General features: G+C 58.2%; 51 protein-coding genes, 1 pseudogene and 1 riboswitch (1 of these 53 running past the window's edge). Of the genes and pseudogenes, 22 read left to right on the top strand and 30 right to left on the bottom strand.

Features of this window, described 5'->3' with window-relative positions; all coding sequences use genetic code 11:
• From KKO72_RS13980 to KKO72_RS13955, 6 genes are all read right to left on the bottom strand, one after another.
• Window positions 1-126 carry the beginning of a mobilization protein gene (locus KKO72_RS13980; RefSeq protein ID WP_214939494.1) on the bottom strand. Its footprint begins 579 nt before the window's first position, so 126 of the gene's 705 nt are visible here — the first part of the coding sequence; its start codon is at window positions 124-126; its stop codon lies beyond the left edge, outside the window.
• 89 nt (window positions 127-215) lie between these two features.
• Window positions 216-1,565: an amino-acid N-acetyltransferase gene (argA, locus tag KKO72_RS13975; protein WP_214939491.1), complete on the bottom strand. Its 1,350-nt coding sequence runs from the start codon at window positions 1,563-1,565 to the stop codon at window positions 216-218.
• Between the two features lie 151 nt (window positions 1,566-1,716).
• A complete protein-coding gene (locus KKO72_RS13970) occupies window positions 1,717-2,076 on the bottom strand; it encodes a pseudoazurin (protein ID WP_256445096.1) in 360 nt (119 codons plus the stop codon).
• A 127-nt stretch (window positions 2,077-2,203) separates the two neighbouring features.
• On the bottom strand, window positions 2,204-3,001 hold the full coding sequence (locus tag KKO72_RS13965) for an ABC transporter ATP-binding protein (protein WP_214939485.1): 798 nt from the start codon (window positions 2,999-3,001) through the stop codon (window positions 2,204-2,206).
• The gene (locus KKO72_RS13960) at window positions 2,998-4,056 is read right to left on the bottom strand and encodes an iron ABC transporter permease (RefSeq protein WP_214939482.1); all 1,059 of its coding nucleotides are present in this window, start codon (window positions 4,054-4,056) and stop codon (window positions 2,998-3,000) included. Before KKO72_RS13960 ends, KKO72_RS13965 begins: the two co-directional genes overlap by 4 nt.
• Before the next feature lie 54 nt (window positions 4,057-4,110).
• Window positions 4,111-5,136: an ABC transporter substrate-binding protein gene (locus tag KKO72_RS13955; RefSeq protein ID WP_251140654.1), complete on the bottom strand. Its 1,026-nt coding sequence runs from the start codon at window positions 5,134-5,136 to the stop codon at window positions 4,111-4,113.
• Between the two features lie 139 nt (window positions 5,137-5,275).
• A riboswitch (cobalamin riboswitch) is annotated at window positions 5,276-5,494 on the bottom strand.
• Between the two features lie 352 nt (window positions 5,495-5,846).
• Between KKO72_RS13955 and hrpA the strand changes: the two genes are divergently transcribed.
• Window positions 5,847-9,899 (top strand): ATP-dependent RNA helicase HrpA, encoded by a 4,053-nt coding sequence (hrpA, locus tag KKO72_RS13950; RefSeq protein WP_214939475.1) that lies wholly within the window; start codon window positions 5,847-5,849, stop codon window positions 9,897-9,899.
• A gap of 185 nt (window positions 9,900-10,084) precedes the next feature.
• The gene (locus KKO72_RS13945) at window positions 10,085-12,118 is read left to right on the top strand and encodes a fused MFS/spermidine synthase (protein WP_214939472.1); all 2,034 of its coding nucleotides are present in this window, start codon (window positions 10,085-10,087) and stop codon (window positions 12,116-12,118) included.
• Window positions 12,119-12,160: 42 nt separating this feature from the next.
• Here KKO72_RS13945 and KKO72_RS13940 read toward each other — a convergent pair whose 3' ends face one another.
• The gene (locus KKO72_RS13940) at window positions 12,161-12,607 is read right to left on the bottom strand and encodes a BLUF domain-containing protein (RefSeq protein WP_214939469.1); all 447 of its coding nucleotides are present in this window, start codon (window positions 12,605-12,607) and stop codon (window positions 12,161-12,163) included.
• 113 nt (window positions 12,608-12,720) lie between these two features.
• On the opposite strand from KKO72_RS13940, the gene KKO72_RS13935 reads away from it, so the two are divergent.
• From KKO72_RS13935 to KKO72_RS13920, 4 genes are all read left to right on the top strand, one after another.
• Entirely contained in the window at window positions 12,721-13,935 is a 1,215-nt protein-coding gene (locus tag KKO72_RS13935; protein WP_214939466.1) for an FAD-dependent monooxygenase, read from the top strand.
• 81 nt (window positions 13,936-14,016) lie between these two features.
• Window positions 14,017-14,301 (top strand): FeoA family protein, encoded by a 285-nt coding sequence (locus KKO72_RS13930; RefSeq protein ID WP_214939451.1) that lies wholly within the window; start codon window positions 14,017-14,019, stop codon window positions 14,299-14,301.
• Window positions 14,302-14,316: 15 nt separating this feature from the next.
• Window positions 14,317-16,206 carry a ferrous iron transporter B gene (locus tag KKO72_RS13925; protein WP_214939448.1) on the top strand — a complete coding sequence of 630 codons (1,890 nt, stop codon included), beginning with the start codon at window positions 14,317-14,319 and terminating at the stop codon, window positions 16,204-16,206.
• 1 nt (window position 16,207) lies between these two features.
• Window positions 16,208-16,435: a hypothetical protein gene (locus tag KKO72_RS13920; protein WP_214939445.1), complete on the top strand. Its 228-nt coding sequence runs from the start codon at window positions 16,208-16,210 to the stop codon at window positions 16,433-16,435.
• Between the two features lie 39 nt (window positions 16,436-16,474).
• On the opposite strand, the gene KKO72_RS13915 is transcribed toward KKO72_RS13920, so the two are convergent.
• Genes KKO72_RS13915 through KKO72_RS13895 form a run of 5 tightly spaced genes read right to left on the bottom strand, consistent with a single transcriptional unit; the run spans window position 16,475 to window position 20,132 of the window.
• Window positions 16,475-16,663, bottom strand: a complete 189-nt coding sequence (locus KKO72_RS13915) for a hypothetical protein (protein WP_214939442.1) — start codon at window positions 16,661-16,663, stop codon at window positions 16,475-16,477.
• Window positions 16,664-16,707: 44 nt separating this feature from the next.
• A complete protein-coding gene (locus tag KKO72_RS13910; RefSeq protein WP_214939439.1) occupies window positions 16,708-17,577 on the bottom strand; it encodes an HDOD domain-containing protein in 870 nt (289 codons plus the stop codon).
• A complete protein-coding gene (locus tag KKO72_RS13905; protein ID WP_214939436.1) occupies window positions 17,574-17,900 on the bottom strand; it encodes a hypothetical protein in 327 nt (108 codons plus the stop codon). The genes KKO72_RS13910 and KKO72_RS13905 overlap by 4 nt, the downstream gene beginning before the upstream one ends.
• 40 nt (window positions 17,901-17,940) lie before the next feature.
• Window positions 17,941-18,915, bottom strand: coding sequence for an ornithine carbamoyltransferase (gene argF, locus KKO72_RS13900; RefSeq protein WP_214939433.1), 975 nt, complete (start codon window positions 18,913-18,915; stop codon window positions 17,941-17,943).
• The gene (locus KKO72_RS13895; RefSeq protein ID WP_214939430.1) at window positions 18,912-20,132 is read right to left on the bottom strand and encodes an aspartate aminotransferase family protein; all 1,221 of its coding nucleotides are present in this window, start codon (window positions 20,130-20,132) and stop codon (window positions 18,912-18,914) included. The genes argF and KKO72_RS13895 overlap by 4 nt, the downstream gene beginning before the upstream one ends.
• 226 nt (window positions 20,133-20,358) lie before the next feature.
• On the opposite strand from KKO72_RS13895, the gene KKO72_RS13890 reads away from it, so the two are divergent.
• Window positions 20,359-20,694 (top strand): DUF3579 domain-containing protein, encoded by a 336-nt coding sequence (locus tag KKO72_RS13890; RefSeq protein WP_214939564.1) that lies wholly within the window; start codon window positions 20,359-20,361, stop codon window positions 20,692-20,694.
• 14 nt (window positions 20,695-20,708) lie between these two features.
• Here KKO72_RS13890 and KKO72_RS13885 read toward each other — a convergent pair whose 3' ends face one another.
• The 3 genes from KKO72_RS13885 to rpsT all read right to left on the bottom strand — a co-directional run bounded on the left by KKO72_RS13885 (window position 20,709) and on the right by rpsT (window position 22,346).
• Entirely contained in the window at window positions 20,709-21,260 is a 552-nt protein-coding gene (locus KKO72_RS13885; RefSeq protein WP_214939428.1) for a YgjV family protein, read from the bottom strand.
• 12 nt (window positions 21,261-21,272) lie between these two features.
• Window positions 21,273-21,788, bottom strand: coding sequence for a YgjV family protein (locus KKO72_RS13880; RefSeq protein ID WP_214939425.1), 516 nt, complete (start codon window positions 21,786-21,788; stop codon window positions 21,273-21,275).
• A 258-nt stretch (window positions 21,789-22,046) separates the two neighbouring features.
• A complete protein-coding gene (rpsT, locus tag KKO72_RS13875; protein ID WP_214939422.1) occupies window positions 22,047-22,346 on the bottom strand; it encodes a 30S ribosomal protein S20 in 300 nt (99 codons plus the stop codon).
• Window positions 22,347-22,451: 105 nt separating this feature from the next.
• Between rpsT and murJ the strand changes: the two genes are divergently transcribed.
• On the top strand, window positions 22,452-24,017 hold the full coding sequence (gene murJ, locus KKO72_RS13870; RefSeq protein WP_214939419.1) for a murein biosynthesis integral membrane protein MurJ: 1,566 nt from the start codon (window positions 22,452-22,454) through the stop codon (window positions 24,015-24,017).
• Between the two features lie 12 nt (window positions 24,018-24,029).
• Window positions 24,030-24,881 (top strand): SirB1 family protein, encoded by an 852-nt coding sequence (locus KKO72_RS13865; RefSeq protein WP_214939416.1) that lies wholly within the window; start codon window positions 24,030-24,032, stop codon window positions 24,879-24,881.
• Between the two features lie 9 nt (window positions 24,882-24,890).
• Here the strand turns inward: KKO72_RS13865 and KKO72_RS13860 are convergent, their stop codons facing one another.
• From KKO72_RS13860 to KKO72_RS13840, 5 genes are all read right to left on the bottom strand, one after another.
• Window positions 24,891-25,484, bottom strand: coding sequence for an MliC family protein (locus KKO72_RS13860; RefSeq protein ID WP_214939414.1), 594 nt, complete (start codon window positions 25,482-25,484; stop codon window positions 24,891-24,893).
• A 55-nt stretch (window positions 25,485-25,539) separates the two neighbouring features.
• The gene (locus KKO72_RS13855) at window positions 25,540-26,553 is read right to left on the bottom strand and encodes a GlxA family transcriptional regulator (RefSeq protein ID WP_214939410.1); all 1,014 of its coding nucleotides are present in this window, start codon (window positions 26,551-26,553) and stop codon (window positions 25,540-25,542) included.
• The gene (locus KKO72_RS13850) at window positions 26,540-27,163 is read right to left on the bottom strand and encodes a DJ-1/PfpI family protein (protein WP_214939407.1); all 624 of its coding nucleotides are present in this window, start codon (window positions 27,161-27,163) and stop codon (window positions 26,540-26,542) included. Before KKO72_RS13850 ends, KKO72_RS13855 begins: the two co-directional genes overlap by 14 nt.
• On the bottom strand, window positions 27,160-27,729 hold the full coding sequence (locus KKO72_RS13845) for an isochorismatase family protein (RefSeq protein ID WP_214939404.1): 570 nt from the start codon (window positions 27,727-27,729) through the stop codon (window positions 27,160-27,162). Before KKO72_RS13845 ends, KKO72_RS13850 begins: the two co-directional genes overlap by 4 nt.
• Window positions 27,730-27,872: 143 nt before the next feature.
• Entirely contained in the window at window positions 27,873-29,009 is a 1,137-nt protein-coding gene (locus tag KKO72_RS13840; protein ID WP_251140653.1) for an alpha/beta fold hydrolase, read from the bottom strand.
• A gap of 189 nt (window positions 29,010-29,198) precedes the next feature.
• On the opposite strand from KKO72_RS13840, the gene KKO72_RS13835 reads away from it, so the two are divergent.
• Window positions 29,199-29,723: an Rrf2 family transcriptional regulator gene (locus KKO72_RS13835; RefSeq protein ID WP_214939401.1), complete on the top strand. Its 525-nt coding sequence runs from the start codon at window positions 29,199-29,201 to the stop codon at window positions 29,721-29,723.
• Window positions 29,724-29,841: 118 nt separating this feature from the next.
• Window positions 29,842-30,027 (top strand): hypothetical protein, encoded by a 186-nt coding sequence (locus KKO72_RS13830; RefSeq protein WP_214939398.1) that lies wholly within the window; start codon window positions 29,842-29,844, stop codon window positions 30,025-30,027.
• Window positions 30,028-30,220: 193 nt separating this feature from the next.
• Here KKO72_RS13830 and KKO72_RS13825 read toward each other — a convergent pair whose 3' ends face one another.
• From KKO72_RS13825 to KKO72_RS13815, 3 genes are all read right to left on the bottom strand, one after another.
• Window positions 30,221-31,105, bottom strand: coding sequence for a universal stress protein (locus KKO72_RS13825; protein WP_214939395.1), 885 nt, complete (start codon window positions 31,103-31,105; stop codon window positions 30,221-30,223).
• A 104-nt stretch (window positions 31,106-31,209) separates the two neighbouring features.
• On the bottom strand, window positions 31,210-31,518 hold the full coding sequence (locus KKO72_RS13820) for a hypothetical protein (protein ID WP_180129663.1): 309 nt from the start codon (window positions 31,516-31,518) through the stop codon (window positions 31,210-31,212).
• Between the two features lie 145 nt (window positions 31,519-31,663).
• A complete protein-coding gene (locus KKO72_RS13815) occupies window positions 31,664-32,065 on the bottom strand; it encodes a GreA/GreB family elongation factor (protein ID WP_214939392.1) in 402 nt (133 codons plus the stop codon).
• A 495-nt stretch (window positions 32,066-32,560) separates the two neighbouring features.
• Here KKO72_RS13815 and KKO72_RS13810 point away from each other — a divergent pair, with 495 nt between their 5' ends.
• On the top strand, window positions 32,561-34,312 hold the full coding sequence (locus KKO72_RS13810; RefSeq protein ID WP_214939389.1) for an ABC transporter ATP-binding protein: 1,752 nt from the start codon (window positions 32,561-32,563) through the stop codon (window positions 34,310-34,312).
• Window positions 34,302-36,059 carry an ABC transporter ATP-binding protein gene (locus tag KKO72_RS13805; RefSeq protein WP_214939385.1) on the top strand — a complete coding sequence of 586 codons (1,758 nt, stop codon included), beginning with the start codon at window positions 34,302-34,304 and terminating at the stop codon, window positions 36,057-36,059. The genes KKO72_RS13810 and KKO72_RS13805 overlap by 11 nt, the downstream gene beginning before the upstream one ends.
• A gap of 42 nt (window positions 36,060-36,101) precedes the next feature.
• Here the strand turns inward: KKO72_RS13805 and yghU are convergent, their stop codons facing one another.
• On the bottom strand, window positions 36,102-36,977 hold the full coding sequence (gene yghU, locus KKO72_RS13800) for a glutathione-dependent disulfide-bond oxidoreductase (protein WP_214939382.1): 876 nt from the start codon (window positions 36,975-36,977) through the stop codon (window positions 36,102-36,104).
• 559 nt (window positions 36,978-37,536) lie between these two features.
• Between yghU and KKO72_RS13795 the strand changes: the two genes are divergently transcribed.
• The 3 genes from KKO72_RS13795 (at window position 37,537) to KKO72_RS13785 (ending at window position 41,973) form a co-directional block, all read left to right on the top strand.
• The gene (locus tag KKO72_RS13795) at window positions 37,537-38,052 is read left to right on the top strand and encodes a chemotaxis protein CheW (protein WP_214939379.1); all 516 of its coding nucleotides are present in this window, start codon (window positions 37,537-37,539) and stop codon (window positions 38,050-38,052) included.
• 27 nt (window positions 38,053-38,079) lie between these two features.
• A complete protein-coding gene (locus tag KKO72_RS21280; RefSeq protein ID WP_214939376.1) occupies window positions 38,080-39,636 on the top strand; it encodes a methyl-accepting chemotaxis protein in 1,557 nt (518 codons plus the stop codon).
• A 330-nt stretch (window positions 39,637-39,966) separates the two neighbouring features.
• Window positions 39,967-41,973: a bifunctional diguanylate cyclase/phosphodiesterase gene (locus tag KKO72_RS13785; RefSeq protein ID WP_214939373.1), complete on the top strand. Its 2,007-nt coding sequence runs from the start codon at window positions 39,967-39,969 to the stop codon at window positions 41,971-41,973.
• 309 nt (window positions 41,974-42,282) lie between these two features.
• Here KKO72_RS13785 and KKO72_RS21030 read toward each other — a convergent pair.
• A pseudogene (locus KKO72_RS21030) lies at window positions 42,283-42,459 on the bottom strand (integrase); the annotation flags it as partial.
• 201 nt (window positions 42,460-42,660) lie between these two features.
• Here KKO72_RS21030 and KKO72_RS13780 point away from each other — a divergent pair.
• Window positions 42,661-43,128 carry a cache domain-containing protein gene (locus tag KKO72_RS13780; protein WP_251140652.1) on the top strand — a complete coding sequence of 156 codons (468 nt, stop codon included), beginning with the start codon at window positions 42,661-42,663 and terminating at the stop codon, window positions 43,126-43,128.
• A 63-nt stretch (window positions 43,129-43,191) separates the two neighbouring features.
• Window positions 43,192-44,766, top strand: coding sequence for a methyl-accepting chemotaxis protein (locus KKO72_RS13775; protein ID WP_251140651.1), 1,575 nt, complete (start codon window positions 43,192-43,194; stop codon window positions 44,764-44,766).
• 509 nt (window positions 44,767-45,275) lie between these two features.
• On the opposite strand, the gene KKO72_RS13770 is transcribed toward KKO72_RS13775, so the two are convergent.
• The 3 genes from KKO72_RS13770 to KKO72_RS13760 all read right to left on the bottom strand — a co-directional run bounded on the left by KKO72_RS13770 (window position 45,276) and on the right by KKO72_RS13760 (window position 50,376).
• On the bottom strand, window positions 45,276-46,427 hold the full coding sequence (locus KKO72_RS13770) for an HD-GYP domain-containing protein (protein WP_214939552.1): 1,152 nt from the start codon (window positions 46,425-46,427) through the stop codon (window positions 45,276-45,278).
• A gap of 253 nt (window positions 46,428-46,680) precedes the next feature.
• Window positions 46,681-46,890 carry a hypothetical protein gene (locus tag KKO72_RS13765; protein WP_214939370.1) on the bottom strand — a complete coding sequence of 70 codons (210 nt, stop codon included), beginning with the start codon at window positions 46,888-46,890 and terminating at the stop codon, window positions 46,681-46,683.
• A gap of 60 nt (window positions 46,891-46,950) precedes the next feature.
• Window positions 46,951-50,376, bottom strand: a complete 3,426-nt coding sequence (locus KKO72_RS13760; RefSeq protein WP_251140650.1) for a hybrid sensor histidine kinase/response regulator — start codon at window positions 50,374-50,376, stop codon at window positions 46,951-46,953.
• Between the two features lie 1,199 nt (window positions 50,377-51,575).
• On the opposite strand from KKO72_RS13760, the gene KKO72_RS13755 reads away from it, so the two are divergent.
• The 3 genes from KKO72_RS13755 to KKO72_RS13745 all read left to right on the top strand — a co-directional run bounded on the left by KKO72_RS13755 (window position 51,576) and on the right by KKO72_RS13745 (window position 53,322).
• On the top strand, window positions 51,576-51,977 hold the full coding sequence (locus tag KKO72_RS13755) for a hypothetical protein (protein WP_214939364.1): 402 nt from the start codon (window positions 51,576-51,578) through the stop codon (window positions 51,975-51,977).
• Between the two features lie 107 nt (window positions 51,978-52,084).
• The gene (locus tag KKO72_RS13750; protein ID WP_214939361.1) at window positions 52,085-52,498 is read left to right on the top strand and encodes an ABZJ_00895 family protein; all 414 of its coding nucleotides are present in this window, start codon (window positions 52,085-52,087) and stop codon (window positions 52,496-52,498) included.
• A gap of 230 nt (window positions 52,499-52,728) precedes the next feature.
• Window positions 52,729-53,322: a DUF427 domain-containing protein gene (locus KKO72_RS13745; RefSeq protein WP_214939358.1), complete on the top strand. Its 594-nt coding sequence runs from the start codon at window positions 52,729-52,731 to the stop codon at window positions 53,320-53,322.
• A gap of 104 nt (window positions 53,323-53,426) precedes the next feature.
• Here KKO72_RS13745 and KKO72_RS13740 read toward each other — a convergent pair whose 3' ends face one another.
• Together KKO72_RS13740 and soxR are read right to left on the bottom strand one after the other, a co-directional pair.
• Window positions 53,427-54,203, bottom strand: coding sequence for an alpha/beta hydrolase (locus KKO72_RS13740; RefSeq protein ID WP_214939355.1), 777 nt, complete (start codon window positions 54,201-54,203; stop codon window positions 53,427-53,429).
• Window positions 54,204-54,377: 174 nt separating this feature from the next.
• Window positions 54,378-54,854, bottom strand: a complete 477-nt coding sequence (gene soxR / locus KKO72_RS13735; RefSeq protein WP_214939352.1) for a redox-sensitive transcriptional activator SoxR — start codon at window positions 54,852-54,854, stop codon at window positions 54,378-54,380.
• Window positions 54,855-54,909: 55 nt separating this feature from the next.
• On the opposite strand from soxR, the gene KKO72_RS13730 reads away from it, so the two are divergent.
• Window positions 54,910-55,968: a questin oxidase family protein gene (locus KKO72_RS13730; protein ID WP_214939349.1), complete on the top strand. Its 1,059-nt coding sequence runs from the start codon at window positions 54,910-54,912 to the stop codon at window positions 55,966-55,968.
• Window positions 55,969-56,642: the final 674 nt, after the last annotated feature.

The raw sequence follows: 56,642 nt of genomic DNA, 5'->3' as shown, positions 1-56,642 counted from the left end.
CGAGCGGTCGGTGTCGAAGCCGACAAAAGGCTGCTCTTTGTCGATGAAATACTGCGCCAGCAGACGCGCCAGCACCGATTTTCCGACGCCACCTTTTTCGCCGCCGATGAAGTTGAGAGAACTCATGTTTGCTTTCTGTTGTGTTGGAAACGGGTGCCCGCAGGCAGCTAGGGTGACAGAAGCAAAATCTGTGCTGGGTGGCGGCAGGTCGTGCGTTAAAGGATGTTTTTCACCAGCACCTGGCTTTTGCGGTCCCAGTTGTACTTGCGTTTGCGCGCATCGGGCAGCCAGTCGGGGTCGACCTGGACAAAACCACGTTTGATGAACCAGTGCATGGTGCGGGTGGTGAGCACAAAAATGCTGTCCAGCCCGGCCAGCTTGGCGCGTTGTTCGATGCGTTTGAGCACCCGGTCACCATCCCCCTGGCCTTGTACATCGGGCGACACGGTCAGTGCGGCGAGCTCGGCGGTGCGTTCCTCGGGGTAAGTGTACAGGGCGGCGCAGGCAAAGATCACACCGTCGTGCTCGATCACGGTGTACAGGCCCACATCACGCTCGATCTCGGTGCGGCTGCGTTTGACCAGGGTGCCGTCTTTCTCGAACGGCTCGATCAGCTGCAAGATGCCACCCACGTCGTCCACCGTGGCTTCACGCAGGCTCTCCAGTTTTTCATCCACCACCATGGTGCCGATGCCGTCGTGCACATAGACTTCGAGCAGGATCGAGCCGTCCACCGCATACGGGATGATGTGGCTGCGCTCCACACCACCTTTGCAGGCCTTGACGCAATGCTGCAGGTAAAACGCGGTGTCGGTGGGTTTGTCGGCACTGGGCAGGTCGGCCAGCAGCTTCTCGGCGGTGTCCAGCGGCAATTCGGTGTCAATCGGGTTGTCTTCACTGAGCGGCTGTCGCACGTCGGTGGCAATCCCCGGCACCTCGGTCACAAAAATCAGCTTGTCGGCTTGCAGAGCGGTGGCCACCGAAGTGGCGACTTCTTCCATGGTCAGGTTAAAGGCCTCACCGGTGGGTGAGAAGCCGAACGGCGACATCAGCACCAGCGCACCCATGTCAAGCGAGCGGGTGATGCCCGCCGTGTCGATCTTGCGCACCACGCCCGAGTGCTGGAAGTCCACCCCGTCCACAATGCCGACCGGGCGCGCCGTCAAAAAATTGCCGGAAATCACCCGCACCGTGGCCCCTGCCATCGGTGTGTTGGGCAGACCTTGGCTAAACGCCGCTTCAATCTCGTAACGCAATTGGCCTGCGGCTTCCTGGGCACAGTCCAGCGCCACCTCGTCGGTGATACGGATGCCCTTGAAATACTTGGGTGAGTGGTTCTTGGCCTTGAGCTGCTCGTTTACCTGCGGTCGAAAGCCGTGCACCAGCACGATGCGCACGCCCATGCTCTGGATCAGCGCCAGGTCTTGCGCCAAGTTAGGCAGCTTGCCCGCCGCAATGGCTTCGCCGCAGACACCGACCACAAAGGTCTGGTGGCGGAACTTGTGGATGTAGGGGGCGACGGACCGAAACCAGGGGACAAAGGTGAAGTTGAAGGGCAGGCTCATGGGGTTGGTGGGCAAAGAGGGCGGCAGTCAATAGGGGGCAACACCACCCTATTTTGCAGCACGTGTATGAAGGTTTTGGCTGCCATCGACACATTGCCCGTTTGAATGCCCAAGACACTGTGCGTAGATCAGCATGGCGCCTTGCGTCGCCTCACTTTTTCGCCTTGGCGCGTTCGATGATTTTCTGGAAGCGTTTTTTGGCAGCGTCAGGTACCGCATCGGGGATCACCAGCTCATCCAGGCTGGCGTCACCCACCTGGACCAGCATGACCATACCCATGCCGTAGTGCGGTACACACTGAATCCCGTAAAACCCTTTCTTGGTGAACTCCACGAGAATTTCTTCGTTGACTTTGCCTTTGAACGGGCTGGCGCCCTCTGGCATCATGCCCACAATGCTGGCGGCGTTGTGGCCGATGTTGGACGCCAGGAACTGGACCTTGTCACCTGACTTGAGCTTCAGATAGTCAGCCTCAAAAGGCATGGGTCCGGTATGGTTTCGGTTGAGCATCTTCACCTGATAGGTTTCAGCCCAAGTGCAACTGGGCGACACAAGCCAAACCGATGCGGCAAACACCAAAGAAAACAGTTTTCTCATTTGCATAGCAATGTCCTTATCTTCAAAAATCCGTCATAGGTCAAAGCGGCATAAAACGCAGCACGCGCGCTTGGTCGCTTGGGTCGATCAGTTCACTGACCCCCACTTTGAACACCTCCTCCAGAAGCGATGGCACCAATATCTTTTCCGGTACATCCAGCCTGATCAGCCGACCTTCGTGCAAGACGGCCAACCTGTCGCACAGCAGCGCATGGTTCAGGTCATGGATGGCCACGGCCGTGGTCACCGGCAGACTGCGGATCAGGTGCATCAGAGAGAGCTGCTGGTGGATGTCAAGGTGGTTGGTGGGCTCGTCGAGCAGCAGGATGCCCGGCTGTTGTGCCAAGGAGCGTGCGATGTGGGCGCGCTGACGCTCCCCACCCGAAAGAGTGCTCCACTGGCGATCCCGCTTGTCCTGCATGCTGACCAGCGCCAAGGCTTCATCCACGATGTCGTCATCACGCTGGGACCAGGTCTGCCAGGCACTTAACCACGGTGTGCGCCCAAGCTCCACCGCATCCTGCACGGTGATCGCGTCGCTGGTATCGGCCATCTGCGACACCAAGGCCAGTTTGCGAGCCACCAAGCGGCGAGCCATCTGCCGCATGGGCTGGCCTTCAATCAGAATGCTGCCTTGCGTCGGCTCGGTCACGCCTGCCAACAGGCGCAACAGGCTGGATTTGCCCGAGCCGTTGGGGCCGATCAGCCCCAACATTTCACCGGCATGCAGTGCCAGACTGATCTCGTTGACGAGTCTGGCACCCCGCACCCGCCAACTGACCTCGCGTGCCTCCAGAACCAGCTGTTGCCCCACGTTATGGATTGAGGTGACTGTCATGCGCGTCGCCTCCCATTTTTGAGCAGCATCACCGCGAACACCGGCGCACCGACCAAGGCGGTGATCACCCCGATGGGAAGCACCTGGCCGGGGATCAGAACACGTGCAGCAACGTCCGCAACGATGAGGAACACCGCCCCCAGAAACATGCTGGCTGGAATCAGCACCTGGTGGCGCACACCAACCATCATGCGTGCGGTATGCGGGATCACCAGGCCCACAAAACCAATGGCGCCGACGATCGACACCATCACCGCAGTCATCAAAGCGGCCACCAGCAGCATGGTCAGCTGCACACGCCGTACCGCAATCCCCAGCGATGCCGCCGAATCGGTGCCAAAAATGAAGGCATCCAGCGCCCGAGCCTGAAGCAGGCAGACGCAGCAGCCGAATAACGCAACTGGAAAGGCCAACCCAACATCTCCCCAGCGCACACCACTCAGGCTGCCCAGCAGCCAGAACATGATGCCGCGTGCCTGCTCGGCACTGCCGGACTTGGTGATGATCAGCGAGGTCAAGGCATTAAAAAGCTGAGAACCGGCGATACCCGCCAGCACAATCTGGCTACCGTTGCGCAGGCCATCACCACCTGCTGCGTGCGCTAACAAGGCCACCAGTGCAAAAGCGAGTACCGCACCCAAAAAGGCGCCCACACTCATCGACACCAGACCCCCGCCCACACCCACAATCGCTACCAGCACCGCCCCGGTCGAGGCCCCTGCGGAGATGCCCAGCAAATAAGGTTCAGCCAGTGCATTGCGCAGCAGGGACTGCAGGATCACCCCTGAGATGGCCAGCCCGGCACCACAACATGCGGCCACCAAGGTGCGAGGCAACCGGTAGTTCCAGACAATGCCGTTGTCGATAGGAACCACCGGGAATGCGGTGTCGAGCAGCCGATTGCTCAGCACGTGGTAGACCACATCGATGGGAATGGGGGTTTCACCCACCGCGATACCGAACACAATGGCCGCAACGATGGCTACCAAGCCAGCCACGACCAAGAACAGCTTGGACCATGGCCGGTGTCGAAGATTTTTGGAATAGTTGTTCATGAACATTGCGGCGGGCCAGGCAAGGGCCTGCCCGCCGCTTTTTGCACCACGAGATCAGGGCTGTGTCGCCTTGAGCTTCATGGCCGCATCGACCATTTGCTCCAGACCGTCGACCATGCGGATCGAGCCCTGCAGGGCGTCCGCGTCAACAATCACAACCCGGTCGTTCTTGACGGCATCCATGTGTTTGGTCACCGGGTCAGTCTTGAGAAATTCCAGCTTTTTCTTGTAGTCGTCGGCGGCAAAACGGCGGCGGTCCATGCGGGCAATCACCAGCACCGACGGGTTGGCCTTGGCGATGGTCTCCCAACCCACGGTGGGCCATTCCTCGTTCGAGGTCACCACGTTACGCATGCCCAGCGACTTCATCATGTAACCGGCCACCCCGGATTGGCCGGCCATGTACGGGTCCATCGTCAAGTCGGCGCTGGAAAACCACAAGGCAACTGACAGGTCCTTCACCTTGGCTGCGCGCATCTTTTCCTCGGCGCGGTTGGCGCGCGCTTGCAGATCTTTCACCAGGGCTTCACCCTTGGCCTCGACGTTGAAAATCTGGGCCAGTTGCTGCACGCTTTTGTACAGCGCCTTCGGGTTGTAGGCGGTGGTACGTGTGCCATCCGCGCCCAGGAGGTTGTCCTTGCCCTCGCAGTCGGACGGCATGGCATAGGTCCAGACACCAATGTCATGGAACTGCTCGCGCGTGCCGACCACACCTTCCTTGCCGACCATCCATTCGAACTGGGACACCACCAGCGCAGGACGCTTACCGATCAGTGACTCAAAGCTGGGCGCGTTGTCAGCCAGGCGCGGGACCTTGCTGTTGACCTCCTTGAACCGAGGCAGTACATCGTGGAACCAAAGTGAGGTGCCGACCACCTTGTCGCCTAAGCCCATGGCGTAAAGCATCTCTGTGCCAGCCTGCCCGATGGTGGCAACGGCGGCAGGCGCCTTCTCGAACGTCAGCGTGTAAGCGCAGTTCTGAACTTTGAGGGGGTAGTTGGTGGCATGAGCCGAAGGAAGACCCGCCAGGGCCAGTGTGACAGTTGCCAGAGCTGATGTAACAGCACGTTGAAAACGCATGATTTCTCTCCACGATAAATGCCTCGCATTGGAAAGAAAAACCACACCAGCACCCACGCAATCATGTCTTGCAACACCACACCATGGCATACCCGCGCGAGCGCTCCTTCCCGAACACTCAGCCTGCGACAAGTCGATAAATATCGACACGGGCTAGAGCAGGTATCCTGACTGGCGATTCAACGACTGCCCAATGCCTTCCCGGGGGATCCCCAGTGGCTCGTGTTGAGCAGTCTCCTCGCCTACAGTTGCGGGAGCAGTTCCATTTCTTGATGCCGCGCGCTAGGCACACGACTGGATTCCCTGTTTGGATTGACCTGTTTTTCAGATCAATCCAACCCCTTTCGGGACTAAAGCTGGGGGCATTGTTACATATGTCGAATAGGGGTGACTTTTCTTGAGGGGCTGGAGGGAGGTCGCCCGACGATGGCTTCGGCCAGTCAGTGGTCGTTATCTTCAAGCTGCTGACGGGGAAGGTCTGCCGGTCAATTGGCCGCGCCAGAACGCAGAGTTTCCCGGGCACATCGTGGTACGAGGCTGCCGCCCGGCCAGTGCTTAGCTAACCACATCAAACAGCATCAGCCACCGAAATGTATTGCATATTCAGTAGCGAAACGCCCTTATTTAATAAGGGCTAGATGCCAATTTGGCCCATAAGACCTGCTGCCTACCGACCGCCGCTAGACGCAGCCACCGATAATGGCGCCCCAATGTCGAACCCTCTGAATATCGAATTCCCCGAATCCCTGCCGGTCTCGGCGCGTCGCGAAGAAATCATGGCCGCGATGGCTGCGCACCAGGTCATCATCGTCTGTGGTGAAACTGGCTCGGGCAAAACCACCCAACTTCCCAAAATCGCCCTGGCGATGGGACGCGGCTTGTGCAACTACCCCAAAACCTTGCCCGACGGTCGCCCAGCGCCACGTGGCAAGCTGATTGGCCACACCCAGCCGCGCCGGATCGCCGCCAGCAGCGTGGCCAAACGCATTGCTGAAGAACTCAACACCACGCCCGGTGAAGTGGTTGGTTTTAAAGTGCGTTTTCAGGACCGACTGGGGCGCGACGCCTCGGTCAAGTTAATGACCGACGGTATTTTGTTGGCCGAGACTCAGACCGACCCGTTACTCAAAGCCTACGACACGATCATCATCGACGAGGCGCACGAGCGCAGCCTGAACATCGACTTTTTGCTCGGTTATTTGAAGCAGATCCTGCCGCGCCGCCCTGACCTGAAGGTGGTGGTGACCTCGGCCACGATCGACGCGCAGCGTTTTGCGGATCACTTTGCGTCCAGGCATGGTCCGGCGCCGATCATCATGGTCAGCGGGCGCATGTTCCCGGTAGAGCAGCGTTACCGCCCGTTTGAAGAAGCGCGCGACTATGACCTGAATCACGCGATTGCCGACGCGGTGGACGAGCTCTGGCGCGATGTGCACAACAGTGGCGACATCCTGGTGTTTCTGCCCGGGGAGCGCGAGATCCGCGAGGCAGCCGATCACCTGCGTGGCCACCTGAGCCACCAGCCGGTGTTTCGTGGTGCCGAGGTGCTGCCGCTGTTTGCGCGGCTGAGCCAGGCCGAGCAGGACCGTATTTTTGACGGCCACACCGGGCGGCGCATTGTGCTGGCCACCAATGTGGCCGAAACCTCGCTCACCGTGCCTGGTATCCGTTACGTTATTGACGCAGGCACCGCGCGTATGAAACGCTATAGTTTCAGAAGCAAGGTGGAGCAGCTGCTGGTGGAGCCTGTGAGTCAGAGTTCGGCCAACCAGCGTGCGGGTCGCTGCGGGCGGGTCGCCAACGGCATTTGTATCCGGCTCTATGACGAAAAAGACTTCAACAACCGCCCCAAGTTCACCGACCCCGAAATATTGCGTTCATCCCTGGCCGGGGTGATTCTGCGCATGAAGTCCTTACACCTGGGCATCGTCGAAGATTTCCCGTTCATCGAGAAACCCTCGGGCCGGGCCATTGCCGACGGTTACCAGCTGCTCAACGAACTCGGCGCGGTGGACGATGCCAACGAACTCACCGCCATGGGTGGTGAGCTGGCCAAATTGCCGCTGGATCCGCGTGTGGGTCGCATGATTCTGGAGGCGCGTTCTCGCGAGGCGCTGGACGAGGTGCTGGTGATTGCCAGCGCCTTGAGCGTGCAAGACGTGCGCGACCGCCCGATGGAAGCGCAGCAGCAGGCCGACCAGGCGCACGTCAAGTTTGACGATGAAAAGAGCGAATTTTCCGGCTACCTGAAATTGTGGAAGTGGCTGGAAACCGCACGCGGTGGTCAGCCCTCACCCCAGCCCTCTCCCGGGGGGAGAGGGAGCGAAACCGCCACTGCTCTGGCGCTGTCCAAGGCGCGGGGCGGAAGTTCACCCCCTCGCCCGGTGGGAGAGGGCCGGGGTGAGGGCGCACCCGCCCACAAACTCAGCAACCGCCAATACGAGCAACTGCTGCGGCAGAACTTTGTCAGCATGCGCCGGGTGCGTGAGTGGCGCGACATCTACAGCCAGCTCCACACCGTGGTGGCCGAGCACAAGTGGCGGCTCAACACCAAGCCAGCGAGCTACGAGCAGTTGCACCTGTCGATGCTCTCGGGCCTGCTCGGCAATATCGGCTGCAAGCTCGAAACCGACGGCGCCAGTGGGGAGTACCTGGGCGCCCGCAGCATCAAGTTTTACCCGCACCCGGGTGCCCATCTGGTCAAAAAACCGGGCCGCTGGATTGTGGCTGCCGAGCTGGTCGAAACCACGCGCCTGTTTGGCCGGGGCATCGCCGCGATTGAGCCGCAGTGGTTGGAGCAGGTCGGCGCACATCTGCTCAAAAAACAGCTGCTGGACCCGCATTGGGAAAAAAAGGTGGCCGAGGTCAATGCGCTGGAACGCGCCACACTCTATGGCATCGTCATCTACAGCGGCAGGCGCGTCAACTACAGCCGAGTCGATTTGCCCGGTGCGCGTGAAATTTTTATCCGTGAGGCGCTGGTCGGTGGCCAGTGGGAGACCAAGCTGCCATTCCTGGCGGCCAACCAGAAACTGATCAAACAGGTGGAAGACCTGGAGCACAAAGCACGCCGCCAGGACGTGCTGGTGGACGACGAGCTGATCTACGCTTTTTACGACCAGCAGTTGCCTGCCGAAGTGTGTAGCGGTTTCACCTTCGAGGCCTGGTACCGCGATGCGGTCAAGATCAACCCCAAGCTCCTGCTGCTGACGCGCGAGGAGCTGATGCGCCACGAGGCGGCTGGCATTACCACCCAGGCCTTCCCGAAAACCGTGCGTCTGGGCGGTGTGGATTGCGCCGCCACTTACCTGCACGAGCTCGGTGATCCGAAAGACGGCCTGACGGTCACCGTGCCGATTTTTGTGCTGAACCAGGTCAACGAGGAGCGTTGTGAATGGCTGGTGCCCGGCATGCTCAAGGACAAGATCCAGGCACTGATCAAAACCCTGCACCAGCGCCCACGTTCGCGCCTGGTGCCGCTGCCCGAGTCGGCCAGCAAGATGGCGGCGCAACTCAACGAGCCAGCCTTGTTTGGCCATGGCTCGCTGATTGAGGCGGTGCTTAAACTCGTGCGCCTGGCGACCACGGTGGACGTGGTGCGCGCCGACATCAAGGTCGACATGTTGCCGCCGCACTTCTTCATGAACTTCCGCGTGGTGGACGAACATGGCCGCCAACTGGGTCAGGGTCGCAACCTGGGTGCTTTGAAGGCCGAACTGGGTGCCCAGGCACGTGGTGCGTTCCAGGCGCTGGCCGGGCTCAAGATGGCCAAAACGGCGACGCCTGCGGCAGATTTCAAGCAGAATAAGCCTCAAGCCCTTATAAATCAAGGGCAGGTAGCTACAAAAAAAGCAGTGAGTGAACCCACCGCCAAGGCCACGCCAGCCGGTGTCAAACACACGGCCTGGACCTTTGGTGAGCTGCCTGAGCTGCTGGAAATCCAGAAAGGCGGCCAGACCCTGATTGGTTACCCGGCGCTGCTGGATGCAGGTGATGCGGTCATGATCGAGGTGTTTGACGAGCCCGAGGTGGCTGCCGCCAAACACCGCGCCGGCCTGCGCCGCCTGTTTGCGTTACAAATCAAGGACGCGCTCAAGTACCTGGAAAAGAACGTGCCCGACCTGCAAAAAATGGCGGTGACCTACATGCAGGTCGGCAAAAACCCGGACGGCAGCGGTACCGGTGGCACGCTCGAAGAGCTGCGTGAACAGATCATCCAAGTGGCGCTGGACCGCGCCTTTTTGCTCGACCCGTTGCCCACCGACGAATTTGCCTTCAAAAAACGCGTGGATGAGGGGCGAGGGCGCCTGACCCTGATCTGCACCGAAGTCGCCCGCCTGAGCGCCAGCATCCTGGCTGAGTACGCCGTGGCCGCGCGCAAGATCAAGGACAGCAAAAATGCGCCCGAGGCCTCGACGGATGCGGCCCAGCAGCTATCAAAATTGATGCCCAAGAAGTTCTTGAGTGTCAACCCCTGGGGTAGCCTGCAGCACTTTGCCCGTTATCTCAAAGCCATCACCGCCCGCCTGGAAAAATGCCGCGCCGACCCGGCCCGCGACAGCGCCCGCATGAAAGAGTTGTTGCCGCTGGAGCAGCGTTACTGGCGCCTGGTGGCCGAGCGCAAAGGTGTGGTGGATGATCGCCTGCAGGAATTCCGCTGGCTGCTCGAAGAGTTGCGTGTGAGCTTCTTCGCCCAGGAGTTGCGCACCCCGCAGCCGGTGAGCGTGAAGCGGCTGGAGAAGGCCTGGGCGCAGCTGGGCTGAGCATCAGGCGGGTCAACACCCCGGGTTTTGTTGGGGTGCCTTGAATGGGGGACGTCGTTGGGGACAGATCCGCTCTGATGTTCTCAGGGTGGCACAGTCAGTGCTTGTGTGTTCAAAAGCCAGGACCAGGCCCAGCGGGCGTGACCTGGGTCTGCTTAACCACCTCACCTGGGCCCGATTCACCCATGTCACCCGCTACCTCCAAACTGCTGTTCGCAGGCACCATCTTCACCAGTGCCTTTGCCTTGTTCCTGGTTCAGCCCATCATTGCCAAACAAATCCTGCCCTGGTTTGGTGGCTCGGCGGCGGTGTGGGCGATTTGTATGGTGTTTTTCCAGATGGCGCTGCTGGCGGGTTATGCCTACGCCGACTGGGTGTCTCGCCACCTGCGGCCCCGCTCACAAGTACTGTTGCATGTGGCATTGCTGGTGTTTAGCTTGGCTTTTTTGCCGATCATTGCCGACCCGAGCTGGCAACCCCGGGGTGATGAGGATCCGTCCGGGCGCATCATTGCGCTGCTGCTGGGCACCATTGGTCTGCCGTATTTTTTGCTCTCCACCACCGGGCCGCTGATCCAGTCCTGGGTGTCCAAGACGGTGGTTGGCAGCGATATCTACCGCTATTTTTCACTCTCCAACCTGGCCTCGATGCTGGCCCTGATCAGTTATCCGTTCCTGATTGAGCGGCACGCGGCCATTGTGGGCCAGGCCTATGCCTGGTCGATGGGGTATGCGGTGTTTGCACTGTTGTGTGCTGGTTCGGGGTATTACTTTTGGCAGCATGGGCGCAGTGTGGAGACGGTCGCACCGGTCCAGCCTGTCAAGCCCGAGGTCCATCGTGATCCGACCTGGCGTGACTACGTCACCTGGTTGGGTGCCTCGGCCATGGGCTCCTGGCTGCTGCTGGCGATCACCAACCACATCACACAGAACGTGGCCTCGATCCCTTTTTTGTGGCTGCTGCCGCTCACACTCTATTTGCTGACCTTTGTTCTGTGTTTCGAGAGTGAGCGCTGGTACCGGCGCCGCCTCTTTTTGCCGCTGGCAGCCGCGCTTATGGTCCTGTGTGCTTATGGGCTGCAGGACGGCAGTGTGGGCCGCAACATCTGGGTCGCGGTGCCGACCTATGTGGCAGGGTTGTTTGTGCTGTGTATGTTTTTGCATGGAGAACTCGCGCGTATGCGGCCGGGCCCGCGCCACTTGACACGTTTTTACCTGATGGTGTCGCTCGGTGGTGCACTCGGTGGCACCCTGGTGGGCTTGGTGGCGCCCCGGGTATTGCCTGCGTATTACGAGCTGGGCATCGGCTTGGTTGTCACCGCGCTGCTGGCGCTGGTCATGCTTAGGTCCAGCACCTTACGCATCATCTCCGGTGTTTTGGCGCTGCTGTGCACCTACTTTCTGGTTTTGCAGATCCAGGACGATGTTCAGGGCAGCCGTTATGTTGGGCGCAACTTTTATGGTGCGCTGATCACGCTGGACAGCCAGCGTGATGACCCACGGGACAACGTGCGCCAGCTCTACCACGGTGCCATCAAACATGGTGAGCAGTTTCTGGCCGCTGATCGTCGCCGCGAGCCCACCGCCTATTACGGGGCAACCTCGGGAATCGGTCTGGCCATTGCCAACACCCCGGCACAGGGCAAAAAGGTGGGGGTGATTGGCCTGGGTGCGGGCACGCTGGCGGTTTATGGTCGTTCGGGTGACACCTACCGGATGTATGAGCTCAACCCCGAGGTGATTGCACTGGCCCAGACAGAATTCAGTTTCATGTCCGACAGCGCGGCCAAGGTCGAGACCGTGCTCGGTGATGCCCGCCTGTCCCTGGCCAAGGAGCCGCCGCAGGGGTTTGATGTGTTGGCGGTGGATGCGTTCTCGGGTGACTCGATCCCTGTGCACCTGATCACCACCGAGGCCATGGACGTCTACCTGCGCCACATGTTGCCCGGTGGCATCATCGGCTTTCACATCACCAACAAGTTCATCAACCTGGCGCCCGTGGTGCAAAACATCGCACAGGCCAAGGGCTTGTATGTGGCCTTTGTCCATGACGACACCGACAACCCGGCGCTGCGCAATACCGACTGGATTCTGGTGGCGCGTGATCAGGCGGTACTGCAGCAGGAGGCCATTCGCCAAGCCAGCAGCACTGTGCCCTCCATAGCCAAGCTCGGCGTCTGGACCGATGACTTCAACAACCTCTTTGACGTGCTGAAATAGCTCAGGTGGGGCGACTGTTGCCCGCACCAGTGTGAAACAAGCTCAGACCGAGGTCTTGCGAATGCGCTGACCGCTGGCCACCAGGTCGGCCACCATCTTCAGCACCGATGCGCCAGGTGCCGAGTAGGGGTCGAATTCAGGGTGGTTGAGCTGGACCATCGGGTCGTCTTCCGCCAACAGCACATGGGCCATGGCCCAGTCGGCATAACGACGCTGGCTGATTTCTTCGAGCAATAACAACTGCACATCCTGATGGCGCCGGTCCTGCGTGATGCGGTTGTAGAGGGCGTTGATGACACCCCGCTCACCTTCGAGCACCTGCAGGTACAGGCCTTGGCCCTGGCACAAAACGCCGGTGATACCGCGCTGTCGGTTGGCACTTTGTGCGACCGACAGGATCGAGTCCGTTACCGCCGTTGTTTGTGGTCCCACAGCCCGACTCACATACAAAAGTCGAACCAGCTGAATGCGTTGTCGTGTTTCGTCCATGGGCAAAGTGTACGCCCGCCAAGCTACAAAAAAATAAGTGCTCTGGTTGATAAGTGAGGTCTGACTTTGCCGACAATCGCCACGATCAATGGTTGGTCGACGAAAGAGTTGTCATGGCTGAGGTCCTTATTGCGGGTGGGGGGATTGGTGGTTTGTCTGCGGCGCTGGCCTGTGCCCAGGCGGGGGCCAAAGTGTCTTTGTATGAGCGTGCTGCCGAGTTTTCCGAGTTTGGCGCGGGCATCCAGCTCGGCCCTAATGCGGTGCGGGTGTTGCACGGCTGGGGTTTGAAAGATGACCTGACCGGTTTGGCCGCGTTTCCACACCGCTTGCAATTTCGCAGCGCCACTTCGGGCACAGTACTGGGTGAACTGACGTTGGGCGCGGACATGGTTCGGCGTTATGGCGCACCGTACATCACCATCCACCGGGCAGATTTGCATGCTTTGCTGGTGCGGGTGCTCCAGCAGCGGGGTGATGTGGCGCTGCATCTGGCCAACGCGGTCACCAGCGTGGCGCAGACCAAGGCCCATGTCACCGCGCAATTGCAAGACGGCCAGCAGCCGCAGGCTGATGTGTTGGTGGCCGCCGATGGCGCCTGGAGCAACCTGCGCCAGCAACTGTTACACGACGGCAAGCCCCAGCCCACCGGGCATCTGGCCTACCGCACCATGGTCAAGCAAAGTGACTTGCCCAAACATCTGCAAACCCAGCAGGTCACCGCCTGGTTCGGGCCGCGTATGCATGTGGTGCAGTACCCGGTGCGCGGGGGGGACTGGATGAACGTGGTGGGTATCGTGCACGGCCAGGTCCAGGGGGACATCTCCAGCTGGGACCACAGCGCCAATGCGGCCGATTTGCAGCGGGTGGTGGCGGGCAGTTGCGCCCCCTTGCGTGACCTGATCCATGCCATCGAGGCCTGGCGGCTGTGGCCGCTGAGCATCCGCCTGCCGATGCGCGGTGCACACGAACATGCGCTGGGTCGGGTGGCTCTGCTGGGGGATGCCGCCCACCCGATGGTGCCGTACCTCGCACAGGGCGCAGCGATGGCAATTGAAGACGCGGCCACACTGGCCAAGCTGCTGGGAGCTGCGGGTGTTTTTGCTGCGGAGCAGGGCAACCAGGCTGTGCTGGGCCGGGTACCGGCATTGATCCAGGATTACGCCAACCAGCGCTGGCAGCGCAATGCCAAGGTGCAGGCACGGGCCCTGCAGAACGGCCAGATTTACCACCTGACCGGGCCGATGCGCCTGGGCCGTGACCTGGCCATGCGTGTGCTGGGCCAACGTTTGCTGGATCAGCCCTGGTTGTATGGGGGTGGGCCGGCTTAACGGCCACTTGTGTGCCGGGCGCACGATGGCGCCGTTTTGAAGATGACTAAACTCGGCACAGTTCTCGCTTCACATGTTCTCATGACCTCCCCGCACCCACCCACACCACCCGAGCAAGCGAGCATCGGTCTGGACCAACTGGCCAGACAGGCGCGCGCCGTGGTGGTGGGCATGGCCAGCACCCACGATGAGGAAGAACGCGGCATTGCGCTGCGTTTGCTTGAAATCGGCTTTTTGCCTGGTGAGGTGGTGCGGGTGATCGCCCACGGTTATCCGGGGCGCGATCCGCTGGCGGTGCGTGTCGGTCACACCACCTTTGCCCTGCGCAGCCACGAGGCGGCGCTGGTTCAGGTTCGTCCGCTTTGACCCAGATCGCCCTGCATGACGGATCACACTCACCTTCCTCCGCTGCGCGTGGCGCTGCTGGGCAACCCCAACTGCGGCAAAACCGCTTTGTTCAACCTGCTCACCGGCAGCCGCCAGAAGGTGGCCAACTACGCCGGTGTTACCGTGGAGCGCAAGGAGGGGCACCTGGAGACCGCCTCGGGCCGCCAAGTAGTTGTGCTGGATTTGCCCGGTGCTTACAGTCTCAACGCGCTGAGCGCTGACGAGCAGATCACCTGCGACATCGTCACCGGGCAGCGCCCCAACGAGCCGCTGCCGGACCTGGTGGTGTGTGTGGTGGATGCCACCAACCTGCGCCTGAATTTGCGCCTGGTGCTCGAAGCACGTGCGCTGAATTTGCCGCTGGTGCTGGCGTTGAACATGAGCGACGCCGCGCGCCACAGTGGCATCACGGTGGACCGTGTATTGCTGGCGCGTGAGCTGGCCATGCCGGTGATCGAGACGGTTGGCATCCGCCACGACGGCGCCCAGGAGCTGCTGACTTACCTGGCCAAGGTGGATGTGGCCAAGTCGAAAAAGCGTCTCAAACCGCAGATGGCCTGGCACGCACCGCAGGTGGACGAGGTGATGGCCACCCAGCAGGAGGTGCGCCGTGTGATCCAGCTGGCGGTGCAGGAGCCGGAAGGCAGCCTGCACACCGATGACGCAATTGACGCGGTGGTGTTGCACCCGCTGTGGGGCATGCTGGTGCTGGCCGCCACGCTGTTCCTGATGTTCCAGGCGGTGTTCAGCTGGGCCGTGTGGCCCATGGATCAGATCAAGTCGCTGGTGGAGGGGCTGTCCGATGGGGTGCGCGGTCTGTTGTCCGACGGGCCGCTGAGCAGCCTGCTGGTGGATGGTGTGCTGGCCGGGGCGGGTGGGGTGCTGGTGTTTTTGCCGCAGATCCTGATCCTGTTTTTCTTCATCCTGGTGCTGGAGGACTCTGGTTACCTGCCACGGGCCGCATTTTTGCTGGACCGGGTGATGGGCACGGTGGGCTTGTCTGGGCGCTCCTTCATTCCACTGTTGTCGAGTTTTGCCTGTGCGGTGCCGGGCATCATGGCCACGCGCAGCATCACGCATTGGCGAGACAGGTTGGTCACCATCATGATTGCGCCGCTGATGACCTGCTCGGCCCGCTTGCCGGTCTACGCCTTGCTGATTGGTGCCTTCATCCCAAGTCGCACGGTCTGGGGCGTGTTCAACCTGCAGGGGCTGGTGATGTTTGGGCTGTATGTGGGTGGCATTGTCTCGGCCATGGTGGTGGCTGCGGTGGCCATGTTGTGGCGGGCCCAGGCACGACCGACGCCGCTGGTGATGGAGCTGCCGTCCTACCGCCTGCCCAATGTGCGCAATCTGGCGCATGGCTTGTACGAGCGGGCCGCGATTTTTGTCAAACGAGTGGGCGGCATCATCCTGGCGCTGACCATCCTGCTCTGGTTTTTGGCGACTTTTCCAGCAGCGCCTGCAGGGGCGACCGATGCGGCCATCAACCACAGCTTTGCCGGCATGTTGGGGCACGGGTTGGAGGTGCTGGTGGCACCTATTGGTTTCAACTGGCAGATTGCGGTGGCCCTGGTGCCTGGCATGGCGGCGCGTGAAGTGGTGGTGGGTGCCCTGGGTACGGTCTACGCGTTGTCGGCCACCGGTGAGGATGTGGCGGCCCAGCTGAGCCCGCTGATTGCGCAGAGTTGGTCGCTGGCCACCGCCTTGTCGTTGCTGGTGTGGTTCATTTTTGCACCGCAATGTATCTCGACCCTGGTGGCGGTGCGCCGTGAAACCAACTCCTGGCGTTACCCCTTGCTGGTGACGCTGTACCTGTTTGCGCTGGCCTACCTTGCCAGCTGGGTTACCTACCGGTTGGCCCTGATGTGGGGGGCGGGCTGAGATGGGCCAGACCTGGGGGGTGGTCGTGCTGGTGGGCTTGGCGGCGCTGTACTGCCTGTGGTATGTGCTGCCCAACCCACTGCGCCAGCGGCTGGGGCGTTTGCACCGCGCTTTGGGTCGTGCCCCCAGCTGCCGTTCCGACTGTGGCCGCTGTGGCCAGTGCCCGGGATCGGCTGCGCCGACGCAGGCCCCGCAAGAGCGAACTGTGTCTTTTCACCCCAAGCACTGAGCACCACCTATGGGTGGCAGCGGCTCGGACGGTGCTTGTTCAGCGTTTGTTGCGAATCGGGGAGTCTTTGGCAATGCCCCAGTCGGGCGCCGCTGGGGTGTCTGGTGGCGCATAGCTGTTGTATTTGGCGGTGTAGTACAGGCCAACACCAAAAAATGCGACCAAAGCAATCGCACCCAGTGCCAGCTTGAGCACCAGTAACCAGAATTTTTTGTCTTTGTCATTCATGGCAGGGTCTCTGAAACATCTGGAGCAGGGGGGTGTCGCACGGATCAACGAGCCTGGCTGAAAAACTGGTTGGCATGTCGGCTGCGGGCCTCGATCTGGCCAAACAGCGGGCGGATGTTCTCATCCCACACCAGCTCCAATGTCTGACATGCGGCGCTGGAGATATGGGTGACGCGGTTCTGGTCGCGGTGGCCCAGGTCCAGCGCATTGCCCAGCACCTCGGCCACATGGATCAAGGGCACCAGTGGGTTGTCCAGCGCGGCATCCGGATTGTGGTGGTGCTGGATGGCTTGCGCGATGGTGGGTGGCAGCTTCCAGTGCTCAGCCAGCCAGGCACCGATGGTGGCGTGGTCCAAGCCAAAGGCCTCGCGCTCCAGTTCCTCAATGCCCAAACTGGAATGGATCGATTGTTGCCAGCAAGCACGTGCGGTATCGGCATCCAGCGCAAAGAGCCAGAGTTGGCCGATGTCGTGCAACATGCCCGAGATCAGCGCGGCGTCTGGACTGACCGGCTGGGCCACATGGCGGGTGAGTTCCTGGGCACAGATGCTGATGGCCACGCTGTGTTCCCAGAATGCAGTCGGCAGGGTGTGTGCGGCCGCCTTGTGAATGAAACCACCCAGGCTGCTGATCAGGGTGATGCTGCGCACCTTGGCCAGACCAATCAGCGAGGTGGCGGCAAAGATGTTGTTGACGTCAGTGTCTCGTTGCCTGCCTGAGGCAGCGGCATTGGCCACCGACAGCACCCGGGCCGTGATCACCGGGTCCAGGTTGATGTAGTGGGCCAGGGTGTTGAGGTTGGTGTCGGGGTTGTCCAGCGTGGCCAGAATCTCTTGCACCACGACGGGAAAACTGGGCATCAGCCGACTGTGCTGGATGACCGTTTCGCGGGTGATCGGTGGGCGGCCCATCATGCGGTACGGTAAGCCATCACCTGGTCAAACAGCGACAGCAGGGTGGGGTCGTCCAGCTTGCAGTCTCTGAAAATATCCTGCACCCGGCGCGCTGCCAGCTCGGTGTCCAGTGCGATTTGTTCATCGCTGCGTTCATCAGGCTGGTCGATACAGATGTATTCGGCGTGGTGGGCATGGAGCTGGTTGAGGTTGTCGGCGGTGAGCAGATGCCCAGGCGGCAACACCATGCTGAGCAAACCATGTTCCACCACCTGGACGGTTTCACCCAGCACCATGCCGGGCTCGATGTCGGTGACCGGTATGTATTGGCGGCGCGTTTTCATGCAGATTCTCGCAACATCCTGATCTGGCAGCCAAGCCCGGTCACGCTTGCTGGCCCAGCAGCAGGTATTCCATCAGCGCCTTTTGCACATGCATGCGGTTTTCGGCCTCGTCCCAGACCACACTTTGTGGCCCGTCGATCACCTCGGCATCGACCTCTTCACCGCGGTGGGCGGGCAGGCAGTGCATGAACAAGGCGTTGGGCTGGGCCACCGCCATCATCTCGCTGCTGACACGCCAGGTGGCAAACGCCTGTTTACGTACCTCGTTCTCGGCCTCATAGCCCATGCTGGTCCAGACATCGGTGGTGACCAGATCGGCGCCACGGCAGGCGTCCAGTGGATTGCTAAAGTTTTCATAGCTACCTGCCCTTATGCCATCAGGGCCAGAGGCAATTTTTTCATTGACCTCGTAACCGCTGGGCGTGCTGACATTGACCTTGAAGTCCAGCAGCGTGGCGGCCTGTAGCCAGGTGTTGGCCATGTTGTTGCCGTCACCGACCCAGGCCACGGTTTTACCCTGGATCGGCCCACGGTGCTCAATGAAGGTGAAGATGTCGGCCAGGATCTGGCAGGGGTGAAACTCGTTGGTCAGGCCGTTGATGACCGGCACGCGGGAATACTCGGCAAAACGTTCGATCTTGGTTTGCTCGTAGGTGCGGATCATCACCAGGTCGGCCATGCGGCTGATGACACGCGCGCTGTCTTCGATCGGCTCGGCCCGGCCGAGCTGGCTGTCGCCGGTGGTCAGGTGCACCACACTGCCACCGAGTTGGTACATACCGGCTTCAAAACTGACACGGGTGCGGGTCGAGGCTTTTTCGAAAATCATTGCCAGTGTGCGGTCCACCAGCGGCTGGTGCCGGGTGAAGGTCTTGAACTTGGCCTTGATGAAGGCTGCGCGCTCGAGCAGGTAGGCGTATTCGTCGGCCCGCAGGTCAGAGAACTGCAGGTAATGCCGCACCGGTGGTGCGCCTTTGGGGATGGTGCTGGGAATACCGAAGTTGACCGGGTTCATGGGGTTTCTTTCAACAGGGCAGAAATCAGGGGGCACAAGCGGGCAACGATCTCGTCGGCCTCGGCTTGGCTCAGGATCAACGGCGGCACCAGGCGCACCACGCTATCGGCGGTCACGCTGATCAGCAGGCCCGCATCGGCGGCACGTTGGGTCAGCACACCGCAGGGTTTGGCCAGGTCAATGCCCAGCATCAGGCCTTGGCCACGAATCTCTTTCACCGTGCCTGCTGCCAGTTCGGCCGCCAGCGCGGTCTCCAGACCCGCTTTTAAATGGGCGCCGACCGCAGCGGCATGGGCCAGCAGACCGTCTTCTTCCATGATGTGGATGGTTTCCACCCCGGCCCGCATGGCCAGCGGGTTGCCGCCAAAGGTGGTGCCGTGGTTGCCGGGTTGGAAAATCTTGGCGGCCTTGGGGCCAGCCACCACCGCACCCACCGGCACGCCGGAACCCAGGCCCTTGGCCAGTGGCATCACGTCGGGCACGATGCCAGCCCATTGGTGGGCAAACCATTTGCCGGTGCGGCCCATGCCACATTGCACCTCATCGATCATCATCAGCCAGTCGCGCTCGTCGCACAGCGTGCGCAGATCGCGCAGGTAGTCCAGGTGCATCGGGTTGATGCCACCTTCACCCTGGATTGCTTCAAAAAACACCGCTACCACATTGGGATTGCCTTCGGTGGCTGCTTTCAGGGCCTCGATGTTGTTGATCGGCACGCGGATGAAACCTTCCACCAGTGGGCCAAATCCGGCCTGGACCTTGGGGTTGCCGGTGGCGCTCAGGGTGGCGATGGAGCGGCCGTGGAAGGCTTTCTCATACACCACAATCTCCGGGCGCTCGATGCCCTTGTCATGGCCAAACTTGCGCGCCAGCTTCAGCGCCGCTTCGTTGGCTTCCAGCCCGGTCGAGCAGAAAAACACATTGCTCATGCCCGAGAGTTCCACCAGTTTTTTGGCCAGCGCTTCCTGGTTGGGCACATGGTAGTAATTGCAGCTGTGGATGATCTTGCCGATCTGGTCCTGCAGTGCGGGCACCAGCTTGGGGTGGTTGTGGCCCAGGGTGTTGACCGCAATGCCACCGAGCGCATCCAGGTAGACCTTGCCATTGACATCCCAGACTCGGCAGCCCTGGCCATGTGACAGTGCGATAGGCAGGCGCCCGTAGGTGTTCATCACGTGGGGCGAGGCGGCTTCAATGAAAGGATGGGGTGCGTTCATGCGTTGATCTCCGTGGGAAAACAAAGCGGCCCAACGCAGGTTGGGCCGTTGAAGCACGATTTTAGACCGATCAAATCGATGGTCTGGTCAGCGGGTGACGTGTTCTGGCTGGTGTCAGTGAGGTGAGGCTGAAAACCCTAGGTCTTGTATAAGACTTGGGAAGCGCACTACAATGCCCGCTGCGTTGCAACATCTCGTCAACACCCCCAAGATTGGCCGCCACAAGATGGTTTCACCTGTTCCACCAAAAGTCTACATCCTGGGTGTGACCCACAGCGGTCGCGCTTTTCGCCCCAGTGACTGGGCAGAACGGTTGGCCGGTGTCATGAGCCAGTTTCGCCCGGGCCAGGCCCTGCCGGGGCGTCACTACACCTATTCACCGTGGTGTGTGCCCACCAGTGTGGAAGGCACCCGCTGTGTGATCCTGGACGAAGCCTTGCGCACCCACGATGTGATGGCCTGGGACTTCTGTATGAACTTTGCCAAGGACAACGAGTTGCAGACCTTTCAGGGCCCGCCACCGGTGGGTCACGGTCTCAAGTCCAAAGCGCCTCGCAGTTGAGGGGGGCTGGCCGCTCAGGTTTCCTGGGCGGAGGCGGCCGGGCTGCTGAGTGGCAGGGTGGAGGCCTCACGTGCCTTCACCCGCATTTTGTAGATGGTGTAGGTGTTGGTGATCGCAATCACCACTTCGAGTGCGGTGCCACCAATGGAGCCCGAGAGCACGTTGTTGACAATCCACAGCGAGGTGCCCAGCAGCATCACCATCCGCATCTGGATGCCTTCCAGCAGAAACAGTGCCAGTGTGCCGACGCAGGACGCAATCAGCGGGATCCAGTTCCACCAGACGGTGGCCAGCTTGAAACCCAGCCCGATGTTGATGGCCACAAAAATCAAGGCGATCCACAGCGACTTGGAGTAGATCGACACCAGCGAGCGTGTCATCGACACCAGCGAGCTGGCCCCGGCCGCCGGGTTGCCCAGCAGCGTGAAGTGCACCACGTAGGCCACACATTCGGCAGCCATGTAGAGCTTGAAACGGATGTCGTTTTTTTGCAGGAACGAGGCCACGCCCAAAAAAAATGCGGCGTAGCCAAACAGTTGTGCGGTATCGAGCCAGTGGTCAAACACAAATAATCTTTCTCAAACAGTGGTCTGTGTTTTGGCTGCACGCCAGGCGCCGTAGGCGGCGGCCACGCCATTGAGGGTGTTGCCCAGCATCTGCCACCACGAGTCGTAGGCCCAGGCGTTGTACATCCACAAGCTGGCCACACCAATCATCGCCAGCCGCAAAGCCACACCACGCATGTAGAACATGGCGTAGGTGGCCAGCATTGACCCGGCCATCGAGAACACGGTGGTGATGCCGTTCCAGGTGAGTGCACCGAGCACCAGTGTGACCAGCAAAAACGCCAGACAGGACCACAGCTTGGTGCCTGCGCTGCGCCCCTGCGCATTGGAGGCAGACACCTGGCGACCCACACTCAGGGCACTCAAGGCGGCGGCACTTTGGGCACCCATCAGCAGGTTGTTGGCGGCCCATAAGGCCGAGGCCCAGCCGGTGGAATGGCGCAGTGATCGGTCCGAGGTGCGCACCAGACCGGCGATATTCAGGGACAAAGCCGCCAGGCCAGTGATATCGACAAGGGTTGGGGTCATGGGTGGTGCGCCGGGTAAGGATGCGGCGCCAGGTCGTGTTGAAAGTTAGGTGTAAGCTATTGTAAGGGTTAACCCTAGTTTTTGCTTGGCAACATGCGGCACGCTGGCATTTGTGGCCCAAGCGATGTGTCAAACAAGTCACAGGCGCCAGACGCAAAAAAGCCGTCCTAAGACGGCCTTTTTGCTTTTGCTGACAGCGCACCCGTTACAAACGGCGTTGTCCTGATCCCTCAAGACAACGTGCGATTTGCCTGAAAATCAGGCGGTGAGGGCCAAGGTTTTCACCTTGGTAGACAGGCGGCTCTTGTCGCGCGCAGCCTTGTTCTTGTGGAAGATGCCCTTGTCAGCCACGGTGTCAACCACGGCTTGCATCTTGCCAAACAACTCGGTTGCTTTGGCCTTGTCGCCAGCAAGAACGGCTTTTTCAACGTTCTTGACAGCGGTGCGGTATTGGGAACGCAGCGAGGTATTCGCAGCGTTGATCTTGATGTCCTGACGGACGCGTTTACGGCCCGACGCCAGGCGCGGGTTCTTTTTCTTGGGTTTTCCAGATGCCATGATTGATGTTCCTTGAGTCTGTGGATGTTGTCAGCAAAGCCTGCGATTCTAACAGTTACTCGCCGACACAGAATCCATTCCGTTTGCCCGGCTACACTTTGGCGCGTGAGCCTCTTCAAATCCGCTTCCATTGTTTCCCTGCTGACCCTGGTGTCACGCATCACTGGCTTGATGCGTGAGCTGCTGATGGCGTCCACCTTTGGCGCCTCGGCCATGACCGATGCCTTCAATGTGGCGTTTCGCATTCCCAACTTGTTCCGGCGTTTTTTTGGTGAAGGCGCCTTCAGCCAGGCTTTTGTGCCGGTGTTGGCGGCCTCCAAAGCGCAGCAGGGGGATGACGCCACGCGCTTGGTGATTGATCGGGTGGCCTCGGTGCTGGTCTGGGCGCTGCTGGTTCTGAGCATCGTGGGTGTACTCAGCGCCGGTGGGCTGGTCTGGATCATGGCCAGCGGCCTGCAGCAGGACCCGCGCGGTTTTGATGTGGCGGTGGTGATGACGCGCTGGATGTTCCCCTACATCGCCTTCATGTCGCTGGTGGCGCTGGGTGCCGGTGTGCTCAACACCTGGAAACACTTTGCGGTGCCTGCGGCCACACCGGTGCTGCTCAATGTCTGCATGATTGCCGCCACCGCGCTGGGCGCGCCCTGGTTCAAAAGCCTGGGCATTGAACCGATTTATGCGCTGGCCGGGGGGGTGTTGCTCGGTGGTGCCTCGCAATTGGGTGTTCAGTGGTGGGCTTTGAAGCGCCTGGCCTTGCAGCCGCGACTGCGCTGGCGTTGGTCAGCCCTGCGTGAGGCCTGGGCCTGCACCGAAACCCAGAGTGTGCTGCGCCTGATGGGCCCGGCGCTGCTGGGTGTCAGCGTGGCGCACATCTCGATGCTGATCAACACCCAGATTGCCTCGCATCTGCGACCGGGCAGCGTGAGCTGGATCACCTATGCCGACCGCTTGATGGAGTTTCCAACCGCCTTGCTCGGCGTGGCCATGGGCGTGGTGTTGATGCCGCAGCTGGCCGGGGCACGTGCCAGCGGTGACACCGCCCGGTATTCCAGCATGCTGGACTGGGGCCTGCGCCTGGTGGCCCTGCTGGCAGTGCCGTGTGCGGTCGCGCTGTTGGTGTTTCCCAAGCCGCTGGTGGCGGTGCTCTACCACTATGGCGCCATGACCGCCTTTGATGTGCAGCAGGTCACCTACGCGCTGATGGGTTGGGGCACGGGGTTGATTGGTATTGTGGCGATCAAGGTGCTGGCACCCGGTTATTACGCCAACCAGGACACCAAAACCCCGGTGCGTATTGCGGTGGGTGTGCTGGTGTTCACCCAGTTGCTCAACCTGGTGTTGGTGCCGTTGTTTGCGCATGCGGCGCTGACCTTGTCGATTGGTATTGGCGCCTTGGTCAATGCACTGTGGCTGCTGATGGGGCTGATCAAACGGGGCAGCTACAAGCCCGAGCCGGGCTGGGGGGCGTTTTTGCTACAGGTGCTGGCGGGCTGTGTCTTGCTAGGGGTTTTCCTGATGTGGGCCAATGGCCATTGGGACTGGACCGCTTTGCGTGCCGAGAGTTTCAAGAGAATTTGGCTTCTAGCTCTTATATTGATTGGGTCAGCTGCTATTTATTTGGGAACTGTCCGTGTGGCAGGCCTGCAATTGCGCCAACTCCTGCGCCGGTAGACAATGGCCCCTATGAATTTTTCTCTGAATGTCCCGACGCCGCTGGAGTACTTTGCCTCTCTGGTGCACACCGACGCCGACTTTGCCCTGCTGGAGGCTGCCGTCAGCCTGGCCCAGGACGAGTACCCCGACATCAGCGTGCAGCAGGTGCTCGGTGAGGTGGACCAGCTGCTGGCGCGCCTGCAACGGCGCCTGCCGACCGACGCCGGGCCGCTGCAAAAGCTGCGCACGCTCAACCAGTTTGTCTTCCGCGACCTGAACTTTGCCGGCAACTTCAACAACTTCACCGACCCCGACAACAGCTTTGTGCATGTGGTGCTGCGCACCCGGCTGGCGATCCCGATCTCGATGGCGGTGATCTGGTTGGAGCTGGCTCAGGGCATCGGCTTGAAGGCACGGGGTGTGGCGTTTCCGGGGCATTTCCTGGTCAAGGTCAACCTCAGTGAAGGCCAGGTGGTGATTGACCCCTTGAATGGCCAGTCACTCAGCCGCGAAGAACTGGCCGAGCGGCTGGAGCCCTACCGCAACCAGGCCAGCCTGGTCGATGAGCAAGAGCTGCCGCTGGGCCTGTACCTGCAGGCCGCCAGCCCGCGCGAGATCATTGCCCGCATGCTGCGCAACCTCAAAGAGATCCACGCCGCGCAGGAAGACTGGCACCGCCTGATTGCTGTGCTGGACCGCCTGATTGTGCTGCTGCCCCAGGCCTGGTCTGAGTACCGCGACCGCGGCCTGGCCCATGCCCAAGCCCGCCACCCTGGCCACGCGCTGGAAGACCTCGAAACTTACCTGGCCAATGCCGGTGCCACCAGCGACCGCCCGGCCATCACCGCCCGCGCCGCCGAGTTGCGCCGTGCCATGCACTGAGCCGCTGGCTCAGTGCTGTGGCTGGCAAGACATCTCGGGCGCGTGATACCCCCAGACCACGGTGGCTTCACCCTGGTGCTCCCACAGTGATTCGTTGCGTCCCTGGTAACGCGCACCGCTGGCGCTGCGCTGCTGCACCATGAATGACACTTCATCGCCGCGCTCGGCAATCAGTGAGGCTGGGTTCGTGTTGAAAAACGTGGCTACCAGCGCGTTGGCCGGGTTGCCATCGCAGGCATAAGACACGCTGGCAATGGGAGTCAGCAGCCGGTAACGCGCCTGCAGCTCGGCGATGCGCAACTGGTAAGAATCGCGCACACACTGGACCTGGTCGGTGCTTTTCCAGCAGTCGTTGCGGCCCTTGATCCAGCCACGTTGTTCGGCCTTGAGCACGGGCGGATGCTGCTTGCCCGCCTTTTTGAGCGCGGCTGCGTAGACCCGAGCCAGCTGGTGATCCAGCTTGGACAGCTCAGCCTTGGCGCAGACCAGTGCTTCGGTGCTGCCGCTGCGCACCTGGGCGCAGTCAAAACTCGGCTTGACGGCCCAGGCGCTGGCGCTCAGGGACAGACACAGCGATAAGCTCAGCACTCGTGTTCGGCTCATATGGGTTCTTTCACGCCAGGGCAGGGTGGGCATCTGTCGGTATTGCCTGGCCACTTCAGTGTTTGGTGGCGTGCGCTTGGTCTGCGGGTCGGGTCGGTGAGCCACCCGGTGCAAACTGGTGCCAGGCGCGGCGCAGCTGGGTGTCTGAGCTGAAGCCTGCCAATTCGGCCGCCTGGGTCACATTGCGGCCGGACTGCAGCGCGGTCTGCGCCAGCGCCAGGCGGATGCGGCGCAAATAAGCCAACGGCGCGATGCCCGCGTGCTCTACAAACAGTCGGGTCAGATGTCGGGGTGAGGTGCAGGCCAACTCTGCCATGTGGTTCAAACTCCAGCTGTCGGCGGGTGCGCTGCTGATGGCGTCCTGTACCCGGTGCAGGGCAGGGTGCAAGTGGTTGCGGTAGCTCAGAAACGGTGACAACTCTGGGTCTTGTGGGCCACGGCGCAGCGCCACCACCATGGTTTGTGCCACCTGGGCCGCCACGGCCTCGCCACACAGGCTGGCAATGCGGTGCAGCATCAGGTCAATGCCGGTGGTCACGCCAGCGCTGCTGTACACCGGTGCATCTTCCACAAACACCCGGTTGGCCACCACCTGGCAGTTCGGTGCCACCTGTTGTAACTCCGCCAGATGCTGGTGGTGCGTGGTGACGTGGTGGCGTGCCAGCAACCCGGCATGGGCCGCCAGCACAGCCCCGGCACACACGGTCACCAGCTCCAGCTGATGCGTGGCCAGGCGCAGGCCACGCAGCCAGTGCAGCAGGGCGCGGGCCGGTTCCGAATTCACCGCGATGGTTTGCCCGGGTAAACCCAGCAGCACCACCCAGCTCGGCTGTGGCAAGACCGTTGGCAAGGCCTCAATGCCGCTCAAACGCAGGCCGACCGAGCTGACTTGATCGGCACAGGGCCCGACAAAACGCAGCACAAAACGCGGCGGCAAAGCTTTGGCCACCAACACCTGGTTGGCGATGCGCAGCGCCTCAGCCGGGCCTGCCCAGTCCAGCGCCAAGGTGTCTGGCAGCAGCACAAAAAACACCTCGATCGGGGTTGCGGGCGTGTCAGCCAATGGCATCGTCAGTCCAGGGGTAGTCCATCTGGCGGGCGGTCAGGCGCGCCAGCTCGGGCCCGGCAAGCCGCGCCACCAGATGCAGGCACATGTCGATGCCCGCGCTGATGCCCGCCGAGGTGACCAGCGTGCCGTTGTCGATCCAACGCGGGCCCTCACATACCTCCAGAGCCGGGAAAGCCTGGCGCAAGTCGGCCACATCCTCCCAATGGGTGGTGACACGGCCCTGGTTCAGCACCCCACTGGCCGCCAGCAAAAAGGCACCGGTGCAGACCGAGGCGCTGATTTGTGCCCCAGCAGCCGTGCGGGTGATCCAGTCCAGCGTGGCCGGGCAGGCTTGGGGCGCACTCACCACACCACCGGGTACCAGCAGCAGGTCACAGGGCGGGTGGTTGTCAAAACTGTGTTCTGGCAAGACCCGCAAACCGGCCCGCGCCTGGATCGGGCCGCCATCCCGCGAGACACAAACCACCTCAAACAAGGCACCCTCACCGGGGGTGCGCCTGCTAAACACCCGGCTGGCGGTGGTGAACACCTCGTACGGCCCGGCAAAGTCCAGCACCTCGACCGCGTCAAACACCAGGATGGCCACCTGTATCGGCAAGGTCGCGCTCATGCCGCTTGCTCCAGCGCACGTTGTAGGGCCTGCGCCGGGTCACACAGGGTGGCAAAACGGCCAGCCAGCACGGTGGCGGTGCGGGTTTTGATGTCAGCCGCGCGCAAAGTCTGGCCATCGGGCTGTTGCATGTCCCAGGTCAGCGTGGCGTCTAGACAGTAGTCCACCTGCCAGCCCAGGTCGGAGGCGTGGCGGGTGGTGGTTTCGCAACATTGTTCGGTGCGGATGCCGCTGATGATCAGCCGCTGAAAACCGTTCTCGGTCAGCCACACCTCCAGCCCGGTGCCCACCAGCGCGCTGTGGCGGCTTTTGACAAAGGTGGCGGCGGGCTCAAATACACGCAACTCGGCCAGCGGCTTGATGTGGCCCGATGCCTGGGCAAACGGGTTGTCGCTGGATGCCGGGCCATCCACATGGAACACCCGCACGATGGGCACCCCGGCTGCCAGACAGCCGTCAATCAATGCGTTTTGCGCCTGGGCGTAGGCAGGCAGGTCGGTGGTGGTGAAAAACGGGCGGTGGCGGAAAGACTCTTGTGCATCAATCACTATCAGACATGTTTTCATCAAGATTTCTCCGGTATTAAAACCCTGATGATCCATTATCTATGAGGGACTAGCCACTTTGAAAGAGACAGATGCCAATCATATTCGGACATTCATGTCTGTGTCTGGTCCACCCACACCGTGGGCCTGGGCAGACAGCGCGCTTAAGTGCGCAGGAAGGTCAGCAGCGCATCGTTGAAGGCCTGCGCGTGCGACACGTTCAGGCCGTGTGGTGCACCGCTCACCGTCACCAGCTGGCTTTGGCGCACCGCTTGATGGGTGCGCATACCTGAGCCCTCGATCGGTACGATGGCATCGGCGTCACCGTGGATCACCAGGGTGGGCACAGTCAGCCGCTTCAGGTCTTCACGGAAGTCGGTGGTGCCAAACGCGTCCATACACGCCAATGCGGCAGGTTGTGCCGACTGCTGGCACATGGCGACGGCCTCACGGCGCTGCGACTCGGTCACCAGGAATACCCCATTGGCCGAATAAAAATCTTCGGTGAACTGCTCAAAAAATGCATTGCGGTCCAGTTCCAGCGCGCGACGGGATTTTTGCGCTGCTTCGGGGGGGAGTGGCCCGTCGGGGTTGTCGACCGACTTCATCAGGAACGGCGGCACGGCGGCGGCAAACACCACGCTGTGCAACAGTGATTCGCCGTACCGCGCCACATAACGTGCCACTTCGCCACCCCCCATGGAGAACCCGACCAGCGTCACATCCTGCAGTTGGCACTGGTCCAACACGCGTTGCAGGTCGTCAGCCAGTTCGTCGTAGCTGTAGCCCGATTCTGGTTTGTCTGAGCGCCCGAAGCCGCGCCGGTCGTAGCTGACCACACGGTAACCGGCGCCTTGTAACACCAGCACCTGCTGCTCCCAGGCCATGGCAGACAGCGGCCAGCCATGGATCAGCACCACGGGTCGGCCGTCGCCACCGCTGTCTTCGATGTGCAGGCGCACCGAGCCTGCGGGCAGGGTGGCCACATCCTCAGCACTCGCCGCAGCGCCCGCGGCGGCACCTCCCAGCGCACCCGCCATCGCACCCAGCGAGGCCCCCACCAACACCCCCACCGGTCCGGCCACTGCCACACCAATGACTGCACCCGTGGTTGCACCCGCCATCACGCCGCCACCCACCAGCACCGAGTTGGCTTCGCGTTTAGCGTCTTTGGGGTCCAGTGGCGTCTGTGCCCCAGCATTGGGGTCCTGCGAGGGCACACCGTGGCCTGGATTGGCTTGTTCGGCCATATCGCTGTCGGTGGTGTCGCTTGCAGGTGGCAGGGGAGGCAATGGGTTCATGGGTTACTCCTGGTTCAGTGGCATGGGGGAAAGCGCCGTCAAAAAATGCGCTATGCCCACCTTAGATCCCGACAACGAGCCCGTCAGTGCGACAGCGCACGCTGGCTGGGCCTGTGTTTGTGTTCGTTGGCAGACCGACAACACCGATTGGCCGTTGTGCAATGGGACGCCTGAACTGGAGGAATCACCATGCGTTTAAGTACCAAAGGCCGTTTTGCCCTGACCGCCATGATTGATGTGGCTTTGCGTGAAAAATTTGGGCCCGTTCCGCTCAACGAGATCGCGCAGCGCCAACACATCTCACTGTCTTACCTCGAGCAGTTGTTCAGCAAGCTGCGCATGCAAGGGCTGGTCACCAGCATCCGTGGGCCGGGCGGCGGCTACTCGCTGGGCAGTCAGACAGACGTCATCACCGTGGCTGACATCATTTGCGCGGTGGAGGACGACCCGCCCTCGACCAAACAGGCAGACGCTTCACCCGTGCAACACATGACACAAGACCTGTGGGACGCCATGAACGCCAAGGTGCTGAAGTTCACCCAGTCGGTCACCTTGAAGAGTCTGGTGCTCGACCAACTGGCCCAGGGTGTGGAACTGGAACACAAATCACCGCCCAACCGCGGGGTGTTTAAACAGCCCTTGCCAGCCGCCTTCCATCCCCAAGGCCCCAACTCCGTGTTTGCGCTGGGCCAGACTTTTCGGGCGCAGGTTTGAACCTGGTCAAGGCACCCGAGTGATCGCAGGCCAAGCCAGGTTTGCAGACCAGCCACCCTGTGTTTCTGTGGTGTGGCAACGCACAGACGGCTGCCTTGCCCACACCAAAAATAGACGCATGAAACAACCCAACTTCACCATGACCGTCGACATACCGGCGCCAGAACCGATGCCAACCACACCGACACCCATGCCACCTATGCCACCTATGCCAACGCCCCCCATGCCGACACCTCCGTCGCCAGCACCGCTGCCGTCCGAAGTGCCAGGTCCCATGCCCACGCCGCAGCCGATGAAGCTGTGAATGCGCTGATCTTGCAGATGTAGTATCTAATTTGTAGCTGTCAGCCCTTTAAGGAAAAGGGCTTGAAGCATATTTTGTGCATCATCTGCATGCAACCTCCGGGCACTGCAATGGCCGCCATGCGGACCTGGCGTCTGTGTGGCGCCGTGGTGTTCTGGCGATCTCTGGCGGTTTGATCAGGCCCGGATGTGGTTCACACCGAGACCAGCAGGTCGCCCTGCAACTCGGCCAGCACGTGTTTGGTGACACTGCCCAGAAGCATCTCTTCCAGCAGGCTGTCGCCGTGTCTGCCCATCGCGGTCAAGTCGCAATCAAGCGCTTGTTCCTGCTCAAGGATGCGCAGGGCTGGGTCGCCGTGCAGGACCAGCAGGCTGGTGTTCATGTTGTTGAGACCGGCTTTGTCCCGCAAGGTCTGGAGCTTGTGCAGCGCTTCCCTCCGGGCAGTCACCCGATGCTGCTGGATCGTGTCTTCGTTCACTCTGGCATAACGCAAGAGCCCCTCGAAAGGCACTTCAAACGCATGCATCAACACCATGTCGGCCTGGGGCGCCAGGCAGCGTGCGTGGTGCAGGGCCCGAAGCGACGCGCTTGAAAAATCGACCGGTACCAACAGCCGCTTGTAGGCGCCACGGGGTGGCTGTTTCACCACCAGAACGGGGCACTTTGTTTTGCCCAGCATACGCAAGGCCGTTGTTCCCAGTGCGAAGCGGCGAAAAACACTGTCGCCCTTGGCACCACAAACCAGCAGGTCTGTTGCCAAGGCATCGGCTGATTTGGCCAGTTCGGTGAGCAAGTCGCCGGCAACGACCTGTGTGGCAGGTGTGATGCCAACGCGTCGCTGCAGCTCAGTGGCGAGCGCCATCAGCCTGGTCTGTTCCGCTTGCAGGACCTTGTCTTCCAAATCGCCCGCTGTGGTGCCCATCAGTTGGCCAAGCCGCTCCAGCGGTGCCAGGTTGGCCACGTGCAATAGATCAAGCGTCGCTGCCTTTTCCTTGCAGACCAGAGCCGCACGTTCAACAGCATGGCGGGCCGGTGCCGACAGATCGGTTGCCGCCAGAATGTGATTGAGTTGATACATGGTGTCCACCTCCAATTTGACGTTGTTGACACAGTGGGTCTTCAGTCCGTGCTGAGTCATCGCATCGGCGCGGGCGTCTGGTCGTCCGCGGTGGCCGCGCACGCTCATGTGTCTCGAGGCCCCACCACCCCGGCGACAAAGTCGGGGTCCTGGCTTCGGTCCTGGCTGCGGGCGATGAACTTCAGCAGGCCCAGCTTTGAGGTCTGGGACTTGATATGCGCCTGCCCTGACAGCAACAGCTCTTCCACCCGAGCCAAACCGATCAGACTGCTGGCGACATTCAGGGTCAGCACATCTTCCCCGCTGGCTGGCACAAGACCTGGCTCGACTCGGGCGTAGTAACCCAGCTCACCCAACTTCATGGCGGCCTCTTCCAAAATGGCGCTGACTTGCGGGTTGAAACGAATACTCATGATGGTTTGAAGACTCTGGAAGATCCGACGGTCGAATCCCTGCTCTCAAGTAGGGTTCGAAGTCGAAGTGACGCATTCAAAAAGGCAGGAAATTTTCTTTCTTGCCCCACTTGTGCTCCGGCGCTCACGCTTGCCTGAACGTGACTCAGGTGGTGTAGTCGCCAGAGGCTTCTGGCTGAAACAAAACGGCCACCACCTTGGCGGAACGGGCCTCACCTTGCGGCATGTTCCAACACGCGGTGTCGCCAACGCGTCGGCCCAGCAGGGCAGCCCCGACCGGCGACAGAACCGAGATCAGCCCCCGACCTGCGTCAGCGTTGGCTGGGTAACACAGGGTGAACTTCTGGCGCAGTGCCGAGCCGTCATGGATGATCTCGACCTGCGAGTTCATCGTGACAATATCGGCGGCAATGTCCTGTGAGACCACCAGGTCTGCCGAGTTCAAGTCCTCGGCCAAGTCTTCTGGAAGTTGGCCTCGATTCAGTTTGGAAAGCCGGGTGAAATCGAGCTCGGTCAGCAAGCGCTGACCGGAAAGGGTCGTGTGCATGAGGTTTCTCCATCAAGCGCGGCCAGACATCGTTATGCAGAAGAATGGCCGCTATCGCGCTGAGCTGGTGCCCGGCGATAGGTGCTTGCGCAAGATAGGGGAAAAGGTTTATCGCCGGGCGGGGGAATGTGCGACCGGCTTGTATGGCCAGATATCGCGCACACCCGCGTACTCCCGAACACACCGGCTATCGAATACGCCGGTGGTCATGGGTAGTTGGAGCGTGGCCATCAGACGATGCCATAACTGTTGTTGCATGGCCGGATGATAGCAAGCTGAGTTATCCACCCAACAACCATGAGGATAGCGGTGCAGTCAGGGCACGGCTTTCAACGTCTGCAGGTAACGAGCTGGCAACCCGCGCCGCAGTTTTCGATATCTTTAAAACCTTTGGTCTTCAAAGTGATGAGGATCATTGACTTTGTTGGCTTAACCGAATCAACCCTAGAATTCGTCTCCCCCCAACCGTCATTCACGCCATTGCGGCGCATTCCCATGACCCTGACCAGCCTGATCGCACTTTATGTGCGCCAGAACTGGCGCCCCTATTTGCTTGCGGCGCTGATGCTAGCGGCGGTAAGCGCTCTCACAGTCTTCATTCCACGACATGTTGGTCGTATCGTGGACGGTCTGGCTGGCGGGCAACTGGACAACACAGCGCTATTGGCGCAGTTGGGCTGGCTGGTGTTGGCGGGCGTGTTGATTTATTTCCTGCGGGTGGCGTGGCGTTTGCAGCTGTTTGCGGCCAGCTACCGTCTTGGAGCTGAGCTGCGCACGCGCCTTTACGCTCGCTTGTGTTTACAAGGGCCTCACTTCTTTCACCAGCGTGGCACGGGTGACCTGATGGCGCAGGCGACTAACGACATTGACGCTGTAGAAATGGCGTCAGGGGAAGCCATGCTGGCAGGGTTTGATGGCACGCTGACCTTGATCCTTGTTGTTGCCATGATGACGCTCGGCATTGACTGGCGACTGGCACTGGTAGCCCTGCTGCCGTTTCCCTTCATGGCATTCGCGTTTTGGCGCATCTCAACGCACATTCACCTGGCGTCCAAAGATTCGCTTGAGCGATTTGGCAAACTCAATGACCACGTGCAGGAGACGCTCACCGGTGTGCGCACTTTGCGTGCGCTGGGTCTGGAGGAGCGCAGTGCCGCACGCTTTTCCGAACTGGCTGAAAACGCAGCCAGTGCCAGCCTGCAAGCCCAGAGATGGGAGGCTGCACTCGAACCCACTGTGGGTATCACCTTGATCTGTGCCACGGTTCTGACCCTTGGGCTGGGTGGAACGCTGGTCTGGCAAGGGGTGCTGACCCTTGGTGCGTTGACGGCGTTCAGCATGTACCTGGGCCAACTGATCTGGCCCATGTTTGCTGCTGGCTGGGTGTTGTCTTTGATCCAGCGGGGACGTGCGGCCTGGGAGCGACTGCAGCCGACCTTGGCGGCGCCGCTGTCGATCGATGACAGTGGCACAAGGACAGCAACCCCCGTGGGCGCGTTGGTGTTCAAAGACGTCTCGTTTTCTTATCCAGGGCATCAGGCACTGGCCCTGTCGGGAATCCGTTTCTGCGTGTTGGCCGGGCACACGCTGGGCATCGTAGGCGCCACCGGTGCGGGGAAATCCAGTCTGGTTCGTTTGATCTTGCGCCAGTACGCAGCCAACCAGGGCAACATCAGTTGGGACGCACACGGACTGGCTGACTACACCCTGGAGACCTTGCACCAGTCAATGAGCTGGGTGCCACAGGAGCCGTTTCTGTTTTCTGCAACGATTGCCGAGAACATTGGGCTGGTCAAGCCAGATGCCACCAGGGCCGAAATCGAAAACGCGGCTCGCCTGGCCTGTATTGATGAAGATATTGCGCGGATGCCACAGGGTTATGACACCCCAGTGGGGGAAAAAGGCATTTCGCTGTCAGGCGGGCAGCGTCAGCGGGTGGCCATTGCACGCGCGATGCTGGCCGATGCAACGCTGTTGCTGCTGGACGATGCCTTGTCTGCCGTTGACACGCAAACCGAAACCAGCATCCTGGAGCACCTGCAAGAGCTGCGCAAATCCAGCCCAGGCAGGACAACCATCATCGTCAGCCACCGCCTGAGCGCTGTGATGGATGCTGAACACATTCTGGTGCTCAAGGATGGGTGCATTGTCGAGCAGGGCGACCATGCCAGTCTGCTGGCGCTTGATGCCTGGTACACATCCCAATGGCGCTACCAACAATTACAAGCGAGTCTGGATGCAGACTGAAGCCACTCCCCAGACACGCAACACGCGCCAGGCCATTGCCCTGTTGCTGCATGCGGCCCGATCAGAGAAACACCACGTCTGGAAGGGCGGCTTTTGGCTGATTGTGGCGGCGCTGCTCGAAGCAGCTGGCCCATTGTTGGGCAAGTATTTCATTGACCACACGCTGATACCGCGCCGTTTTGACCCGATGGAGGTGGGTTTGCTGCTGGGTGGCATCCTGCTTGCGGGTGCCATCGCCTGCGCCATTCGCTACACCCAATTGGCCCGTCTGGCCGGCGTTGCCATGCGCTCGGTTCGGCGATTACGCGAAGAGGTTTATGGCCACGTGTTGCGTCTGCCCATGGCTTTTTTTGACAAGGCGATCACCGGGCAGTTGGTCAGCCGGGTGACCAATGACACCGAGCAGGTCAAGAACCTCTATGTCCAGGTACTGTTTGTGATACTTGACAACAGCATAGTTGTGCTCGGTGCTTTTGCTGCGATGGCCTGGCTGGATTGGCGCTTGATGCTGATTGTGCTCATGCTGGTGCCAACGGTGGTGGTGATTGTCTGGTTCTACCAGCGCTGGAGCGCACCCGCTGTGTCACGTGCACGGCAGAAACGCAGCGACATCAATGCCCTGATGTCAGAGTCTATTGCCGGCATGCCGGTACTACAGGCCAGCAACGCACAGTTGCGTTTTCGCCAAAAGTTTGACCGCATCAACCAGCAACATCTGGGTGCCCGCATTGCTGAGATGCGTGTGAATGCCTGGCTGCTGCGTCCGATGCTGGACTTGATCAACGTGTTGCTGCTTGTCGCCGTGATTTACAGCTTTGGTCTGAGTGCCTTCAACGGGCTGCAAATAGGCGTGTTGTATGCCTTTGTGAGCTACCTTGGCCGCGTGGTGGACCCACTGATTCAGATCACGCTGCAATTTGGGCAGCTGCAACAAGCCATCGTTGCTGCCGCGCGGGTGGACGCATTACTTCAAGAACAACGCCCGAAGGTGATGACAGGCCCCGAGCGTATTTCCCAAGGCGCGGTGAACATCAAGCGACTTCGGTTTGGATACAACTCAGATACGGTGATCCTGCACGATCTGAGCCTACAGATTCCTGCGGGTGCCTTTTACGGGTTGGTCGGGCACACCGGCAGCGGCAAATCCACTTTGCTCAGCCTGTTATTGCGCTTTTACCAAGCGCAATCAGGTGACATCAGCATTGATGGCATACCTCTGCCCCAGTTCAGCGACGCGCATTTTCGTGCCGATGTAGGCTTGGTGCCGCAGGACCCCTTTCTGCTGGCTGCCAGCGTGCGTGAGAACATTGCGATGGGCCGCCATATTGCCGAGCACGACCTGCAATCAGCAGCACGGGCCGCACATTGCCACGACTTCATCATGCAACTGGAGCAGGGCTACGACACCCTGCTGGGTGAAGGTGGGGCACGCTTGTCGGTAGGGCAAAAACAGCTCATTGCCATCGCGCGGGCCTTGGCAGGCCAGCCGCGCATCTTGTTTCTGGATGAAGCGACCGCCCACATCGACTCAGAAACCGAACAAATCGTGCAACTGGCCCTGACCGAATTGCGCGGTCGCGTGACCGTGATCGCCGTCGCCCACCGCTTGTCGACGATCCGCGCCGCTGACTGCATCGTGGTGCTCAACCATGGCCACATTCACGAGCAGGGCACCCATGATGCGTTGATGGCGATCCCTCAAGGTGTCTACCAGCGGCTATACCTGTTGCAGCAACTGGAAAGTTAGGGCAAGAGCGCCCTTGGGCGGGAGCACAGTCTCACGGCGCAATCATGTTGATGGCAATAGCTTGTCCTGCGTGCGGGTGTCAAAGTCGCTCGCATCGTGGCGTTCGTGCAATTGACTTTCAGGCGGACCATTCACCCGGTTGACCATGCGGCCACGTTGCACTGCTGGACGCTTGGCAATGTTGTCGGCCCAGCGAATCACATGGGTGTACTCGTCGACCTGAAGAAACTCACCCGCTTCGTAGATTTGGCCTTTGACCAGGGCTCCGTACCAGGGCCAGATGGCCATGTCGGCAATCGAGTAGTCGTCACCACCCACAAAAGGGCTTTTTGCCAACCGACGGTTCAGCACGTCCATCTGTCGCTTGACCTCCATCGCGAAGCGGTTGATCGGGTACTCCATCTTGGTCGGCGCATAGGCATAGAAGTGGCCAAAGCCGCCGCCCAGGTAGGGCGCACTGCCCATCTGCCAAAACAACCACGAGAGGCATTCGGCACGTTTGGCCGCATCTGTTGGCACAAAAGCCCCAAATTTTTCCGCCAGGTAGAGCAGGATCGCGCCGGACTCGAACACCCTGACCGGCTCTTGCCTGCTGCAGTCCAGCAGGGCAGGGATTTTTGAGTTGGGGTTGACCTCCACAAAACCGCTGCCAAACTGGTAGCCTTCGTTGATGCGGATCAGCCAGGCGTCATACTCAGCGCCGCTGTGGCCAAGCGCCAACAACTCCTCCAGCATCACTGTGACCTTGACACCATTGGGCGTGGCCAGTGAATACAGTTGCAGAGGGTGTTTACCGTGTGGCAATACGGCCTCGTGTGTAGAGCCGGCAATGGGTCGGTTGATGTTGGCGAATTGACCCCCGTTGGCTTTATCCCAGGTCCAGACCTTGGGCGGGGTGTAAGCAGGTAGTTCAGACATAAGTCGGTCTCACTTTGGGAAGCTTGAAATACAACATGGTATTTGAAGCAATGTCTGAATACTTGCGCATTGCCGGGATTCCGTAAGCTCAGGCTGGTTTCACCAAGGGCGCCGGGCAATCCCACTATCCGCAGACTACCTGTCTATTGGCCTTTACCCCTTTCGTAGACATATCTCGCCTTTGCAGCGCCAGAAATCATTGGAGTTTGGCAATGAATGGCACAACAAGGCCCATAGCCATCAATAGCGAATGACTGCTCAAACGCAGCCTGATACGCCAGGCTAACCCGTCAAGCTTCAACGGGGCAGCGCTTAAGCAAGCGTCAAATTCTGCAATCCATTTCAGCAGCAGCCTATGTGAGGCTGACCAGTCTCAGGCTGGTTCACCCCGAATCCAGGGTTTGCCCAATTGAGTCATCATTCAACCTTCTTTTCGAGGTGGTTAAGCATGCCGATGGGTCGCGGAGGGGGCATACGTCTCGATCTGCAGAAAATTTTTAAATAATCTACAATATTGTCAAATATTGATGTTTTTGATTTTAAAAGGAGTAGCATTCGTATGAATCAGACAGCGCCTCGCAAAGCACTTGGCCTAACCAGCGTGCAATCGGGTGCGCATGAACTGGACATCAGGGAGTTCCTGGCCTTCAAACTCGGAGATGAAGAGTACGGCATTGACATCCTGCAGGTGCAGGAAATCCGCTCCTTCGAGCGCCCCACCCGCATGGCCAACGCGCCCGAACACATCTTAGGGGTGGTCAATTTGCGCGGTGTGATCGTGCCGATTGTTGACATGCGCATCAAGTTCAATCTCAACCCGGTCAATTACGACCACTTCACCGTGGTGATTGTTCTCAACATCGGCAGCCGGGTGGTGGGCATGGTGGTCGACGGGGTCTCGGACGTCATCACCCTGACACCGGAGCAGCTACGCCCAGTACCCGATCTGTCCTCGGCCATTGCAAGTGATCACCTGCTGGCCATTGGTTCGCTGGAGAACCGCATGCTGATCCTGATCGACATCGGAAAGCTCATGTCCAGTTCGGACATGGGTATAGATCCTTCAACGGCTTGAAACAGCTGCAACTACCTGGAATTTCCTATGAACAATTTGACGGTACGTACAAAGTTGGCTTGGTCGTTTGGTGGACTGGCCTTGATGGTTTTACTGGTATCTGGCTTTTCCGCGAAGATGCTCAATGATGCCCATGATCGTTTTGAAAACTACATCAATGGCATCAACGCACAGGCCCAGATGGCAGCTGGCGTGCGACAAGCGGTGGACAGTCGTGCCATAGCAGCGCGCAATCTGGTGTTGGTGACACAACCGCAAGACTTGGCCATTGAGAAAAACAACGTCTTGCAAGCGCATAAAGATGTGGGGCAGCGCATGGCCAAACTCAAAGAGATGGCCAAAGAGGCTGATGTATCAGACGAAGCGCGTCGCTTGATTGCCGAGATCGACAAGGTTGAACAGTCATATGCACCAGTGGCCATGGAGATTGTTGAATTGGCCCTCAGTAACAAGCATGAAGAAGCCATTGCAAAAATGAACACGGAATGCCGCCCTCTTTTGGCGGCATTGGCTAAAGCTGCAACCAACTATGCGGATTTCACGGCAGCGCGTTCCGTCAAGTTGGTAGAAGAGTCGGAAGCCATCTACGTCACGCAGCGAGTTATCTTGATCACTGTCTGCTTTTTTGTGTTTGGAGTGGCCGTATTGGCGGGCGTACTCATTACCCGAAGCCTGACCCGTGCGCTGGGGGCCGAGCCAGCCGATTTGAGCCATGCAGCCAGCCTTGTGGCTGATGGCGATCTGACTGCCACTTTGCAGGTTCGCAGTGGAGATACGACCAGTGTGATGGCAGCCATGGCCCGCATGCAAACAGGCTTAGTGAGTGTGGTCTCCAAGGTACGCGCCGGCTCCGACTCGGTGGCCACCGCCAGCTCCGAGATCGCTCAAGGCAACAACGCCCTGAGCCATAGAACCGAAGAGCAAGCAAGCGCGCTGGAAGAGACCGCCGCATCGATGGAAGAGCTCTCATCCACCGTCAGACAAAACGCCGACAACGCCCGCCAGGCCAACCAACTCGCGCAAAGTGCGAGCAGCGTGGCCATCAAAGGCGGTGAAGTGGTCGCCCTGGTGGTCGATACCATGAAGGGCATCAACGAATCGAGCCGCAAGATCAGCGACATCATCAGCGTGATCGACGGCATCGCCTTCCAGACCAACATCCTCGCCTTGAACGCCGCTGTCGAAGCCGCCCGCGCTGGCGAACAAGGCCGGGGCTTTGCGGTGGTGGCCAGTGAGGTGCGCAGCCTGGCCGGGCGAAGTGCCGAAGCTGCCAAAGAAATCAAGATACTGATCAACAACAGTGTGCAGCGGGTCGAACAAGGTTCGACTCTGGTGGACCAGGCCGGTACCACCATGACCGAGGTGGTGAGCTCGATCAAACGGGTGACCGACATCATGGGAGAGATCAGTGCTGCCAGCAGCGAACAAAGCCAGGGCGTGGGCCAGATTGGTGAAGCCATCCAGCAGATCGATCAGGTGACCCAGCAGAATGCGGCTTTGGTGGAAGAGATGGCGGCATCGGCGAGCAGCCTCAAGAGCCAGGCGCAGAACCTGGTGCAGACGGTTAAGGTTTTCAGTATTTGAGTCCTGCCTATTAGAGACAGTCAACCAGCACAGCCATAGGGTAATTTAGGATCAGAGTGGGACGCACTTGACGCGGTCAATCAAGAACCTAATTTGATATTCGTCAAGCATTAACGTGTACGATCATTGAACGTTAACCAGCAGGAGCATGTAGTGGCAACAGAAGACCATCACGGATTCCTGCAAGCGGATGATCCAATCGACAAGCCCCAACTGCCTCCGAACCCATGTGCCGCCAATTTATACGAGTTTGCGTATATATCGGGCTATGCAACGTGTCCAACATGCAAGGTTCAGTCTAGTTGAACACGCAATAGACCTGGGCGAAACATGACAAAGCAAGTCAGAAAGCTGCCTATCCGCCTAATGATGAGGTTTAGCGATCCGCTGATTGAACAGCGGTTCTTGCCTTTCTATGAAGGGTTCTATAGAAGCTACGCGCAAGCCAGTCTGGTGCTTGGGATGATTCTGGTCGTTGGTGATTGGCTGGTGGATCACCTCGTTTTTCCTAACGTACCAGCCAACGAATATCGAATCGTTTTGTCTGTACCGATTCTCGGGCTGGGTCTGGCGCTCTCGTTTAGCCGTGTGGGCAAGAGGTACTGGCAGCCTCTAATGGCTGCGGTCATCGTGTTAGTCGGCTTGAGCCTTTATTGGACCTTGTACAGGATTGATCTTCAAGGCGGTAGTGGACTTGCTTCATGGGTCGGCATTCTCAACTTCACCTTCTTCGAACTCTACTGCTTTGTCATTCTCGGTATCGGATTTCGCTATGCATTGCCGACGGGCTTCTTGCTTTTTCTGGGTTTTGAGGTTTCGATACTTACCGCTCTGACTCATGAAATTGAGCATGGCAGCTACCTGACTTACCATGTATTTACGGTCTTTCTGTTGGCAGCGATGATCGGTTGGTGGCGAGAGTATTTGCTGCGCAAGGAGTTCCTGGCCTTGGTTGAACTTGAAAAGGCCACCCAAGTTGCTCAGAGTCAAGCGGAGTATCTCAGCGAACACGATGCCGTGACAGGGCTGCACAATCTCACAGGCTTTATCGCCGTGCTGGATAGGAAGATGCATGCGGCAATAGATCAGCACCGCACCTTGCCACTGCTATTGATTGACTTGGAACGCCTACGGCGGGTCCGAGATGCCTTCAGTCAAAAGACTGCGGATGAACTTGTTCGGTCGCTGGTTCATCGACTTCGTGAATCATCAATTCTATTTCAGCCATCACCAGAGTTTGCTCGTGTTTCCAGCTTTGAAATCGCAGTGCTTTTTCGTCATGTTCAGGAGACTGCCATGGTGATCGAGGCGTCTGAACGTCTGTTAGATGCGCTGCGACAGCCGTTTCAGCTGAGAGGACAGGACTTCTACCTCCAGCCCAATGGGGGGTTAAGCATGTATCCCAATGATGGCGATTCGGCAGAAGCGACGTTGAAAGCGGCGCGAGCGGCACTTGCCATGCATGCCAATGAAGGACGGTTTTTGCATTTCTACAATGCCGACCGTGACAGTGCATTGGTCAAGCGATTGCAACTCGAAGAAGATCTTCGCGTCGCACTTGCCGGTGGGCAGCTGTCCTTGGCCTACCAGCCACTGATTCGGGTTTCAGACCGTGCTCCGTTAGGTGTGGAGGCCTTGCTGCGCTGGACTCACCCAAGCTCTGGTTTGATCGTACCAGCAGAATTTATCCCGATCATGGAAGAACTTGGGCTCATTCACGAAGTTGGTGAGTGGGTGCTGAACAAGGCTTGCGAACAAGCAGTTCGCTGGCAGCAATCGGGCATCATGTTGAATGAAATCGCTATCAATGTGTCCGGGCTGCAGCTTGCCGATCCGGGATTTGCAGGCAAGGTGTCATCGGCGTTGACTAGGTCAGGCCTGCATCCGCGAATCCTGGTGCTTGAATTGACTGAGTCCGTTTTGGTGCATGACAACGATGCAGCAATGGCCCAGCTAAGTGCACTTAAAAACTTGGGGTTGCGCCTTTCCTTGGATGACTTTGGGACTGGGTTCGCTTCCATGATGAGCCTTGCACGGTTCCCATTTGACATCATCAAGCTTGATCGCAGTTTTGTTCAGGCGGCACCATCATCGCGAGTTGCAGCGGCTATTGTCGAGGCCATCATGGCGCTTGCCACACGGCTGCGAATGGCTACGATTGCAGAGGGCATTGAGACAGGAGAGCAACTGCAATACATTTCTGCTCTGAAATGCGATTTCGCACAGGGATACCTGTTTTCCAGACCCTGTTCTGCCAATGAAGTTGCGCTTCTGTTGACTTCGAACAGGTTGTCCTCCGGCGTTTCAAATGGTCATGATATTGAATTGACTGGTTGAAGCCAAGCTGCACAGGAGCCGACCAAGACCTGATATCGCTTTCCAGACCGGACGACTAGCAATCTGAATTCGGTTCACCCTATAGCTGCAATCGGCCAACTGGCCGTCGCTTGAAACACTGGGCTTCCCACATGCGGTCATTGTTGAGATGCTTGTGCCTATCAACGAATGTCGGCTTACCGGCGTTGAAATCAACAGACACTAAGACCGCAATGGGTCGAGAGCAGCTGAGGGCCAGTTGCAGTCGTTCATGAATGACCGGTATTTGGAGGCCAAATTTGGTTTTGGTCACCGGTCAGTTCAAACCACTTAAACCTCCGTCTGTTCTGACAGCTCCAGTGCGTCCCCCACTTCAATGCCTAAATACCGCACGTTGCTTTCCAGTTTGGTATGTATCAGTAGCAATTGCACGGCCCGGATGTTTTTGGTGCGGCGGTAGATCAAGGATGCTTTTGTTAAGCGTATCGTGTGGGTGCCATAAGCAGATGATCGAGACCGATTTCGTCAATTTCACAGAATAAATGCATTGAAAAGTGGTTTTGATTTTGTGTTCGCCCGAATTAATTCTTTGGCGTAATTCAGAAATATGACTCACAATGAAGCGGCACCGAAAAGCGTCAGGCCTCAAAACTGGGCTTTGATGACTCCGGCACTGCTGAAAAACATCCTTTCCTTCAGGAGATCCACATGAGCATGCATTTGAAATCGTTGATTGCATCCGGGTTCGCGTTGGCATTGTTGAGTTCCAGCGCTTGGAGTGCCGATGGTGGCGCTACGAGGGATGACGCTATAAAGATGGTGAAGGCTGGCGTTGCTGCTATCAAATCTGAAGGTGCGGAAAAAATTTATGCCGAAATCACTGGCAAAGACAAAAAGTGGATCAAGGAAGACCTGTATCTCGTGGTTTACAGCCTAGAGGGAAAGAATCTGGCCCATGGCGCCAACCCCAAGCAAGTAGGACTTGACCTGATTGGGATGAAAGATATTGACGGTAAAGCCTTCGTGAAAGAACGGGTTGAATTGGGCAAGGCGAAACCTGCCGGTTTCTGGCAGGACTACAAATTCACCAATCCCGAAACCAAAAAGATTGAGCCCAAGGAGATGTATTGCGAAAAGCTGGCTGAAACTATCGTCTGTGGCGGAGTTTATAAATAGCGGATTCCGGCTTGGCTAGACCTCACTCGTGTCTCTCCATTGAATCTGCTATAGGGGAACTGAATGAAACTCAGTCATAAGCTGTTGATCGCGCCAGTTCTGGCCGCCTTGGTCATGTATGGGGTTTCACTGGTGAGTACCTGGCTTGTGCAGAACAGTCGTGTTCAAGCTGAACGGCAAGTGACAGCGGTTTTTAAGGGTTTGGGTGCATTCACAACGACCCAGGACCAGCTGGGTCGTGTGCATGCCGCAGCCTATCGGACAATAAGTTTGGCCGCATCCCTGGAAGACGGAAAAATAAAGGCGGTCAAAGCAGACGTCGAGAAGCAGGTCAACGGTATTGCGAACGCGATCGCGTCGGCAACGGAGGCCGTTGGCGATGATGAGGAGGTCCGCAAGTCTTCTGCGGATGTCCAAAAACTACTTGCCACTTACTCAAAGCAAACGCTGCAGTCATTGGACCTAGCGAGTTTTGACCCCAATACTGGAGCTGTGGCGATGCAAGAGTCCGATGAGTTGTTTTCAACCATCGGGAAGTCTTTGGGGGCCATCATCGCTCGGTTGGATGTAAAAGTTGACAAGAATTTGCTGGTTTCCCGTAACGAGGCCCAAAGGATGAGCATGCTCTTTTCTTTTATTGGCTTGGTGGTTGCAGGTGCAGCCGTTGCTTTTGCGGTGTGGGTACAAAGCAAGGTTGTGGTGGAATTGCGTCGCGCCGTGGAGGTGAGCAATGAAGTTGCGAATGGCAATTTGCAGGTGGATACCGCGAGCACACGAAACGACGAAGTAGGTGATTTGATGCATGCCCTGGGCCGCATGCGCGATCAACTCAATCAAGCGATGTCCGATGTGATGCGAAGTAGTGATTCCATCCGTGTATCGAGCGCTGAAATCGCAAGCGGTACCTTGGATTTGAGCGAGCGCACGGAGCAGGCTGCAAGCAGCCTTGCCCGGACCGCCTCCAGTATGGATCAATTGACCGGAGCATTCAGCCAATCGGCAGACTCTGCCAGGACGGCGAATCAATTGGCAAGCTCCGCAGCCCAAGTCGCAGCAAAAGGCGGGGCACTCGTAAAGCAAGTGATTGACACGATGGACGAAATCAATGCCAGCAGCCGCAGAATTGGAGACATCATTGGCGTGATTGACGGCATCGCGTTTCAGACCAACATTTTGGCTCTCAATGCGGCTGTCGAGGCGGCCCGTGCCGGTGAACAAGGGCGCGGTTTTGCGGTGGTGGCCAGTGAAGTGCGCAGCCTAGCTGGCCGCAGCGCCGCTGCCGCCCGCGAGATCAAAGCACTCATTGGTGCAAGTATGGAAAAGGTGGATATCGGGAGTCACATTGTTGCGGAGTCCGGGGCGACGATGACCGAAATCGTTCAGTCTGTAGAGCGGGTAACGCACATGATTGCCGAGATTACCGCGACCGCTGATGGTCAAAGTGGTGAAATCAACCAAGTCAACGGATCAATTTCCCAGTTGGACCAAATGACCCAGCAAAACGCAGCACTGGTTGAGCAGTCGTCTGCGGCGGCAGAAAGTCTCAAAGAGCAAGCAATCAAATTGGGTCAAGTCGTCAGCGCGTTCACACTCAAGACAGTTGCACTCAGAGAATCACAGAATCTCTTGCTGGGTTAAGTACAGCCCCGAAGTGATCCAAGGCAAAGCAGCGTCACGTGGAATTCGCTGCTCTAACGAAAATCCAGAGCACATAAACTGAAATTAAGCGGGATCACATTCAACTCTACGAGAGGTCGACGCTTTCGAGTTGGGTGAAGTTCGCGCCTCACATCCGCCTCCGCCCTAAAGTTGGGCGACCGCTTTGAGGTAGCAAAACTGCCGCAGCGCAGGACTGCTTTAGGTCGACTGCCGCGATAAGTCCGGGCCAGTTGCAGACTATCGCAAATGACAGCTATCTGGAGTCTGAAATTTGTCTGAGGACGTTGCCAAGAAGCGGCCCGCAGCCACCCGACTGCACAGTACCTATTGGCTATTTGACGCTGAGTTGGCGCCTTCGGAAGTGGCATATTGGCCAACTTCCGAAAAATCGACCAGGTAATGGCTGCCGCTTTGCTGCAGTAAGTGCAATCGCAATGTGTGATCTCCGAGCCGGTCACAGGATTGAATACGTTCAGACCAGCCTTGGGCTAGCCGGACAGGCGTTCTAACTGCATTTTCTTGCCTGCCAGATCCGCATCCGTGTCGGCAAACCGTGCCGCTATCTGCCGAAACTCTTCTTGCAAGGCGACAAATGCATCCACAAGGTCTGGATCAAAATGCCCGCCCCGGCCTTCCTGAATGATGGCAACCGCCTTCTCGTGGGGCATGCCATCCTTGTAAACACGCCGACTGATCAATGCGTCATAAACATCAGCGACGGCCATGAGCCGCGCAGACAGCGAAATAGCCTCACCGACCAGACCTTGCGGGTAGCCTGAGCCATCCCATTTTTCCTGGTGCGAAAGCGCAATATCCTTGGCCATAGAGAGGAAACCTACCTGCAAACCCAGTCGCTTCTCGGCGTGCTCAATCGCGTCACGGCCCAGGGTGGTGTGTGTCTTCATGATCTCGAACTCATCTGGCGTCAGGCGCCCGGGTTTAAGCAGAATGCGATCCGGAATACCAACCTTGCCAATGTCATGCAGAGGCGCTGACTTGAACAGCATTTGAATGTAGCCGTCCGTCAGCTGCGCTGAAAATTTGGGGTGTGCGGCGAGGTGCTCAGCCAACGCCTTGACATAAAACTGTGTCCGGCGAATGTGATTGCCGGTCTCGGAGTCACGAGTTTCGGCCAGTGATGCCATGGTCAGGATCGTGACATCCTGTATGGCCACCACTTCGCGCGTTCGCTTGCTCACCTCTGTTTCCAGAAAGTCACTCTTGTCACGCAAAAAATCGGCGTGGGCCTTCAACGCCAAATGAATCTTGACACGTGCCAGCAAGATGGGGGGGCTAATCGGTTTGGTAATGTAGTCAACGCCGCCAATTTCAAGTCCTTTTTTCTCGTCCTCTAATTCCGCTTTTGCAGTTAAAAACACCACGGGAATCTCCCGTGTTTTCGTGTCGGATTTGAGTTTTTGGCAAACCTCGAAACCGTCCATGCCGGGCATCATGATGTCCAACAAGATCAGGTCCGGGTGGGGGACCCTGCCAGCGAGGCTGAGCGCACGCTCACCGCCATTGGCAAGCTGAACGATGTACTCGCCCTTGAGCAGCTCCATCATGAGCGACAGTATGTCGGGGGTGTCATCGACGACCAAGATCGTAGGTTTTGCAACTGAATGTATGTTTGAGCCCATGTTGAGCCCCCTTCCAAAATGTGACTCCGCGCTTATGTCTTGCAACTGCAGCCGCGTCTCCATCAAGTCCTCAAAAAAAAGATATCTGCTCCATGGACACCGGCTTCAAAAATACGCCAAGCACTCGCAGTCCATGATCCTCCGCGATCGTTCTGGCAACACCCAACATTTCGGCATCGACGCCGATCATCAAAACGAGTCCACCACAGTAGTCGCGCGCAACCATTTGATCCAGAAACTCTATCCCGCCCATCTACAGCATGAAAATATGGCAGATCATCACATTGGGTCGGTACTTGAGAGCTGCCAGACGCCCATCTTTTGCGCTCAGCCGCTCCTTTATGCCCCGTATCTCCAGTATTTCCGCCGATAGCTCCTGGGTCAGTGCATTGTCATCAATCACCATGGCAGAAGCTGCGGATAGCGGGGCAGGGTTCTCGGCGCGTGAAGAATATGGACGCATGTTCTTACCTGTGAGATAAGGTGCCAACTCTGCCCTGGGATATGCCACAAAGCCTGTGCGTCACCCCAACTCCTTGAAGAGTTCCAAGGCCGATTCAAAATCCATGTTGTGTAAATGCGCCATAATTTTTTTCCACTTGGTCGGATAGACCGGCTGCAACTGAGCCTGGTGCTCCTTGCACAAATCAATAGCCCGAGAATCGCCCAAATCCATCAGCTCCAGCAACCGCAGGCGAAGGGCTGAAATCTGCTCTGTTTCCAACACAGGACCAGAGGTTGGCACCACGGCATCCTTATCTCCACTCTCCAATGCTCGAAGTCCATCCATCACGGGTGAGAGTTCACGCAAAACCTCCTGCAGTATTGCGTCCACCTGTTCTTTTGCAACCTGTTGCTTACATGCATGTTCCAGTCGCTTTGCAGCCTCCTGAACGCGTTTTGCACCAACGGTCGATGCGGTTCCGACTAAAGTATGAGCGCAGCGACGGGCAGCCGTGTGGTCCGCACTAGCGCGTGCTTGAACAAACAGGTCTGCAAAATTTTCTTGGCCATCACGAAACAAGATCAGTTGCCGCCGGTACAGGGCCTCCTTGTTCAACGCAGTGGCCAAGCCAAACTGCGTGTCAATTCCGGGAAGTGCGAATTCATTCAAGAATCCGTCGCCCTCTCTGTGCGCAAGATGCGCAGGCGATGGCTTCTGCTTGGCGTCAGCCAACGCTGCATTTGCCAAAGGGGAAATCCACTTAGCCATGGTGGCAAACATTTCTCCCTGGTTCAGAGGCTTGGCAATGTGGTCCCACATGCCGACCTCCAGAACCTTTTCTTTGTCCCCGGCCATCGCATTGGCTGTCATGGCAAGAATGGGTAGGTCTTGGAATGCCGGGTTCTTGCGTATTTGCCGCGTGGCTTCGTAACCATCCATCACGGGCATCTGGCAATCCATCAAAATGCCGTCAAAGTGTGGGTCGGCGTCCAGAATGTCCAGTGCTGCCCGCCCGTGGTCAGCCAACACTACGTCGATGCCAGCATTGGCCAACAACTCCATGGCGAGTTCCTGGTTCATATCATTGTCTTCAACCAACAACACCCTGGCACCCTTGAGTTTCTCAGCTGCCTCTGAATGACTATCAAGGCGGGCTTTTCTATGTGAGGTGATTTTGCTTCCTTTGCCCAACGCGAAGCCAATGGCTTCAAGTAAAGTGGATGGGGTAACCGGTTTGGTCAACACGTCTTTCAGTACAACTTTGCGCTCAGTCGCACTTGCCATGACTTCTTCTCGCCCGAAAGCAGTGACCATAATGACAGCGGGCACTCTGCTTAACTGTTCGCTGCGCAGTTGTTGCAGGGCCTCTACCCCGTCCATCATGGGCATCTTCCAGTCCATCAACACGATGTCATAGGGCAAAGCCTTACTGTCAGCATCGCTGATGAGGTGCAACGCTTCAGTGCCGCCTTGAGCGACTTCCACTTCCAGACCAAATGTCTTGGCCATCGTAGACAAAATTTCCCGCGCCGTTGCGTTGTCGTCTACTACGAGTACACGGGTTCCAACCAGTTCTTCCGCCCTGAACATCCGAACAACATGTGGATTCACTTGAACGCCAAAGTGGGCGCAAAAATGAAAGGTTGAGCCATGGCCAGGCACACTATCGACCCAGATCTTGCCTCCTATCAGTTCAATCAGGTTTTTGCAAATTGCCAGGCCCAGCCCGGTACCACCGTATTTGCGCGTTGTGGAGATGTCAGCCTGGCTGAAGCTCTGGAACAAGTTGTCGCATTGCTCCGAGGTCAAGCCAATGCCGGTATCACGAACCCAAAAATGCAACTCCACGTCGGCATCTGTTTCACCCACCTTGTTGATGCCAACTACGATTTCTCCCTGCTCGGTGAATTTGACTGCGTTACTTCCCAGATTGACAAGGATTTGCGCCAGACGCAATCCATCACCTACTAGGCTCGTTGGCACATCAGGCGCAATATCGAAAAGTAGCTCAAGACCTTTGCTTTCGCTTTTGAAGCCGACCAGATTGGCGAAGTCGTCCATCACATCATTCAAATCGAATTCCACGGACTCCATACGCAGTTTGCCAGCTTCAATCTTTGAGAAATCCAGGATGTCGTTAATGATGCCCAGCAAGTTCTCGCCTGAGCGGTGCACCTTATCCATATAGTTGCGCTGCTTCTTGTCCAGATTGGTTTGCAGGGCCAGTTGGCTCATCCCGATGATCGCATTCATGGGTGTACGAATCTCGTGGCTCATGTTGGCCAGAAACGCACTTTTGGCGCCATTTGCAAATTCAGCCTGTTCCTTGGCGACCCTCAATTCCGCCGTGCGTTGCTCGACCCGGGAATTGAGCTGCGAATTCACCTCTTCAAGTTGTGCGGCGCTTTCTTCCGCGCGGCTGACTGCCTTGGCCAAAGACTCTGTGCGTTCGTGCAGCAGTGACTCGCGCTCCTGAGACGACACGATCAGCTTATTGAACTCATTGACGACCTCTCCGATTTCATCGTTGCAGACGACGGGCAGACTCTTTTGTGATTCGGCCTTGTTTCCCGTCTTGATCAAGCGACGAGTGGCTTCCAAGATAGGTGACAGTCGCCTAGTCAATAGCTGCGAAGTGATGGACCAAGTGAGAACGCATGCAAGGATCGATAGCAGCGTCGCGGCAAGCAATACGTGGTGTTGAATGGACCGCAAGGAGGCAAAGGCATGACTCGTGGGCTGAACGACCACAATATACCAATCAGCCATCGGAATCGTCGCACTGGCGGCGAGATCTTCGATGTCGCGTGCGTTGACGGTCACACCATATCCCTCGTATCCTTCCAGGAAGCGATCATTCAACAGATTGATGCCGGGCGCTGGAACGGGGATCATGATCCTGCTTCTATCGGTGGCGGTGACGCACAGTTTGTCCCTGCGCGAGATGAGAATGAAGCCGCCTGTTGCCCCCACGCCTCGCTGAACGATCTGGTCGACAAAGTTGGGCTTGTCAAGATCAATAACACCTGCCACAGCGCCGATGATTGCACCGGCGTTATCCCTGATGGGAACGGCAAACCCGACAATGTGAATTTTCAAGACGCGTCCGATGGTTGGCTTGCCAATACCCCTCCGACCCTCTTGAAGAGCTGCTTTGAGATAGTCTCGGTCATCCAAATTCGTCTTCAGCATTTCCGGCAATAGAGGGTGTGCCCCAAGCGGAATACCTGCAGTCCCAGTGACGAAAATCGCACCATTGAACTGTCCAAGTAGGAATGATTGGCGCTGCAGCCATTCCTGCAGTTTGTCGGGCTTTTGAAGCAAGGAGTTGGTCGCGATTTCGGCTGCAGCTGCCTCCAACACAACAAATTGTCGTTTGATCGCCTCGTTGATTGAGTTTGCAGCCAGTTGTGCTGTCGCGAATTGCTGCTCACCGATAAGCCGCTCTGTATCCTGGCGCACAAGGTTGTGGCTGTAGAGGGTCACAGCCCACAGGATGATCAAGCAAATGCCGAGTGTAGAAAGTGACAGGCGTACCTTCAACGATTGCCACAGGGATCTCCAAGAGGCCATTACTTGCTCCGATACGTATCTGATTTTCAGGCCACTGCATCTGCTGTTTGAAAGCATATCAGTTACTTTGGAAGCCGTTAAGAGCCGCCATGAGGTTTCCCCCGAAAAACGCGCTCCATAGCTGAAGGAAATTTTCAGCCTGTCAACATCCAAACGGCGACAACAGATCAGTATGCATGTCCGCTCGGTTCGCTACCCTCAACGTCCGCTTTAGCGCTGCGAGTCTGATGGCTTGGATTTCCGCTATGGGTCGGTAACCGACAACCGCTGTGCAGCGTAAACGGACACGCAGTCATATTTCCAGATTGGGGTGGTCGCCAGAAGCAATACCCGTCAGAATTGCCACTGTCCCTCCTGCACACCCATGTTCCCAAATCCCATGTCACCTCTGCCAGTTGAATTCGGAAATGCAGGGACCCTCGATACGAATGGTACGGGTTGGATCATTGGGTTCAGCCACTGGAGCAAGCGAGAGCCATATGACCTGCGGCACATTCCAAGCGGTACTCTGTCTACAGGGCTCTGCGTCAAGTGGTTTTCCCATCTAGCAGGGGATCCGGATGGTCAAGACAAGCCAGTGAGTACAGGAAGAACTATGTCAGTGCTGGTCTCAGATCTAAGCGATTTCAGGATTGACTTCAGCGCCGATTCGACCTTCCCGGAAAATGCCACGATGACACACAGGCTGCAGCGAATGGGAGACTATGTGATCTGGGGACCAGGTGTCTATCACCGGGCATTTGGACTCAAGGCAGCTACGATCATGACAGTCCGATGGGAGCAGGAACACTGCGCCGATCGACAAAAAAGTTGATGGACATCGTGGCAGCTGGGATCTGAAGTCGACTGCTGTTGCGCAGCGGGAGCAGTCGTTCAGTGGTATCCCCCATTTGGGGGATACCCAGGTAGTTAACTCGCAGTCAGAATTGCAGACTGAGTATTTGCACATACAACTGCACCAGTAGCCGAGCGGATGCAAAAGATCAGTGTGCTGGTATTTCTGGAACTGTTATGCCCCTTAATGTTGACAGCAAGTCGTCGAAGCCCCTCATTTCGAGCGGCTCTCAGGAGCTTTTCTACTCCGATGTTGGGGCGACACGGGCGCGTTTCCCCATACTGAATTGGGGTCTATGAATCTCGCCACCGTCATAGAGCTTTCATCCGCCGCGCTCGGTCTGTTCAGTGGCGTGTTTTTTTGCGTTGGAGTGCTGCATATAAAGGACTCAACCATAGAGGTCATCGCAACATCCCATTTTGGTTCTGGGCACGCGGTTGCAAAGGAACTAGCGCAGCAAAAAGCAGAGTTCATTTTTGGGGCTGCCTTTCTCTTTCTGTCATTTTTTGTTCAAGTCGTCGGCAAATGTCTTCCTTCAGATGTCGCTCTCTTTGTTGTAGCCACTACAACACTTTCCGGAGTCGGCGTCGGTTTAGGCGTGCCTGGAGTGCTGTTAGCGTTGCTCTACATTCCTTATCGGCTGCACTGTGAAAATACAGCCAAAAAACTAGCGACAGCTGTAGAAGGGAAAGTATGAATACCTCGAATTCGTTCATGCGTATCCCCAACCAGACAATCAACCGGACTTGCGCGAAAAGCCGCGCAGACCTGTTATTTCTACGTTAACCTTTAGGAGATTTCTACATGTCTATTTCAGGTGTCCTTGGCCGTTTTCTCGCGGTTTACGTAGTGTTGATGATTTTTGCAGGCTTTGCATTTCGGTTTTTCGGCATAACGTCAAACGCTGGAGTAAATGTCGGTATTTTGATTGGTGCAGTGATGTGGTCTTGCACTGCATTCGGTATGAAGAACAAGCGCTATTTCACTGCGTCAGAAAAATCAAAAGTAGTTTGGAGCATGATTGGCATGAACTTACTGCTTCAACTATTGATTGGCGGTGCAGCACTAGCGGCAGAGGGAAAACTAAGCATTGGTGCGTTGGCGTTTGCGTTAATTTTTGTGGGGTTGATTCACTCTTTGGCAATCGCGTACTTTGTTGGATTGGCCGGTAAGAGTCTTACCAAGCAGCTTCAGAAGCAGGCGGAGGCTGGTGGTTAACAAGTTGCTCGGCACGGACAAGCAGCTGCGAAGTGCTGCTTCGAGGCGCCCGTTGCTTGCCGGACACGCTTCGACGTTACGACTGCTTTGGTGCGGCGCGAAAATCAGCAACGGGGCTGATGCTGCCTACCGCTTTGCAGCGATAGCTGCCCTTCGAGAAGGACGTCCAGTTTCGAGATTTGCGCGTGTGGACCCAGCCGGACACAAGCGGTAAAGTCAGACTTGGCGTAATGAAATCCAATGAAGACAACCAAAGGATCACAACACCCATGGACGATCTATCTGAATGGATTCGCATTGCGCGGCAACAATGGCAGTGGCAAGGCCAGACACGCCCGACTTTCGCCACGCCACCGGGGCCGGGTCAAACATCGGTGTGGGACTTTCCGCGTCCACCGCGGTTGGTGCAGGACACCCGAGAAGTGGTGGTGCACTGGGGAGAGGTGGAGGTAGCCCGTACGCATCGCGCCGTACTCGTTTTGGAGACCTCTCACCCGCCAAGCGTTTATTTGCCATGGGACGACGTAGCAAAACACCTGTTGGAAGCTGCGGGTGGGGGATCGTTTTGTGAATGGAAACGGCCTGCAACCTATTGGAGCCTGGTGTCGGACGAAAGCCGCCTGCCCCGGGTGGCTTGGAGCTACCCAAAGCCGCTGGCAGGTGCCGAAATTTTGGCCGACTACGTCGCTTTTTATCCGGCGAATCTGAATTGCCAGATCGATGGTGCCAGAGTGAGGCCGCAGCCCGGCGGCTTTTACGGCGGCTGGATTACCCCGGAGCTGGTTGGCCCATTCAAGGGCGAACCAGGCAGCGAGCACTGGTAGCCATGAATGATTCAGAAAGATGGGTCGCCGATGTCTAGGAACCATGGCCTCAAGCCACGAGGCTAAAAGCAGTGCTTGACCCCACAACTTTTCGAGCGATCGGATCAGCGCAACCAGCGCGTCGCGGCGTCCATCAACCCCTGACGTACCCGCTGCTGGCGAATCGGGTCGGTATCGCCGCAGGCCAGGCGGCACTTCCAGTCGCTAGGCGACTCGAAGTCACAATGCGAAGCACCTGCGATCAACTCGTCGCGCCATAGCGAGGGCAGCGCATGGCCCCAAGGCGCCGCCACGGCTTCAGCGTTACAGCGCGACGGTGGGGCCCGCAGCAGCAGCGCTTCGGTACGAAGCCGACCGGCTGCCGCCAGACCCAGTCGCTCAGCCTCGTCAGGCATCGTCCGGTCGAACGGGTCCAATCCGACGAAGCCAACCACGCCTGGCGAGTCTGCCGCCAGAAGGCTGGATAGCCCTCCGGCTGAGAAGCCCACGAGCATCACCTTCTCAACCGGCGCACCGAAGGTTCCGCCGGTACGCAGTAAGCCTATCAAAGCGGCCAGGGCCCGGGCGTTGCAGCGGAAGTCGAAGGTGCAGGGCAGGTCCGGCGTCAACACCAGCACACCGGCATTGGCCAGCGCCTGCGCATGACCTGCCATGCTGCGTCGGCTGCGCGTGAAGCCGTGTGAGAGGATGGCTGCCCCGCGCGGCGGGTCGGCGCTCGGGTACACGTCTAGCGTAACGCGGTGCCCGTCGAGTGTGTGCACCTGTGTCTGTACAGGCGAGGGGGCTACAGGCTCAGCGGCTAAAGCCATCATAGCCATGGCCGCAGCAACAATCACCATGGCGGTGCATCCCTGGCGGGCGTAGCGGATAAGCGGTTTCATTGGCACATTGTCGTCAACCACATGATGGCGCGCCGCAGGCGCTCAGGCAAGCGGAGCGCACCACACCAACCAAAGAGCAGTGACTACAAATGGTTCCGGACGGCAATGCAGCGGGAGCGGGCATTCAGCTATATGCTTCAGTTTCCAGTGGGGAGGTGGCCAAGTCTTCGAGAATTAGCCTCCTGCCGGTTGGTCTCCCAACAGGTAGCGCGCGCCAGTTCCTTTTCGAGCAGCCAAATCACCTGGGTTGTAAAGCGCGCATTTGGTAAGCGACAAACATCCACATCCGATGCAGGATTCGAGTTGGTCACGCAAACGGGTCAGTTCAACAATTCTCTGGTTAATCATGGGGCGCCAGGCACTTGAAAGGCGAACCCAGTCCTTGTGGTTTGGCGTTCGCGCTTCGGGCAAACTCGACAACGCCGAGCGAATCTGATCCAAGCTCAAACCGACGGTCTGCGCGGCGCGTATGAATGCCACCCTGCGTAAATCACTACGAGCAAATTGGCGTCGTCCCGATGTGTTGCGCTGGCTACCCAGCAAACCCTGGTCCTCGTAGAACCTCAAGGCACTGGCGGCCACGCCACTTCGTTTGACAAATTCACCTATCAAAATCCAGTCGTTTGACGTGGGTTGAATCGCATTTTTCATGAATGGGGAGAAAAGCACTTGACATGAAGTTAACTTTAACTTGCATGATAAGCGCATGAATAAATCTCTGCCTACTGCCGTGCCATCAACCCAACCAAATCCCGCGAGTGCAACCGTTCAACTGCACGAACTGCTGGATACGAGTCTTCAGCTACCTCCGGAGTACCAAGGCAAACTCGCCAGCCATTTGCCCATGGCGCTGCATGCCCTTCACAGCCTGGGGGCCAGTCCGCAACGCATGCAAGAGTTTTATGAGGTCTATGCCCGCCGCTTTCAGAATCAAAGTCACCCGCCTGTTGTGCCGAAATCGTCCATGTCCGTCACGGATTGGCGGCGACTGCGCGGGCAATCGGATACATACCCAATGCTATTGGCCTACTTCAACGGGCTTGTAGCTCGCAGTGGTACGGAGACTACTCTGCGCTTGGTCTTGCCTGACCTAATGTCGGGCGTTGCCGCGGCTGCCTTTCACGGAGTGATCCGAACGGCCCATGCAATAGAAGCTGCACACGCGGGTGAGCTGGCTGCAGCGCTTGCCTATTGGGCGTGGCGTTGGCAGCCCTTGGCAGAACCTCCCACGGTCGATCCACTGATTGGGCTCGACAGATGGGCGAAGCTTCTGATAGAGAGAGCTCCAGGGTGGCACAGCGATGGGCAGCTTATTGCAATCCGAATGGACGAAGCAAGTCAATCTGATATCTATAGGGAGTTGGCCGGGGCACTGATACCCGCAGCAACGGTCGAGACATGCATCGCAGATTTGGCCGCCCTGGCATTGGATCGCTATGTGGTCAAACCAAACTTTACGGTACTACACATGATCACTGGTTTGCGAGCACTTCGAACGCTTTTGCCATGGATGCAAGGCATCGAAACCGAAACTCTACAAGCCATCGTCGTGCACTGCTTCGTCGCTGCCTACTTGGCAGCCCGCGTAGCGCCATTCAACGATGTGATCACCCCAAAAGTGAAATCCTGGCCAGAAGTCATCAATGTAGCACTTGCGTCTGATGACGACCACTTGATCAAGCTTGTTCATGCTTGCCGCGATGAAGCTGCGAGATATGGCGAAAGGCAGTATTTACTGGCGGCAACACTGGCTACGCTTTCATAACTGGGAACGGTCAATGAGGTTCACTGATTTTGAGAGGCAACAATGCGGCAAAGTGAAAGACTGGAGTCAGTCTTCTGGATTCAGTCAATGGGGTTGTATCTACGATTTTCCGCGTTGCAGCGATTGCTGTCATTCAAGTGCGCCGTCTGCAGGGCTATAGTGTTAAGTTAAACCCCGTCACCGATTTGTTGGAGCGATATGACAGCCTGGATACTTCTAGTTCTTACCGTTGGCGGCGCGTACCTCACATATGACGCATTTCGGTGGAGCAATTCAATCAAACACGCACCTTTCAGTGCCATTGCGAGCATGTGGAAGGGAAAGCTTTCGCATCTGAATGTGACCGAGCAAAACCAGTTAAAGAACCGTTATGCATCTCGGTTGCTCGGGGCTGGCCAGCTGTGTTGGCTTTTCCTGGTCATAACGCTATTACTTGCTGTGCAGACTATTCTGGCATTTGCCCAATGAAATTCGCTCGGAACACGTTGTTCCCAGTCGCCCCCCTAGACTCCACTTGCTCTGGCGTTTAGTGACAGCTATCCGCAAAGTTAAACGTCAGCAATCAGCCTGACACTGACGTCGATTGTGCAGCGAAAGCAGACCACATACGGCAAGGCTCAGTTTGATATTCTCAGATGACTACCTTTATTCATTAGGCCTCATGTGAAACTCCG

This window comes from Rhodoferax sp. U11-2br, from assembly GCF_018619435.1.
In the GTDB taxonomy this organism is placed as follows: Bacteria; Pseudomonadota; Gammaproteobacteria; order Burkholderiales; family Burkholderiaceae_C; genus Rhodoferax.
This window is presented reverse-complemented; position numbering and strand designations above follow the sequence as displayed.

What these genes read in the sequence shown, in the direction of transcription:
- argA (WP_214939491.1), bottom strand. Translation starts at nt 1,565, where the DNA reads ATGAGCCTGCCCTTCAACTTCACCTTTGTCCCCTGGTTTCGGTCCGTC.
- KKO72_RS13970 (WP_256445096.1), bottom strand. Translation starts at nt 2,076, where the DNA reads ATGCTCAACCGAAACCATACCGGACCCATGCCTTTTGAGGCTGACTAT.
- KKO72_RS13965 (WP_214939485.1), bottom strand. Translation starts at nt 3,001, where the DNA reads ATGACAGTCACCTCAATCCATAACGTGGGGCAACAGCTGGTTCTGGAG.
- KKO72_RS13960 (WP_214939482.1), bottom strand. Translation starts at nt 4,056, where the DNA reads ATGAACAACTATTCCAAAAATCTTCGACACCGGCCATGGTCCAAGCTG.
- KKO72_RS13955 (WP_251140654.1), bottom strand. Translation starts at nt 5,136, where the DNA reads ATGCGTTTTCAACGTGCTGTTACATCAGCTCTGGCAACTGTCACACTG.
- hrpA (WP_214939475.1), top strand. Translation starts at nt 5,847, where the DNA reads ATGTCGAACCCTCTGAATATCGAATTCCCCGAATCCCTGCCGGTCTCG.
- KKO72_RS13945 (WP_214939472.1), top strand. Translation starts at nt 10,085, where the DNA reads ATGTCACCCGCTACCTCCAAACTGCTGTTCGCAGGCACCATCTTCACC.
- KKO72_RS13940 (WP_214939469.1), bottom strand. Translation starts at nt 12,607, where the DNA reads ATGGACGAAACACGACAACGCATTCAGCTGGTTCGACTTTTGTATGTG.
- KKO72_RS13935 (WP_214939466.1), top strand. Translation starts at nt 12,721, where the DNA reads ATGGCTGAGGTCCTTATTGCGGGTGGGGGGATTGGTGGTTTGTCTGCG.
- KKO72_RS13930 (WP_214939451.1), top strand. Translation starts at nt 14,017, where the DNA reads ATGACCTCCCCGCACCCACCCACACCACCCGAGCAAGCGAGCATCGGT.
- KKO72_RS13925 (WP_214939448.1), top strand. Translation starts at nt 14,317, where the DNA reads ATGACGGATCACACTCACCTTCCTCCGCTGCGCGTGGCGCTGCTGGGC.
- KKO72_RS13920 (WP_214939445.1), top strand. Translation starts at nt 16,208, where the DNA reads ATGGGCCAGACCTGGGGGGTGGTCGTGCTGGTGGGCTTGGCGGCGCTG.
- KKO72_RS13915 (WP_214939442.1), bottom strand. Translation starts at nt 16,663, where the DNA reads ATGAATGACAAAGACAAAAAATTCTGGTTACTGGTGCTCAAGCTGGCA.
- KKO72_RS13910 (WP_214939439.1), bottom strand. Translation starts at nt 17,577, where the DNA reads ATGATGGGCCGCCCACCGATCACCCGCGAAACGGTCATCCAGCACAGT.
- KKO72_RS13905 (WP_214939436.1), bottom strand. Translation starts at nt 17,900, where the DNA reads ATGAAAACGCGCCGCCAATACATACCGGTCACCGACATCGAGCCCGGC.
- argF (WP_214939433.1), bottom strand. Translation starts at nt 18,915, where the DNA reads ATGAACCCGGTCAACTTCGGTATTCCCAGCACCATCCCCAAAGGCGCA.
- KKO72_RS13895 (WP_214939430.1), bottom strand. Translation starts at nt 20,132, where the DNA reads ATGAACGCACCCCATCCTTTCATTGAAGCCGCCTCGCCCCACGTGATG.
- KKO72_RS13890 (WP_214939564.1), top strand. Translation starts at nt 20,359, where the DNA reads ATGGTTTCACCTGTTCCACCAAAAGTCTACATCCTGGGTGTGACCCAC.
- KKO72_RS13880 (WP_214939425.1), bottom strand. Translation starts at nt 21,788, where the DNA reads ATGACCCCAACCCTTGTCGATATCACTGGCCTGGCGGCTTTGTCCCTG.
- rpsT (WP_214939422.1), bottom strand. Translation starts at nt 22,346, where the DNA reads ATGGCATCTGGAAAACCCAAGAAAAAGAACCCGCGCCTGGCGTCGGGC.
- KKO72_RS13865 (WP_214939416.1), top strand. Translation starts at nt 24,030, where the DNA reads ATGAATTTTTCTCTGAATGTCCCGACGCCGCTGGAGTACTTTGCCTCT.
- KKO72_RS13860 (WP_214939414.1), bottom strand. Translation starts at nt 25,484, where the DNA reads ATGAGCCGAACACGAGTGCTGAGCTTATCGCTGTGTCTGTCCCTGAGC.
- KKO72_RS13855 (WP_214939410.1), bottom strand. Translation starts at nt 26,553, where the DNA reads ATGCCATTGGCTGACACGCCCGCAACCCCGATCGAGGTGTTTTTTGTG.
- KKO72_RS13850 (WP_214939407.1), bottom strand. Translation starts at nt 27,163, where the DNA reads ATGAGCGCGACCTTGCCGATACAGGTGGCCATCCTGGTGTTTGACGCG.
- KKO72_RS13845 (WP_214939404.1), bottom strand. Translation starts at nt 27,729, where the DNA reads ATGAAAACATGTCTGATAGTGATTGATGCACAAGAGTCTTTCCGCCAC.
- KKO72_RS13840 (WP_251140653.1), bottom strand. Translation starts at nt 29,009, where the DNA reads ATGAACCCATTGCCTCCCCTGCCACCTGCAAGCGACACCACCGACAGC.
- KKO72_RS13835 (WP_214939401.1), top strand. Translation starts at nt 29,199, where the DNA reads ATGCGTTTAAGTACCAAAGGCCGTTTTGCCCTGACCGCCATGATTGAT.
- KKO72_RS13830 (WP_214939398.1), top strand. Translation starts at nt 29,842, where the DNA reads ATGAAACAACCCAACTTCACCATGACCGTCGACATACCGGCGCCAGAA.
- KKO72_RS13825 (WP_214939395.1), bottom strand. Translation starts at nt 31,105, where the DNA reads ATGTATCAACTCAATCACATTCTGGCGGCAACCGATCTGTCGGCACCG.
- KKO72_RS13820 (WP_180129663.1), bottom strand. Translation starts at nt 31,518, where the DNA reads ATGAGTATTCGTTTCAACCCGCAAGTCAGCGCCATTTTGGAAGAGGCC.
- KKO72_RS13815 (WP_214939392.1), bottom strand. Translation starts at nt 32,065, where the DNA reads ATGCACACGACCCTTTCCGGTCAGCGCTTGCTGACCGAGCTCGATTTC.
- KKO72_RS13810 (WP_214939389.1), top strand. Translation starts at nt 32,561, where the DNA reads ATGACCCTGACCAGCCTGATCGCACTTTATGTGCGCCAGAACTGGCGC.
- KKO72_RS13805 (WP_214939385.1), top strand. Translation starts at nt 34,302, where the DNA reads ATGCAGACTGAAGCCACTCCCCAGACACGCAACACGCGCCAGGCCATT.
- yghU (WP_214939382.1), bottom strand. Translation starts at nt 36,977, where the DNA reads ATGTCTGAACTACCTGCTTACACCCCGCCCAAGGTCTGGACCTGGGAT.
- KKO72_RS13795 (WP_214939379.1), top strand. Translation starts at nt 37,537, where the DNA reads ATGAATCAGACAGCGCCTCGCAAAGCACTTGGCCTAACCAGCGTGCAA.
- KKO72_RS21280 (WP_214939376.1), top strand. Translation starts at nt 38,080, where the DNA reads ATGAACAATTTGACGGTACGTACAAAGTTGGCTTGGTCGTTTGGTGGA.
- KKO72_RS13785 (WP_214939373.1), top strand. Translation starts at nt 39,967, where the DNA reads ATGACAAAGCAAGTCAGAAAGCTGCCTATCCGCCTAATGATGAGGTTT.
- KKO72_RS13780 (WP_251140652.1), top strand. Translation starts at nt 42,661, where the DNA reads ATGAGCATGCATTTGAAATCGTTGATTGCATCCGGGTTCGCGTTGGCA.
- KKO72_RS13775 (WP_251140651.1), top strand. Translation starts at nt 43,192, where the DNA reads ATGAAACTCAGTCATAAGCTGTTGATCGCGCCAGTTCTGGCCGCCTTG.
- KKO72_RS13770 (WP_214939552.1), bottom strand. Translation starts at nt 46,427, where the DNA reads ATGGGCTCAAACATACATTCAGTTGCAAAACCTACGATCTTGGTCGTC.
- KKO72_RS13765 (WP_214939370.1), bottom strand. Translation starts at nt 46,890, where the DNA reads ATGCGTCCATATTCTTCACGCGCCGAGAACCCTGCCCCGCTATCCGCA.
- KKO72_RS13755 (WP_214939364.1), top strand. Translation starts at nt 51,576, where the DNA reads ATGAATCTCGCCACCGTCATAGAGCTTTCATCCGCCGCGCTCGGTCTG.
- KKO72_RS13750 (WP_214939361.1), top strand. Translation starts at nt 52,085, where the DNA reads ATGTCTATTTCAGGTGTCCTTGGCCGTTTTCTCGCGGTTTACGTAGTG.
- KKO72_RS13745 (WP_214939358.1), top strand. Translation starts at nt 52,729, where the DNA reads ATGAAATCCAATGAAGACAACCAAAGGATCACAACACCCATGGACGAT.
- KKO72_RS13740 (WP_214939355.1), bottom strand. Translation starts at nt 54,203, where the DNA reads ATGAAACCGCTTATCCGCTACGCCCGCCAGGGATGCACCGCCATGGTG.
- soxR (WP_214939352.1), bottom strand. Translation starts at nt 54,854, where the DNA reads ATGAAAAATGCGATTCAACCCACGTCAAACGACTGGATTTTGATAGGT.
- KKO72_RS13730 (WP_214939349.1), top strand. Translation starts at nt 54,910, where the DNA reads ATGAATAAATCTCTGCCTACTGCCGTGCCATCAACCCAACCAAATCCC.